Source organism: Pseudomonas azerbaijanoccidentalis (assembly GCF_019145495.1).
GTDB lineage: Bacteria > Pseudomonadota > Gammaproteobacteria > Pseudomonadales > Pseudomonadaceae > Aquipseudomonas > Aquipseudomonas azerbaijanoccidentalis.
The window spans coordinates 510,346-566,049 of record NZ_JAHSTU010000004.1 but is presented as its reverse complement, the minus strand read 5'-3'; the positions used below and the strand labels follow the sequence as shown (position 1 = coordinate 566,049).

Annotated in this window: 55 protein-coding genes (2 of these 55 cut by a window edge); 28 read left to right on the top strand and 27 right to left on the bottom strand. The window is 60.0% G+C overall.

Features of this window, described 5'->3' with window-relative positions:
• Positions 1–259, bottom strand: partial view of a glycine--tRNA ligase subunit alpha gene (gene glyQ, locus KVG88_RS16830; RefSeq protein WP_003187265.1) — the start only. It extends 695 nt beyond the left edge of the window; 259 of the gene's 954 nt are visible here — the first part of the coding sequence; its start codon is at positions 257–259; the stop codon falls past the left edge of the window.
• 81 nt (positions 260–340) lie between these two features.
• On the opposite strand from glyQ, the gene KVG88_RS16825 reads away from it, so the two are divergent.
• The 3 genes from KVG88_RS16825 (at position 341) to KVG88_RS16815 (ending at position 2,138) form a co-directional block, all read left to right on the top strand.
• On the top strand, positions 341–898 hold the full coding sequence (locus KVG88_RS16825; protein ID WP_150702290.1) for a DNA-3-methyladenine glycosylase I: 558 nt from the start codon (positions 341–343) through the stop codon (positions 896–898).
• A 40-nt stretch (positions 899–938) separates the two neighbouring features.
• Positions 939–1,826, top strand: a complete 888-nt coding sequence (locus tag KVG88_RS16820; RefSeq protein ID WP_150702291.1) for a lysophospholipid acyltransferase — start codon at positions 939–941, stop codon at positions 1,824–1,826.
• Between the two features lie 72 nt (positions 1,827–1,898).
• Positions 1,899–2,138 (top strand): PilZ domain-containing protein, encoded by a 240-nt coding sequence (locus KVG88_RS16815; protein ID WP_150702292.1) that lies wholly within the window; start codon positions 1,899–1,901, stop codon positions 2,136–2,138.
• Here the strand turns inward: KVG88_RS16815 and KVG88_RS16810 are convergent.
• The 5 genes from KVG88_RS16810 to def form a co-directional block, all read right to left on the bottom strand.
• Complete coding sequence (locus KVG88_RS16810) at positions 2,129–2,446, bottom strand: tetratricopeptide repeat protein (RefSeq protein WP_217872066.1); 318 nt, start codon at positions 2,444–2,446, stop codon at positions 2,129–2,131. The two genes, KVG88_RS16815 and KVG88_RS16810, sit on opposite strands and share 10 nt — an antisense overlap.
• A 98-nt stretch (positions 2,447–2,544) precedes the next feature.
• Positions 2,545–3,921 (bottom strand): Trk system potassium transporter TrkA, encoded by a 1,377-nt coding sequence (gene trkA, locus KVG88_RS16805; protein WP_075946934.1) that lies wholly within the window; start codon positions 3,919–3,921, stop codon positions 2,545–2,547.
• Between the two features lie 21 nt (positions 3,922–3,942).
• Entirely contained in the window at positions 3,943–5,253 is a 1,311-nt protein-coding gene (rsmB, locus tag KVG88_RS16800) for a 16S rRNA (cytosine(967)-C(5))-methyltransferase RsmB (RefSeq protein ID WP_217872065.1), read from the bottom strand.
• Positions 5,250–6,209, bottom strand: coding sequence for a methionyl-tRNA formyltransferase (fmt, locus tag KVG88_RS16795; protein WP_217872064.1), 960 nt, complete (start codon positions 6,207–6,209; stop codon positions 5,250–5,252). Before fmt ends, rsmB begins: the two co-directional genes overlap by 4 nt.
• A 69-nt stretch (positions 6,210–6,278) precedes the next feature.
• Positions 6,279–6,785, bottom strand: a complete 507-nt coding sequence (gene def / locus KVG88_RS16790) for a peptide deformylase (protein ID WP_130903760.1) — start codon at positions 6,783–6,785, stop codon at positions 6,279–6,281.
• A gap of 185 nt (positions 6,786–6,970) precedes the next feature.
• Here def and KVG88_RS16785 point away from each other — a divergent pair, with 185 nt between their 5' ends.
• From KVG88_RS16785 to tsaC, 3 genes are all read left to right on the top strand, one after another.
• On the top strand, positions 6,971–7,996 hold the full coding sequence (locus KVG88_RS16785) for a LysM peptidoglycan-binding domain-containing protein (protein WP_150702296.1): 1,026 nt from the start codon (positions 6,971–6,973) through the stop codon (positions 7,994–7,996).
• A gap of 81 nt (positions 7,997–8,077) precedes the next feature.
• A complete protein-coding gene (gene dprA / locus KVG88_RS16780) occupies positions 8,078–9,184 on the top strand; it encodes a DNA-processing protein DprA (protein ID WP_217872063.1) in 1,107 nt (368 codons plus the stop codon).
• 54 nt (positions 9,185–9,238) lie between these two features.
• The gene (tsaC, locus tag KVG88_RS16775) at positions 9,239–9,796 is read left to right on the top strand and encodes an L-threonylcarbamoyladenylate synthase type 1 TsaC (protein WP_150702298.1); all 558 of its coding nucleotides are present in this window, start codon (positions 9,239–9,241) and stop codon (positions 9,794–9,796) included.
• Positions 9,797–9,910: 114 nt separating this feature from the next.
• On the opposite strand, the gene KVG88_RS16770 is transcribed toward tsaC, so the two are convergent.
• Complete coding sequence (locus KVG88_RS16770; protein WP_150702299.1) at positions 9,911–10,888, bottom strand: NADPH:quinone reductase; 978 nt, start codon at positions 10,886–10,888, stop codon at positions 9,911–9,913.
• Positions 10,889–11,051: 163 nt separating this feature from the next.
• Between KVG88_RS16770 and hemF the strand changes: the two genes are divergently transcribed.
• Positions 11,052–11,966, top strand: coding sequence for an oxygen-dependent coproporphyrinogen oxidase (hemF, locus tag KVG88_RS16765; protein ID WP_217872062.1), 915 nt, complete (start codon positions 11,052–11,054; stop codon positions 11,964–11,966).
• A 65-nt stretch (positions 11,967–12,031) separates the two neighbouring features.
• Positions 12,032–12,853: a shikimate dehydrogenase gene (gene aroE / locus KVG88_RS16760; protein ID WP_217872061.1), complete on the top strand. Its 822-nt coding sequence runs from the start codon at positions 12,032–12,034 to the stop codon at positions 12,851–12,853.
• 81 nt (positions 12,854–12,934) lie between these two features.
• Here the strand turns inward: aroE and KVG88_RS16755 are convergent, their stop codons facing one another.
• From KVG88_RS16755 to betC, 3 genes are all read right to left on the bottom strand, one after another.
• Positions 12,935–14,503, bottom strand: a complete 1,569-nt coding sequence (locus tag KVG88_RS16755) for a SulP family inorganic anion transporter (protein ID WP_150702302.1) — start codon at positions 14,501–14,503, stop codon at positions 12,935–12,937.
• A gap of 111 nt (positions 14,504–14,614) precedes the next feature.
• On the bottom strand, positions 14,615–15,532 hold the full coding sequence (gene choX / locus KVG88_RS16750; protein ID WP_150702303.1) for a choline ABC transporter substrate-binding protein: 918 nt from the start codon (positions 15,530–15,532) through the stop codon (positions 14,615–14,617).
• A 16-nt stretch (positions 15,533–15,548) separates the two neighbouring features.
• Complete coding sequence (betC, locus tag KVG88_RS16745) at positions 15,549–17,063, bottom strand: choline-sulfatase (RefSeq protein ID WP_217872060.1); 1,515 nt, start codon at positions 17,061–17,063, stop codon at positions 15,549–15,551.
• Positions 17,064–17,177: 114 nt separating this feature from the next.
• Here betC and KVG88_RS16740 point away from each other — a divergent pair, with 114 nt between their 5' ends.
• Complete coding sequence (locus tag KVG88_RS16740; protein WP_217872059.1) at positions 17,178–18,128, top strand: choline sulfate utilization transcriptional regulator; 951 nt, start codon at positions 17,178–17,180, stop codon at positions 18,126–18,128.
• Between the two features lie 84 nt (positions 18,129–18,212).
• Here the strand turns inward: KVG88_RS16740 and KVG88_RS16735 are convergent, their stop codons facing one another.
• The gene (locus KVG88_RS16735) at positions 18,213–18,872 is read right to left on the bottom strand and encodes an NAD(P)-dependent oxidoreductase (protein ID WP_150702306.1); all 660 of its coding nucleotides are present in this window, start codon (positions 18,870–18,872) and stop codon (positions 18,213–18,215) included.
• 84 nt (positions 18,873–18,956) lie between these two features.
• On the opposite strand from KVG88_RS16735, the gene KVG88_RS16730 reads away from it, so the two are divergent.
• Positions 18,957–19,283, top strand: coding sequence for a DOPA 4,5-dioxygenase family protein (locus KVG88_RS16730; protein WP_217872058.1), 327 nt, complete (start codon positions 18,957–18,959; stop codon positions 19,281–19,283).
• Here the strand turns inward: KVG88_RS16730 and KVG88_RS16725 are convergent, their stop codons facing one another.
• The gene (locus tag KVG88_RS16725) at positions 19,284–19,685 is read right to left on the bottom strand and encodes a GFA family protein (RefSeq protein WP_217872057.1); all 402 of its coding nucleotides are present in this window, start codon (positions 19,683–19,685) and stop codon (positions 19,284–19,286) included.
• Positions 19,686–20,109: 424 nt separating this feature from the next.
• Between KVG88_RS16725 and KVG88_RS16720 the strand changes: the two genes are divergently transcribed.
• The 9 genes from KVG88_RS16720 (at position 20,110) to KVG88_RS16680 (ending at position 30,432) form a co-directional block, all read left to right on the top strand.
• Positions 20,110–21,417 (top strand): CitMHS family transporter, encoded by a 1,308-nt coding sequence (locus KVG88_RS16720; protein WP_150702309.1) that lies wholly within the window; start codon positions 20,110–20,112, stop codon positions 21,415–21,417.
• An 85-nt stretch (positions 21,418–21,502) separates the two neighbouring features.
• On the top strand, positions 21,503–22,270 hold the full coding sequence (locus KVG88_RS16715) for a TerC family protein (protein ID WP_150702310.1): 768 nt from the start codon (positions 21,503–21,505) through the stop codon (positions 22,268–22,270).
• A 249-nt stretch (positions 22,271–22,519) separates the two neighbouring features.
• On the top strand, positions 22,520–24,178 hold the full coding sequence (locus KVG88_RS16710) for a Na/Pi cotransporter family protein (protein WP_150702311.1): 1,659 nt from the start codon (positions 22,520–22,522) through the stop codon (positions 24,176–24,178).
• A 56-nt stretch (positions 24,179–24,234) separates the two neighbouring features.
• Positions 24,235–25,623, top strand: coding sequence for a M16 family metallopeptidase (locus KVG88_RS16705; RefSeq protein ID WP_217872056.1), 1,389 nt, complete (start codon positions 24,235–24,237; stop codon positions 25,621–25,623).
• 216 nt (positions 25,624–25,839) lie between these two features.
• Positions 25,840–26,868 carry a DUF5924 family protein gene (locus KVG88_RS16700; protein WP_150702313.1) on the top strand — a complete coding sequence of 343 codons (1,029 nt, stop codon included), beginning with the start codon at positions 25,840–25,842 and terminating at the stop codon, positions 26,866–26,868.
• A gap of 55 nt (positions 26,869–26,923) precedes the next feature.
• Positions 26,924–28,072, top strand: a complete 1,149-nt coding sequence (locus KVG88_RS16695) for an ABC transporter permease (protein WP_150702314.1) — start codon at positions 26,924–26,926, stop codon at positions 28,070–28,072.
• On the top strand, positions 28,069–28,872 hold the full coding sequence (locus KVG88_RS16690; protein WP_056854225.1) for an ABC transporter ATP-binding protein: 804 nt from the start codon (positions 28,069–28,071) through the stop codon (positions 28,870–28,872). Before KVG88_RS16695 ends, KVG88_RS16690 begins: the two co-directional genes overlap by 4 nt.
• Position 28,873: 1 nt before the next feature.
• Positions 28,874–29,812, top strand: coding sequence for an MlaD family protein (locus tag KVG88_RS16685; RefSeq protein ID WP_150702315.1), 939 nt, complete (start codon positions 28,874–28,876; stop codon positions 29,810–29,812).
• Positions 29,809–30,432 carry an ABC-type transport auxiliary lipoprotein family protein gene (locus tag KVG88_RS16680; protein ID WP_217872055.1) on the top strand — a complete coding sequence of 208 codons (624 nt, stop codon included), beginning with the start codon at positions 29,809–29,811 and terminating at the stop codon, positions 30,430–30,432. Before KVG88_RS16685 ends, KVG88_RS16680 begins: the two co-directional genes overlap by 4 nt.
• A gap of 83 nt (positions 30,433–30,515) precedes the next feature.
• Here the strand turns inward: KVG88_RS16680 and KVG88_RS16675 are convergent, their stop codons facing one another.
• The 5 genes from KVG88_RS16675 to KVG88_RS16655 form a co-directional block, all read right to left on the bottom strand.
• The gene (locus KVG88_RS16675) at positions 30,516–31,745 is read right to left on the bottom strand and encodes a nucleoside recognition domain-containing protein (RefSeq protein ID WP_150702317.1); all 1,230 of its coding nucleotides are present in this window, start codon (positions 31,743–31,745) and stop codon (positions 30,516–30,518) included.
• Between the two features lie 214 nt (positions 31,746–31,959).
• Positions 31,960–33,291 (bottom strand): glutamate/aspartate:proton symporter GltP, encoded by a 1,332-nt coding sequence (gene gltP, locus KVG88_RS16670; RefSeq protein ID WP_150702318.1) that lies wholly within the window; start codon positions 33,289–33,291, stop codon positions 31,960–31,962.
• Between the two features lie 714 nt (positions 33,292–34,005).
• Positions 34,006–34,470, bottom strand: coding sequence for an inhibitor of vertebrate lysozyme family protein (locus KVG88_RS16665; protein WP_150702319.1), 465 nt, complete (start codon positions 34,468–34,470; stop codon positions 34,006–34,008).
• Positions 34,471–34,472: 2 nt separating this feature from the next.
• Entirely contained in the window at positions 34,473–34,637 is a 165-nt protein-coding gene (locus KVG88_RS16660) for a DUF1328 domain-containing protein (protein ID WP_003170804.1), read from the bottom strand.
• 76 nt (positions 34,638–34,713) lie between these two features.
• The gene (locus tag KVG88_RS16655; protein WP_150702320.1) at positions 34,714–35,001 is read right to left on the bottom strand and encodes a hypothetical protein; all 288 of its coding nucleotides are present in this window, start codon (positions 34,999–35,001) and stop codon (positions 34,714–34,716) included.
• 381 nt (positions 35,002–35,382) lie between these two features.
• Between KVG88_RS16655 and algB the strand changes: the two genes are divergently transcribed.
• Together algB and KVG88_RS16645 are read left to right on the top strand one after the other, a co-directional pair.
• Positions 35,383–36,729 (top strand): sigma-54-dependent response regulator transcription factor AlgB, encoded by a 1,347-nt coding sequence (gene algB, locus KVG88_RS16650; protein ID WP_150702321.1) that lies wholly within the window; start codon positions 35,383–35,385, stop codon positions 36,727–36,729.
• A 10-nt stretch (positions 36,730–36,739) separates the two neighbouring features.
• Entirely contained in the window at positions 36,740–38,530 is a 1,791-nt protein-coding gene (locus tag KVG88_RS16645; RefSeq protein ID WP_150702322.1) for a KinB sensor domain-containing domain, read from the top strand.
• A gap of 4 nt (positions 38,531–38,534) precedes the next feature.
• On the opposite strand, the gene KVG88_RS16640 is transcribed toward KVG88_RS16645, so the two are convergent.
• The 7 genes from KVG88_RS16640 to KVG88_RS16610 all read right to left on the bottom strand — a co-directional run bounded on the left by KVG88_RS16640 (position 38,535) and on the right by KVG88_RS16610 (position 45,852).
• Positions 38,535–40,148, bottom strand: coding sequence for an EAL domain-containing protein (locus KVG88_RS16640; RefSeq protein ID WP_150702323.1), 1,614 nt, complete (start codon positions 40,146–40,148; stop codon positions 38,535–38,537).
• A gap of 76 nt (positions 40,149–40,224) precedes the next feature.
• A complete protein-coding gene (locus KVG88_RS16635) occupies positions 40,225–41,004 on the bottom strand; it encodes an N-acetylmuramoyl-L-alanine amidase (RefSeq protein WP_217872054.1) in 780 nt (259 codons plus the stop codon).
• Between the two features lie 104 nt (positions 41,005–41,108).
• Positions 41,109–43,157: a GGDEF domain-containing protein gene (locus KVG88_RS16630; protein ID WP_217872053.1), complete on the bottom strand. Its 2,049-nt coding sequence runs from the start codon at positions 43,155–43,157 to the stop codon at positions 41,109–41,111.
• Positions 43,154–44,032, bottom strand: a complete 879-nt coding sequence (locus tag KVG88_RS16625; protein ID WP_150702326.1) for an endonuclease/exonuclease/phosphatase family protein — start codon at positions 44,030–44,032, stop codon at positions 43,154–43,156. The genes KVG88_RS16630 and KVG88_RS16625 overlap by 4 nt, the downstream gene beginning before the upstream one ends.
• A gap of 14 nt (positions 44,033–44,046) precedes the next feature.
• Entirely contained in the window at positions 44,047–44,688 is a 642-nt protein-coding gene (locus KVG88_RS16620) for a thiol:disulfide interchange protein DsbA/DsbL (RefSeq protein ID WP_217872052.1), read from the bottom strand.
• Positions 44,689–44,888: 200 nt separating this feature from the next.
• Entirely contained in the window at positions 44,889–45,518 is a 630-nt protein-coding gene (locus KVG88_RS16615; RefSeq protein WP_150702329.1) for a c-type cytochrome, read from the bottom strand.
• Positions 45,519–45,561: 43 nt separating this feature from the next.
• Entirely contained in the window at positions 45,562–45,852 is a 291-nt protein-coding gene (locus KVG88_RS16610) for a c-type cytochrome (RefSeq protein WP_217872051.1), read from the bottom strand.
• A gap of 191 nt (positions 45,853–46,043) precedes the next feature.
• On the opposite strand from KVG88_RS16610, the gene yihA reads away from it, so the two are divergent.
• Positions 46,044–46,688, top strand: a complete 645-nt coding sequence (gene yihA / locus KVG88_RS16605) for a ribosome biogenesis GTP-binding protein YihA/YsxC (protein ID WP_217872050.1) — start codon at positions 46,044–46,046, stop codon at positions 46,686–46,688.
• Between the two features lie 322 nt (positions 46,689–47,010).
• On the opposite strand, the gene polA is transcribed toward yihA, so the two are convergent.
• The gene (gene polA / locus KVG88_RS16600) at positions 47,011–49,821 is read right to left on the bottom strand and encodes a DNA polymerase I (RefSeq protein WP_150702332.1); all 2,811 of its coding nucleotides are present in this window, start codon (positions 49,819–49,821) and stop codon (positions 47,011–47,013) included.
• Positions 49,822–49,895: 74 nt separating this feature from the next.
• Here polA and KVG88_RS16595 point away from each other — a divergent pair, with 74 nt between their 5' ends.
• Both KVG88_RS16595 and KVG88_RS16590 read left to right on the top strand, forming a co-directional pair.
• On the top strand, positions 49,896–50,186 hold the full coding sequence (locus KVG88_RS16595; RefSeq protein WP_150702333.1) for a DUF2782 domain-containing protein: 291 nt from the start codon (positions 49,896–49,898) through the stop codon (positions 50,184–50,186).
• Between the two features lie 57 nt (positions 50,187–50,243).
• Complete coding sequence (locus tag KVG88_RS16590; RefSeq protein ID WP_150702334.1) at positions 50,244–51,197, top strand: homoserine kinase; 954 nt, start codon at positions 50,244–50,246, stop codon at positions 51,195–51,197.
• 81 nt (positions 51,198–51,278) lie between these two features.
• Here KVG88_RS16590 and KVG88_RS16585 read toward each other — a convergent pair whose 3' ends face one another.
• Positions 51,279–52,199 (bottom strand): zinc ABC transporter substrate-binding protein, encoded by a 921-nt coding sequence (locus KVG88_RS16585; protein WP_217872049.1) that lies wholly within the window; start codon positions 52,197–52,199, stop codon positions 51,279–51,281.
• A gap of 66 nt (positions 52,200–52,265) precedes the next feature.
• Between KVG88_RS16585 and zur the strand changes: the two genes are divergently transcribed.
• Genes zur through KVG88_RS16565 form a run of 4 tightly spaced genes read left to right on the top strand, consistent with a single transcriptional unit; the run spans position 52,266 to position 55,068 of the window.
• Positions 52,266–52,748 (top strand): zinc uptake transcriptional repressor Zur, encoded by a 483-nt coding sequence (gene zur / locus KVG88_RS16580; protein WP_150702336.1) that lies wholly within the window; start codon positions 52,266–52,268, stop codon positions 52,746–52,748.
• Positions 52,748–53,533 carry a zinc ABC transporter ATP-binding protein ZnuC gene (gene znuC, locus KVG88_RS16575; RefSeq protein ID WP_150702337.1) on the top strand — a complete coding sequence of 262 codons (786 nt, stop codon included), beginning with the start codon at positions 52,748–52,750 and terminating at the stop codon, positions 53,531–53,533. The genes zur and znuC overlap by 1 nt, the downstream gene beginning before the upstream one ends.
• On the top strand, positions 53,526–54,314 hold the full coding sequence (gene znuB / locus KVG88_RS16570) for a zinc ABC transporter permease subunit ZnuB (protein WP_150702338.1): 789 nt from the start codon (positions 53,526–53,528) through the stop codon (positions 54,312–54,314). The genes znuC and znuB overlap by 8 nt, the downstream gene beginning before the upstream one ends.
• A 37-nt stretch (positions 54,315–54,351) precedes the next feature.
• The gene (locus KVG88_RS16565; RefSeq protein ID WP_150702339.1) at positions 54,352–55,068 is read left to right on the top strand and encodes a PA5502 family lipoprotein; all 717 of its coding nucleotides are present in this window, start codon (positions 54,352–54,354) and stop codon (positions 55,066–55,068) included.
• Between the two features lie 83 nt (positions 55,069–55,151).
• Here KVG88_RS16565 and katE read toward each other — a convergent pair whose 3' ends face one another.
• Positions 55,152–55,704, bottom strand: partial view of a catalase HPII gene (gene katE, locus KVG88_RS16560; RefSeq protein ID WP_217872048.1) — the end only. The gene runs 1,586 nt beyond the window's last position; the window shows 553 of its 2,139 coding nt (coding positions 1,587–2,139); its start codon lies off the right edge, out of view — the gene reads right to left on this strand; its stop codon occupies positions 55,152–55,154.

The window sequence follows — 55,704 nt, the reverse complement described above, 5'->3', positions numbered from 1 at the left end:
CCTGGAATTGGTAGTAATGCTGCAGGCGGTTCGGGTTTTCGCCGTAGCGGCCGTCAGTTGGACGACGGCTTGGCTGCACGTAGGCGGCGTTCCAGGTTTCCGGGCCAATGGCGCGCAGGAATGTAGCAGTGTGGAAAGTGCCGGCGCCTACTTCCATATCGTAGGGCTGAAGTACCACACAACCTTGCTCGGCCCAGTATTGCTGGAGGGCGAGGATCAAGTCTTGGAAGGTACGCACGGCTGGCGTAGGCTGGCTCACGAAATTCACCTGTTTCTTGGGCTGCGATTTAAAGAGCGGGAGTATACCCGATTCATTGCTGCGCACGCCCCCTGGAGCCTTATGCCACGCTGCTTTTGGTGTTCCGAAGATCCGCTGTACATGGCTTATCACGATCAGGAGTGGGGCACGCCGCTACGCGATGCGCAGGGATTGTTCGAGTTGCTTTTGCTCGAAGGGTTCCAGGCCGGGCTTTCCTGGATCACCGTGCTGCGCAAACGCGAGCATTATCGGCAGGTGATGTTTGGGTTTGATGTCCAGCGCGTGGCGCAGATGAGCGATGCCGAAATCGATCAATTGATGCTCGATCCAGGCATTATCCGCAACCGTCTCAAACTCAACGCGGCCCGGCGTAATGCCCAGGCCTGGCTGGCGCTGGAGGACCCGGTGGCGTTTCTCTGGTCCTTCGTCGGTGGCCAACCGGTGATCAACCATTTCAAGGATCGCAGTGAAGTCCCGGCTGTCACGCCGACGGCCGTGGAGATGAGCAAAGGCCTGAAAAAAGCCGGTTTCACGTTCGTCGGGCCGACCATTTGCTATGCCCTGATGCAAGCCTCGGGCATGGTCATGGACCACACCCGGGATTGCGATCGCTACGCGCAGCTGGCGAACGGCGGTTAGAATGGCCGGTTCTCGCACAGCACAAGATCAGGAGTGACCTGTGGATAAGTTTAAAGGCGCCTTGCTGGTAGGCGCTCTGCGGCTGTTTGCCTTGCTCCCGTGGCGAGCGGTGCAGGCCGTGGGCTCGGCAATTGGCTGGATGATGTGGAAATTCCCCAACCGTTCCCGCGACGTGGTGCGAATCAACCTGTCCAAATGCTTTCCGGACATGGACCCGGCAGAGCGTGAGCGCCTTGTCGGCCAGAGCCTCAAAGACATCGGCAAGTCGCTGACTGAAAGCGCCTGCGCCTGGATCTGGCCGGCTCAACGCTCCATCGACCTGGTGCGCGAAGTCGAGGGCCTGGATGTTTTGAAAGACGCCCTCGCCTCCGGCAAAGGCGTGGTCGGCATCACCAGCCACCTGGGCAACTGGGAAGTGCTCAACCACTTCTATTGCAGCCAGTGCAAACCGATCATTTTCTACCGTCCGCCAAAACTGAAGGCGGTGGACGAGTTGCTGCAAAAGCAGCGAGTGCAATTGGGCAACAAGGTCGCCGCTTCCACCAAGGAAGGCATCCTCAGTGTCATCAAGGAAGTGCGCAAAGGTGGTGCAGTGGGCATTCCCGCTGACCCGGAACCGGCCGAATCCGCCGGGATCTTCGTGCCGTTTTTTGCCACCCAGGCGCTCACCAGTAAATTCGTGCCGAACATGCTCGCCGGCCACAAAGCGGTCGGCGTCTTCCTGCACGCCCTGCGCCTGCCGGATGGTTCAGGCTACAAGGTGATCCTGGAAGCCGCGCCAGAGGCCATGTACAGCACCGATACGGCAGAGTCCTGCGCGGCCATGAGTAAAGTGGTCGAACGTTATGTCGGGGCTTATCCGAGCCAGTACATGTGGAGCATGAAACGCTTCAAGAAGCGTCCGCCGGGCGAAGAGCGTTGGTATTGATTCAATTGGCATGATCTGTGGATAACCTTGCACTCAGGTTTATCCACAACCGTTCACTCAAGGGCGCAGCAGATGTCCGAACACCGCAAATCCTTTCGCATCAAGATTTGTCACGAAAGCTTTGGCGAATGCCTGGGCCAGACGCGCAATCTGTCGACCACGGGTGTGTACGTCAAGCATCCCGGGCTGTCGACGTTGCACAAAGGTGCAGTGGTTTACGGGCAGGTTCAGGACTTACCCACAGGCGCGCCACGGGTGCGCATGGAAGTGGTGCAGGTGGACGCCGAGGGCATCGGTTTGCGTTATCTCTGATCGGCGCGATCGAGCTTTTTCAGGAACACCGTCATTTCTTTCTCGGCCTGCTTGTCGCCATGGGCGCGAGCGGCTTCCAGGCCCTGTTCCCAGGCTTGGCGAGCGGCCGCATGGTCCATCAGCGCCAGATGGGCCTTACCCAGTAATTTCCACGCCGCCGAATACTTCGGATCGATTTCAACGCAGCGCTGGAAATGCTCCACAGCCTTGGCGTTCTCCCCCAAATCCAGATAACCCTTGCCCAGGCCGAAGCGCAGCAATGAGTTATCCACACCCTTGGAGAGCATTTTTTCCAGGGATTCGATCATGTTGGCTCCTTCGACACCTTGAAGCGAAGATCAGAAGATCGCAGCCTTCGGCAGCGCCTACACCGATCTCTGCGGGCTGCGATCTTGGCAATGTAAGGTCAGAAAAAGCTCAACCCGACATGGAACAACTTCTCCACATCGCGAATATGCTTTTTATCCACAAGGAACAGAATCACATGGTCGCCGGTTTCGATCACGGTGTCGTCGTGGGCGATGATGACTTCTTCGTCGCGAATGATCGCACCGATCGTGGTCCCCGGTGGCAGGCCGATGTTCTCGATGGCCTTGCCGATCACTTTGCTCGATTTCGCATCGCCATGAGCAATCGCCTCGATGGCTTCCGCTGCACCGCGGCGCAGGGAGTGCACGCTGACGATGTCGCCGCGGCGCACGTGGGCCAGCAAGGTACCGATGGTTGCCAGTTGCGGGCTGATGGCGATGTCAATGTCGCCGCCCTGGATCAGATCGACGTAGGCCGGGTTGTTGATGATGGTCATCACCTTCTTCGCGCCCAGCCGCTTGGCCAGTAGCGACGACATGATGTTGGCTTCGTCGTCGTTGGTCAGGGCCAGGAACAGGTCGGCATCGGCGATGTTCTCTTCCATCAACAGGTCGCGGTCCGAAGCACTGCCCTGCAACACCACCGTGCTGTCCAGGGTGTCGGAGAGATGGCGGCACCGCGCCGGGTTCATCTCGATGATCTTCACCTGATAGCGGCTTTCGATGGCCTCGGCCAAGCGCTCGCCGATCTGCCCGCCACCGGCGATGACGATACGTTTATAGGTTTCGTCGAGCCGGCGCATTTCGCTCATCACCGCGCGAATATTCGCTTTGGCGGCGATGAAAAATACCTCGTCGTCGGCCTCGATCACCGTGTCGCCCTGAGGCAGGATCGGCCGGTCACGACGGAAAATCGCCGCGACGCGGGTTTCGACGTTCGGCATGTGCTCGCGTAATTGGCGTAATTGCTGGCCCACCAACGGCCCGCCGTAATAAGCCCGCACCGCTACCAGTTGCGCCTTGCCTTCGGCGAAGTCGATCACCTGCAAGGCGCCGGGGTGCTGGATCAGGCGCTTGATGTAGTTGGTCACCACTTGTTCCGGGCTGATCAGCACGTCCACCGGAATCGCTTCGTTCTGGAACAGCTGCTCTTCGCGGGTCAGGTACGCGGCTTCGCGCACCCGGGCGATTTTGGTCGGGGTGTGAAACAGGGTGTGGGCGACCTGGCAGGCGACCATGTTGGTTTCATCGCTGTTGGTCACCGCGACCAGCATGTCCGCATCATCGGCCCCGGCCTGACGCAACACCGTCGGGAATGAACCGCGGCCCTGGACGGTGCGGATGTCCAGGCGGTCGCCGAGATCGCGCAGACGCTCACCGTCGGTGTCGACCACGGTGATGTCGTTCGCTTCGCTGGCCAAGTGTTCCGCCAGCGAACCGCCGACCTGCCCTGCGCCGAGGATGATGATTTTCATCCAGTCACTCCCTTAAACCGGTTAACCGCGTGCGGCGGCGATCTTGATCAGCTTGGCGTAGTAGAACCCGTCGTGGCCGCCCTCTTGCGCCAGCAATTGACGACCATGGGGCTGCTTGATCCCGGCCGCTGTGGCCAGGTCCAGCTCACGGGCGCCCGGTGTGCGGGCCAGGAAGGCTTCAATGACTTCGGTGTTTTCCGTCGGCAATGTGGAGCACGTGGCGTAGAGCAGAATGCCGCCCACTTCCAGGGTTATCCACAGGGCGTCGAGCAACTCGCCTTGCAGCACGGCGAGCGCAGCGATGTCGTCGGGTTGACGGGTCAGCTTGATGTCCGGGTGACGGCGAATCACGCCGGTGGCCGAGCATGGCGCGTCGAGCAGGATGCGCTGGAACGGTTTGCCATCCCACCACGCCTGGGTGTCGCGGCCGTCGGCAGCGATCAGTTCGGCGCTGAGTTTCAGGCGTTCGAGGTTCTCGCGAACCCGCACCAGACGCTTGGCTTCCAGGTCTACCGCCACGACGCCGGCCAGTTTTGGCTCGGCTTCGAGGATGTGGCAAGTCTTGCCGCCCGGCGCGCAACAGGCGTCGAGCACCCGCTGGCCCGGCGCGAGGTCGAGCAAATCAGCGGCCAATTGCGCGGCTTCATCCTGCACGCTGATCCAGCCGTCGGCGAAACCCGGCAGGCTGCGCACGTCGGCAGCGGCATCAAGCACGATGCCATCGCGGCTATAGACACACGGCGTAGCGGCGATACCGGCCTCAGTCAACAAACCGAGGTAAGCATCGCGGCTGTGGTGGCGACGGTTGACCCTCAGAATCATCGGCGGATGCGCATTGTTCGCCGCGCAGATGGCTTCCCATTGCTCAGGCCAGAACGCCTTCAGGGATTTCTGCAGCCAGCGGGGGTGAGCGGTGCGCACCACCGGATCACGCTCCAGCTCGGCGAAAATCGTTTCGCTTTCGCGCTGGGCATTACGCAGCACTGCGTTGAGCAAGGCCTTGGCCCAAGGCTTTTTCAGCTTGTCGGCGCAACCCACGGTTTCGCCGATGGCGGCGTGTGCCGGGACGCGGGTGTAGAGCAGTTGATAGAGGCCGACCAGCAACAGCGCTTCGACATCGGCGTCGGCGGCTTTGAACGGTTTCTGTAGCAACTTGGCCGCCAGCGCCGACAAACGCGGTTGCCAGCGCGCGGTACCGAAGGCCAGGTCCTGAGTGAAACCGCGGTCACGGTCCTCGACCTTGTCCAGTTGCGTGGGCAGCGAACTGTTGAGCGACGCTTTGCCGCTCAGGACAGCGGCGAGTGCCTTGGCGGCGGCCAGACGCGGGTTCATTGAGTGTCCGCCGCTTGGCCCAGCACGATGCCCGTGGCGAATTTCTCGCGGCGGCTGTTGAACAGGTCGCTGAAGTTCAGCGCCTTGCCACCGGGCAATTGCAGGCGCGTCAGGCACAGCGCCTGCTCACCGCAGGCGACGATCAGGCCGTCCTTGCTGGCGCCGAGGATTTCACCCGGATTGCCTTTGCCCTCGGCCAGGTTCGCTGCCAGCACTTTCAACGCTTCACCATTGAGTGTGCTGTGGGTGATCGGCCATGGATTGAAGGCGCGGACCAAGCGTTCCAGCTCAACCGCCGGGCGAGTCCAGTCAATGCGCGCTTCGTCTTTGTTCAGTTTGTGAGCATACGTGGCGAGGCTGTCGTCTTGCACTTCGCCTTCCAGCGTCCCGGCAGCGAGGCCGGCGATCGCCTGGATCACGGCCGGTGGACCCATTTCGGCCAGACGGTCGTGGAGGCTGCCACCGGTGTCTTCGGCGCTGATCGGCGTAGTGACTTTCAGCAACATCGGCCCGGTGTCGAGGCCGGCCTCCATGCGCATCACGGTCACGCCACTTTCGGCATCGCCCGCTTCAACGGCGCGCTGGATCGGCGCCGCACCGCGCCAGCGCGGCAGCAGCGAGGCATGGCTGTTGATGCAACCCAGGCGCGGAATATCCAGCACCACTTGCGGCAGGATCAGGCCGTAGGCGACCACCACCATCAAGTCCGGCTTCAACGCGGCCAGTTCAGCCTGCGCGTCTTCGTTGCGCAGGGTTGGCGGTTGCAGCACCGGGATGTTGTTTTCCAGTGCCAACTGTTTGACCGGGCTCGGCATCAGTTTTTGCCCACGACCCGCCGGGCGATCCGGCTGGGTGTAGACCGCAACGATCTCGTAAGGGCTGCTCAGCAGGGCCTTGAGGTGTTCGGCGGCGAATTCCGGGGTGCCGGCAAAGACAATGCGCAGTGGCTCAGTCATGAAAGCTCTCGATTACAAAGCAGCTTGAAAAGAAAAAGGCTTGCCGCAGCAAGCCTTTGAAGAGGGGCATCAGGCGTTCTGGCGATGGAGCTTTTCCAGTTTCTTCTTGATGCGATCGCGTTTGAGCGTGGACAGGTAGTCGACGAACAATTTGCCGTTGAGGTGGTCGCATTCATGCTGGATGCACACCGCGAGCAAATCTTCGGCGATCAGTTCGTAGGGCTGACCGTCGCGGTCCAGCGCCTTGACCTTGACCCGTTGAGGGCGATCGACGTTTTCGTAGAAACCCGGCACCGACAGGCAGCCTTCCTGATACTGGCCCATGTCTTCGGTCAGCGGTTCGAGCTCGGGGTTGATGAACACTCGCGGCTCGGTGCGGTCTTCGGAAAGGTCCATCACGACGATACGTTTGTGCACGTTGACCTGGGTCGCGGCGAGGCCGATGCCTGGCGCTTCATACATTGTTTCAAACATGTCGTCGACCAACTGACGCACTTCGTCGTCCACTACGGCCACAGGTTTGGCGATAGTACGCAGGCGCGAGTCGGGAAATTCGAGGATGTCTAAAATGGCCATAAGCTTGATTACTGCACGTGTGAAGTAAAGTCGGGTCGATGGCCTGGCGGGTCCGAAGATGCAGGCTACCGTTGTAAAACGTAGCTCCCTTCTGATGACAAGCAAGTTTTGGCAAGCAAGCCGGGAGCGAGCCACTGACGGCTCTGGCGTTTCACGCGAACGCACATAATAAAGGGATTCACCGCATGAGGAAATCACTACTCGCCTTGCTCCTTCTGGCCTCGGCCGGTTGGGCGCACGGGCAAGTGCAACTTCGGGAAGGTTTTCCACAGCGATACACCGTGGTAACGGGGGACACACTCTGGGACATTTCCGGAAAGTTTCTTCGTGAGCCGTGGCAGTGGCCGCAGTTGTGGCAGGCCAATCCGCAGATCGAAAACCCCAATCTCATCTATCCGGGTGATTCGTTGTCGCTGGTCTACGTCAACGGCCAGCCGCGATTGACCCTCAGCCGGGGCGAGTCGCGGGGCACCATCAAGTTGTCGCCACGGGTGCGCACCAGCCCTGTAGCCGATGCGATTCCGAGCATCCCGCTGAAATCGATCAACAGCTTTCTGCTCAGCAACCGCATCGTCGACAAGGCCGAAGACTTCGACAAGGCGCCGTACATCGTCGCCGGTGATGCTGAACGCGTGCTCAGCGGCACCGGCGACCGCATCTTTGCCCGCGGCCACTTCGACTTGGCGCAACCGGTCTACGGCATTTTCCGCCAGGGCAAGGTCTACACCGATCCGAAGACTCAGGAATTCCTTGGGATCAACGCCGATGACATCGGCGGCGGCGAGATCGTGGCCACCGAAGGCGATGTCGCCACGCTGGAGCTGCAACGCACAACCCAGGAAGTGCGCCTCGGTGACCGGTTGTTCAGTGGCGAGGAGCGCTCGATCAATTCGACCTTCATGCCCAGCGCGCCGAGCAGCGAAATCGAAGGCCTGATCATTGATGTGCCGCGCGGCGTGACGCAGATCGGTGCGCTGGATGTGGTGACGCTGAACAAAGGTCAGCGCGACGGTCTGGCCGAAGGCAACGTGTTGGTGGTGATGAAGACCGGGGAAACCGTACGTGACCGAATCACCGGCCAGCCACTGAAAATTCCCGACGAGCGCGCCGGCCTGCTGATGGTGTTTCGCACCTACGACAAGCTCAGCTACGGGCTGGTGCTTAACGCTTCCCGCTCGCTGGCGGTAATGGACAAAGTGCGAAACCCGTAAGCGTGCCTCACAAGTTACCAACAGAGTTATCCACAGCTTATGCCCGCTTGAGCGGGTGCTTATAACGATCAAGGATGATCCATGTCTCTGCCTACTGTTGAACCGGTTTCCCCTGCGGAACTGGAAGCTCGTTTACGTCTTCATCGTTTGCCGGAACTCGGTCCGGTGCGTTTCAAGAAGTTGCTCGACGCCTTCGGCTCGGCCTCAAAAGCCATCAGCGCACCGGCCAGTGCCTGGCGAGCGCTGGGGTTGCCGCTGGCGTGTTCCGAAGCCAGGCGCTGTGCTGAAGTGCGTGATGGAGCGAGCCATGCACTGGCCTGGATAGAGCATCCGGCCCAGCATTTATTGATGTGGGACCAACCCGACTACCCTGCGCTGCTGGCGCAAATCAGTGATGCGCCGCCCTTGTTATTCGTGGCCGGCGATCCGGGCATTCTGGAAAAACCGCAGCTGGCGATGGTCGGCAGTCGCCGCGCTTCCCGGCCGGGCATGGACACCGCGGCGGCGTTTTCCCGAAGTCTGGCGGGCGCCGGTTTTGTCATCACCAGTGGTTTGGCGCTGGGCATCGATGCCGCTGCGCACCAGGCCGCTCTGGACGTCGGCGGGCAAACGGTCGGTGTGCTTGGCACGGGTCTTGAAAAGTTTTATCCACAGCGCAATCGACGGCTGGCGGACGCCATGATCGCCTCGGGTAGCGCGGTGCTTTCGGAGTTCCCGCTGGACGCCGGACCCAGCGCCAGCAACTTCCCGCGACGCAATCGCATCATCAGTGGGTTATCGCTCGGCGTGCTGGTTGTTGAGGCCAGCGTGGCGAGCGGTTCATTGATCACAGCCAGGCTGGCGGCGGAACAAGGGCGTGAGGTGTATGCGATCCCGGGGTCGATCCATCACCCCGGCGCGCGCGGTTGCCACCAGTTGATCCGCGACGGGGCGGTGCTGGTGGAAACCATCGAACATATTCTCGAAGCCCTGCGAGGCTGGCAGCAACAACCGTTGTTCAGCGAAAGCAGCGTGGTTGCGACGCGTCATCCTCTAGTGATGCTGCTGCATGCCGCGCCTCACACCAGTGAAGCACTGGCCGTCGCCAGCGGCTGGCCGTTACCCAAAGTGTTGGCGGCGTTGACGGAACTGGAAATGGACGGCAGCGCCGTGTGCGAAAACGGGCGCTGGTTTGCGCGGGTGAGCTAGGTTTTATAAACAAGATCGGTAAACTGCACAGAGCCTTATTCTGGAGAGTTTTTCATGGTCAACAGTTGGCGTGTGCAGCAGGCCGCACGAGCAGTTCGCGCAGGGGCGGTGATTGCCTACCCAACCGAAGCAGTCTGGGGTTTGGGGTGCGACCCGTGGGACGAAGAGGCGGTTGAGCGGTTGTTGTTGATCAAGGGCCGGTCTGTGGATAAAGGCCTGATCCTGGTGGCCGACAACATCCGCCAGTTCGACTTCCTCTTCGAAGACTTCCCTGAGCTGTGGATGGACCGTATGGCCAGCACCTGGCCGGGACCGAACACCTGGCTGGTGCCGCATCAGAACATGTTGCCGGAATGGATTACCGGCGTGCACGAAACGGTGGCGCTGCGCGTCAGCGATCATCCGCAGGTGCGGGACTTGTGCGCCTTGGTCGGGCCGCTGGTGTCGACGTCCGCCAACCCGCAGGGACGGCCGGCGGCGCGCACGCGGATTCGCGTCGAGCAGTATTTCCGCGGGCAGGTTGATCTGGTGCTCGGTGGGATATTGGGCGGGCGCAAGAACCCTAGCGTGATTCGCGATCTGGCGACCGGGCACGTTGTGCGCCCAGACTGAACAAAGTGGTGCCCCAATCGCGGGCAAGCCCGCTCCCACAAGGATTGGCTGTGAACACAATTTTTGTGAACAACAGCCTCTATTGTAGGAGCTGGCTTGTCAGCGATGACGTCCTCAAGGCAACAAAACAACCGAACCGGTCGTACGCCGCGCCGACAACTCGGTCTGCGCCTTTGCCGCATCTGCCAGTGAATAGGTCTGGCTGATATCCACCTTCAACTTGCCGCTGATGATCATCTCGAACAACTCATCAGCCATGCGCTGCAGGTTTTCCGCGTTGTTGGCGTAGGTCCCCAGCGTCGGCCGGGTGACGTACAACGAACCCTTCCCCGCCAGAATCCCCAGGTTCACCCCGTCCACTGCACCGGACGCATTGCCGAAGCTCACCACCAGCCCACGCGGCGCGGCGCTGTCGAGGGACGTCAGCCAGGTGTCCTTGCCCACGCCGTCATATACCACCGGGACTTTTTTGCCGTCGGTCAATTCCAGTACGCGCTGTGCAACGTTTTCGTGGCTGTAGTCGATGGTCGCCCAAGCGCCGTTGGCTTTGGCCAGCGCGGCTTTCTCTGCCGAGCTGACGGTGCCGATCAGCTTGACGCCCAGGGCCTTGGCCCACTGGCATGCCAGTGAGCCGACACCGCCGGCAGCCGCGTGGAACAAAATGGTTTCGCCACCCTTGAGCTCATAGGTCTGGCGCAGCAGATATTGCACGGTCAGGCCTTTGAGCATCACGCCGGCCGCCTGCTCGAAGCTGATGGCGTCCGGCAGGTGCACCAGATTGGCCTCGGGCAAAACGTGAACATCGCTGTAAGCGCCCAATGGGCCGCTGCCGTAGGCGACGCGGTCGCCAGCCTTGAACCGGGTGACCTCGCTGCCGACTGCCTCGACCACGCCCGCCCCTTCAGACCCCACCCCCGATGGCAAGGACGGTGGTGGGTAGAGGCCGCTGCGGTAATAGGTATCGATGAAGTTCAGGCCGATGGCCTTGTTGGTCACGCGGACTTCTTTTGGGCCGGGCTCGGCGGGTTGGTAATCCACATACTCAAGCACGTCGGGGCCGCCATGGGCACGGAACTGGATACGCTTTGCCATCTGCTCTCTCCTGAGGTCGATTTACCAAGCCTCCTATCGGACTCCTAAGCTTGATCTTCGTCAACTGCGGCGAGTACATCGGCGGTGGTATGCTACGCGCCCATTTGCGCAGGCCCCGCTCCAATGGAGCGCCGCGTAGCTTTGCCCGATCCAAGGTGATGCCATGACTACCCGCACCGAGGCCGTAAAAGCCTATCTGCTCGACCTGCAAGACCGTATTTGTGCTGTTCTGGAAGCCGAGGACGGCGGCACGCAATTCGTCGAAGACGCCTGGACCCGGCCTGCCGGTGGCGGCGGACGTACGCGGGTGATCGAAAACGGCACGGTCATCGAAAAGGGCGGCGTCAACTTTTCCCACGTCTTTGGCAGTGGCTTGCCACCGTCCGCCAGCGCCCATCGGCCGGAACTGGCGGGTCGCGGTTTTGAAGCGCTCGGCGTGTCGCTGGTGATCCACCCGCACAACCCGCATGTGCCGACCTCACACGCCAACGTACGGTTCTTCATCGCAGAAAAAGAAGGTGAAGAGCCGGTCTGGTGGTTCGGCGGCGGCTTCGACCTGACGCCCTACTACGGCAACGAAGAAGACTGCGTGCACTGGCACCGCGTCGCCGAACAGGCTTGCGCGCCGTTCGGTGCCGACGTCTACTCGCGTTACAAGGCCTGGTGCGACAGCTACTTCCACATCAAGCATCGCCATGAGCCGCGCGGTATCGGCGGTCTGTTTTTCGATGACCTGAACGAGTGGGACTTCGACACCAGCTTCGCTTTCATGCGTGCAATCGGCGATGCGTACATCGACGCCTACCTGCCGATTGTGCAACGACGCAAGAACGACGCATTTAGTGCCCTGCAGCGGGAGTTCCAGGAATACCGTCGTGGCCGTTACGTCGAGTTCAACCTGGTCTACGACCGCGGCACACTGTTTGGCCTGCAATCGGGCGGGCGCACCGAGTCGATCCTGATGTCGCTGCCGCCACAAGTGCGCTGGGGCTACGACTGGAAAGCCGAGCCGGGCAGCGAGGAAGCGCGTCTGACCGAATACTTCCTGCAAGACCGCGACTGGTTGGCCAAGGGTTGAGAACTGTTTTGCCGGGAATGTCGCCAAGATCGCAGCCTCCGGCAGCTCCTACAGGTGAGGTGTAGATGGACCGTTATGTCGTATTCGGTAACCCGATTGGCCACAGCAAATCACCGCTGATCCATCGCCTGTTCGCCGAGCAGACCGCGCAAAAGCTGGACTACACCACGCTGCTGGCACCACTCGACGACTTTTCCACCTGTGCCCGGACGTTTTTCCTTGAAGGACGCGGCGCCAACGTCACCGTGCCGTTCAAGGAAGAGGCCTATCGGTTGGCGCACAACCTGACGGCGCGGGCGCAACGGGCGGGTGCGGTCAATACCTTGAGCAAACTGGCCGACGGCACGTTGTTGGGCGACAACACCGATGGCGCCGGCCTGGTGCGGGATCTCACGGTCAACGCCGGGTTCAGTCTGAAGGGCAAACGCATCCTGCTGCTCGGTGCCGGTGGTGCCGTGCGCGGCGCGCTGGAACCGCTGCTCGCCGAGCAACCGGCATCGGTGATCATCGCCAATCGCACCGTGGACAAGGCCGAACTGCTGGCCGAACTGTTCTGCGATCTGGGGCCGGTGTCGGCCAGCGGTTACGACTGGTTGCAGGAGTCGGTGGACCTGATCATCAACGCGACGTCCGCCAGTCTGACCGGCGAGGTGCCACCGATTGCCGCCAGCCTCATCGAACCGGGCAAAACCGTTTGCTACGACATGATGTACGGCAAGGAGCCGACGTCGTTCTGCCGTTGGGCCAGTGAACACGGCGCGGCGGTGTCGATGGATGGCTTGGGGATGCTTGCCGAGCAAGCGGCCGAAGCTTTCTTCCTGTGGCGCGGTGTGCGTCCGGATACAGCGCCGGTGCTGGCCGAACTGCGCCGACAACTGGGTCTTTAAGATCAAAAGATCGCAGCCTTCGGCAGCTCCTACAGAATGAGTGCAAATCTTATGCAGGCGCTGCCGAAGGCTGCGATATTTTCAGTCTTCAAACCGAATCGGGCACTTCTGTGCCCCTTCGAGTTTCCTCAACTCTTCCACCACCTGCGGCCGCGCCTGGCGCAGCGTCAGGCTGCGGTCCTGGCGCAATAGCCGCCGGGCTTCCTGATGCAGCATTTCCACCCCTGAATAGTCGATGAAATTGATCTGCTGCGCTTCGATCACCACGCGGGCGCCGTGCATGCGTTGCAGGCGCACTTGCAGGTAATGGCTGGCGCCGAAGAAGATCGAGCCGCCGACCCGCAGAATATCTTCATCGCCGTCGCGCACATGTTGTACCCGCGGTTGCGAGGTGCGCTTGAGGTAGAAAAACAGCGACGCCAGCACCCCGGCATAGATGGCTGTCTGCAACTCAAGCAACAACGTGGCGACGCAGGTCAGGGCCATGACCACGAACTCGGCGCGGCTGACTCGCAGCAACGCGCGGATGCCGCGATGATCAACCAGGCCCCAGGCGATCAACAGAATGCTGCCGGCCATCGCCGGAATCGGAATGTGCGCAATCAGACTCGCGCCAAAAATCGCAAATAATGCCACCCACAACGCCGAAAAAATCCCCGCCAACGGCGAGCAAGCGCCCGCTTCGTAGCTCAGCCCTGAACGGGTGAACGAGCCGGCCGACAGTGATCCGGAAAAGAACGCGCCGACGATGTTCGAAAGGCCTTGGGCGCGAACTTCTTGGTTAGCGTCGAGCATTTGCTGCGAACGTGCTGATATCGAGCGGGCAATCGACAGGCTCGTGACCAGCCCGAGCATGCCGACGGCCACGGCGCTGGGCAGCAGACGCAGGATCAAGTCGAGGTCGAGGGGCAACGGACTGAAGGGCGGTAGCTGACCTTTGAAAGCGCTGACCAGTTGCACGTGGCCGAACATCGACGGCCACAACCAGACCAGCAATGCGCCCAGTACCAGCGTGATCAGCAACGTGGGCCAACGGGGCAGCCATAGTTTGAGGACTACACCCACCACCACCGTCGCGAGGCCCAGCACCAGCGAAGGTTTATCCATTTCGCCGAGATGACGCAGCAGCATGATGAAACTGTCGAGGGCGGTAGCCTGGCTCGGCAAGTCCAGCCCCAGCAGATTGGGCAACTGGCCGACGGCAATCACCACGGCTGCGCCGAGGGTGAAGCCGAGCACTACCGAGTGGGAGACGAAATTCACCAGCGCGCCAAAACGCAGCAGCCCCAGCAGCCATTGGAAAATCCCCGCCAGGAAGGTCAGCAACAGGATCACGGTGACGTAGTCCTGCGTCGCCGGCACGGCCAGAGGACTGACGCTGGCGTACAAGACAATGGAGATGGCCGCTGTCGGACCGCAGATCAAATGCCACGACGAACCCCATAAGCAAGCGATCAGCACCGGGATGATTGCTGCGTAGAGGCCGTATTCCGGTGGGAGACCTGCGATCAGTGCGTAGGCAATGGATTGCGGCAACGCGAGAATCGCACCGCTGAGGCCGACGATCAGGTCTCGACCGACACTGGCACGGGTTTGCCGAGGCAACCAGGTGAGGAACGGGAAGAGTGAATGGCGGCTGGGGAAGGCCATGGGTCCTCTCGGTTGGGGTTTTACGAAAGAGTATCAGGACGTGAAGCAATCTGTAGCAGCTGCCGAAGGCTGCGTTCGGCTGCGCAGCCTTCGGCAGCTGCTACACAAGGTTCAGAGCTTGGCTTTGACTGCCGGCAAGGCATCTTTGCCATCCACGGTCTTCACGCCGTCGAGCCATTTATCCAGCACCGCCGGGTTGGCCTTGATCCACGCTTTGGCCGCGTCAGCATTGCTGACTTTCTTGTTCACCACCTCGGCCATGATGCTGTTTTCCATTTCCTGGGTGAAACTCAGGTTGGTCAGCAGTTTGCCAACGTTCGGGCAGGCCTGTGCATAACCTTTGCGGGTCAGGGTGTGGACGCTGCCGGTGTCACCGAAATATTTCTCGCCGCCCTTCAGGTAATGCATTTTCAGCTGCACGTTCATCGGGTGCGGCGTCCAGCCGAGGAAGGTCACGAACTTCTGTTTTTTCACGGCGCGGGACACTTCGGCCAACATCGCCTGTTCGCTGGACTCGACCAGTTTCCACTGGCCCATGTCGAAATCGTTTTTCTTGATGATTTCCTGCAACGAGATGTTCGCTGGCGCGCCGGAGCCGATGCCGTAGATCTTCTTGTCGAACTTGTCGGCGAATTTATTCAGGTCGGCAAAGTTATGCACACCCGCGTCCCACACGTAATCCGGGACGGCGAGGGTGAATTCAGTGCCGTCGAGGTTTTTCGCCAGCTGCGTAACATCGCCGGTGGCGACGAATTTATCGTAGAAGCCCTGCTGCGCCGGCATCCAGTTACCCAGGAAGACGTCAACCTGGCCATCCTTGAGCCCGCCAAAGGTAATCGGCACCGCGAGGGTGTCGACCTTGGCCTTGTAGCCCATGCCCTCCAGCAGAAACCCGGTGATGGCGTTGGTCGCGGCAATGTCGCTCCAACCCGGGTCGGCCATTTTCACCGTCTCGCATTGATCGGCGAACGCCGATGCGCTGCCCAGAGCTAGGAGCCCGACCGTCAGTACTGTGGATAACCTTTGCATGGACTTCCCCTTAACATTATTGGTTTTGGCAGGGTTGTGGATAACGTGCTTTACGCTCCAGGTCATCGAGGTCGATGTGGTTGCGCATGTACTGCTGACTGGCGTCCACCAGCGGCTGGTGATCCCAGCTCTTCAGCTTGCCGAGGGTCAGCGCCTCGGCGACGAAACGTCGGCGCCGCTGGCTGGCGAGCACCTGATGGTGGATCGCCGGAATATCCCATTTGGCTCGCGCTTCGGCGAGAAAATCGTCGAACAGCTGGCGATGTTGCGGTGACTGGCTGAGTTCTTCCTGCTCGCGCGGATCGTTGTGTACGTCGAAGAGTAGGCAAGGGTCGTCTTCGCTGTAGATGAATTTGTAGGCACCGCGGCGAATCATCATCAACGGGCTGATGGTGCCTTCGGCCATGTATTCGCCAAACACTTCGTCGTGACCGCCCTGCCCTTGCAGATGCGGCACCAGCGAACGGCCATCGAGCGGCAGGCCCGGTTCCAGCGAGCCGCCGGCCAGTTCGACGAACGTCGGCAGCAGGTCTGCGGTAGATACAGAGGAGCTCACCCGACCAGCGCCGAATTGCCCGGGAGCACTTATCAACAGGGGCACGCGCGCAGCCATTTCAAACCAATGCATTTTGTACCAGAGACCGCGGTCGCCGAGCATATCGCCATGGTCGCCAGAGAAGACGATGATGGTGTCATCGATCAGCCCTGTATCTTCGAGCGTTTGCAGGAGTTTGCCGACGTTGCTGTCGATATAGCTGCAAGCTCCGAAATAGGCGCGGCGTGCATCGCGGATCTTATCCACAGGCAGCGGTTTATCCCACAGGTCATAAACCTTGAGCAGGCGCTGGGAATGCGGATCGAGTTCGTGTTGATCAGGCGTTGCAGGCAATGGAATGTCGGCATCGTCGTACAGGTCCCAAAATGCCTTGGGAATGGTGTAAGGGTCGTGCGGGTGCGTCATCGAAACGGTGAGGCAAAACGGCTGATCGCCGTCCTCGCGAATGTGATCGAACAAGTATTGCTGGGCCTTGAACACCACCTCTTCGTCAAAATCCAGCTGATTGGTGCGCACGCACGGGCCTGCTTGCAGCACCGACGACATGTTGTGGTACCAGGTCGGGCGCACATCGGGTTCATCCCAGTTCACCGCCCAACCATAGTCGGCCGGGTAAATATCGCTGGTCAGGCGCTCTTCATAGCCATGCAACTGGTCCGGGCCGCAAAAATGCATCTTGCCCGACAGCGCGGTGCGGTAGCCGAGGCGACGCAAGTAGTGGGCGTAGGTCGGTACGTCGGCGGGGAAATCGGCGGCGTTGTCGTAGGCGCCAATCTTGCTCGGCAACTGACCACTGACCAGGGTAAAACGCGACGGCGCACACAGCGGACTGTTGCAGTAAGCGGCGTCGAACACCACACCCTCAGCGGCGAGGCGACTCAAATTCGGTAGTTTGATGGGCGATGGGCCGTAGAACGGCAACATTGGCGCGGCCATTTGATCGGCCATGATGAAAAGAATGTTCTTGCGCTTCATGTGATCGCGGCATTCCATAGTGGATGTTTATGCGAGAGTGCTGGGATTGAGGATGTAATCCATGCCTCTCGCGGTAAAGCCCATGCGCGGCAATGACTAGGATAAGCACAGCTTATGTATGACGCCCTCGGTGACCTGTCTCTGGATTTGCTCCGGGCTTTCGAAGCGGCAGCCCGCCAGCGCAGCTTCACTGCTGCTGCCAACGAACTGGGCACCACCCAGCCCGCCATCAGCCAACAAATCAAACGGCTGGAAGAGCAGTTGACGACCCGTTTGTTTGATCGCATCTACCGTGGCATCGAGCTGACGGAAGCCGGGATGATACTTTTCGAGCAGGTTCAGCTCGGTTTGCAGAATATCGACGCGGGATTGAGCGCAATTAGTGCACAACAGCAACATGAAGTGCTTCAAGTGGCGACCGATTTCGCTTTCGCGGCCTATTGGTTGATGCCGCGCCTGCACCGCTTTCATGCGGCCAATCCGCAGGTGGACGTCAGCCTGGTCACCAGCGAGCGCAGCCATAACATGCTGCGCACGGACATTGATGTGGCGGTGTTGTTCGGCGATGGCCGTTTCAAGCAGGGTGAAAGCCATTGGCTGTTCAGCGAGGAAGTGTTTCCGGTGTGCAGCCCGCAACTCATGAACGAGCGTGCCCTGCCCTTGCCTGCTCAGGCGTTGTTGGAACTTCCACTGTTGCACCTGCGCGGCGAGAACAGCAGTAACTGGTTTGACTGGAGCGGTGTGTTTCGTGAGTTGGGTATCACCTCGGCCCCGGCCCCCGGCCAGTTGCGCTTCGACAATTACACCCTATTGATTCAAGCCGCAATTGGCGGCCAGGGCGTTGCCATCGGCTGGCGGCACCTTGTGGATAACTTGCTGGCGCAGGATTTGTTGTGTCGGCCAATCGCCGAAACGGTGATGTCACGCCTGGGCTATTACGTGGTTTTGCCCCAGCGCAAACGACGTGGGGCGCTGATCCAGCAGTTTGTCGATTGGCTGATGGCCGAGCAGGCCAGCAGTGCCCAATCGCTCAACGGGTTGGCGTTGCCTTCGATTGCGGTTTGAAAATCAAAGATCGCAGCCTGCGGCAGCTCCTACAGGGGTACGCATTCCATGTAGGAGCTGCCGCAGGCTGCGATCTTTTAAATGCTATGAAGTCGCGATGAAATTGACGTGCTCGCCGATGTGCAAATTCAGGTGCATTTCATCGGCGATACCCGTAGCGGTGCGGGCCAGTCGTTCGAGCGGTTCGGCCAGTCCCGGTTCCAGATTGCCGGCGACCTGGCTGAAGTGCTCAATGGTCAGACCCGCCACTCCGCGCGGTGCATTCACCATCGTCCAATGCAAGGCACTGCTTTGCAGCGCTTCGCGGATTTCCTCGGCAGCATGGCGTTGCAGGCTGTCCTCGGTTTCCGGGTCGTCCAGCACGTCGAAATCCCCCACCAGAAACAATCGGCTGATGTTCGCTGCCTGCATGCCATCGATCAGCGCATCTACCGCCAACACCTGTTCGACCGGTCCCGGCACGATAGTTTTTTCCACGTATTCACTGTTGAACGGCAGGCCTGGTGCGTCCAATAAACAGATAACCGTCGAACTGCCGGCGACGCTTTGCTTCACCCGTTCTGCATCGAACAGGTCCCCGGTCTTGGCGCGTAAACCCGGACGCGGTGCCAGCGCCGTCAGATCGTCAAGAATGGCGATCACTTCATGTTGGCGCCGAAGCATTTCAGCCATCAGCGCACTGCCCAGGCTACTCATGGCACCATAAAGCACCACTTTCACCACCGGCGTTTCGGCGTTTTTCATGGCTGAACTCCCTTGTTTCCTGCGTATATGGCGTGTGACATGCATGGCGCGACAAGGGTTCGACTGAGTTTTAGAGGGATTCACATGCAACGGATCAAGGGTTATCACGCCCATGTGTATTTCGACGCCGGCACCATCGATCAGGCGCGGGACTTGTGTGAACGAGCGGCGCAGTTGTTCGCGCTGAAGATGGGCCGCGTCCACGAGCGTGCGGTTGGGCCGCATCCGGACTGGAGCTGCCAACTGGCGTTCGGACCAGAGTTGATCGGCGAGGTGCTGCCGTGGCTGGCGCTCAACCGCAAGGGATTGGTAGTGTTCCTGCACCCGGACACCGGCGATGATTTGCTCGACCACACCGAGCATGCGATCTGGATGGGGGCGGTCCGCCCGCTAAACCTGTCTGTTTTTTGATCAGAGGGTTTCTTCCGGCTCGCTGGGCAGATGCTCATCCAGGTGCAACCACGGCAAGCGGCTGTCGATCCAGATGTGCCGCTCGGCCGGCGCCAGCTCGGGATGGTCGAGGGTGGCAATGGTCACGTCGATGCTTTCTGGGCTCAGGTGCGTTATCAGCGCTAGTTGCGCGCCACAGCGGCCGCAGAAATAGCGTGCGCAGGTGGCTGACGAGTCGTACTGCGCTGGTGTCCCGGCCAGCCATTGAAAGGCCGAGGCGGGTACGGTGATCCAAGTGGTCACGATACCGCCGCTGACCCGTCGGCAAATCGAACAATGGCAGTGGGCGATATCGTGCAGCGGCCCGCTGAATTGATAGCGCAGTTGGCCGCAGTGGCAACCGCCTGTATGGATTTTGGCCATGCTGATTCCTCCTGATCCGTATGCCTCTGTAGGAGCCACCGAAGGCTGCGATCTTTTGATCTTGCTTTCAAAAATCAAAAGATCGCAGCCTTCGGCAGCTCCTACAGGTGTGTTTCGTGGCGCAATGTGCGCGAAGGCATCAAGTTGCTCCGACGACCGGTTGCACATCCGGTCAATGCTTTCATCGGCGAAAGCTGGCTGAAAGCTTCCCCGATTAGGATCGCCCCACTACCGGCAACAGACCGGTCGGCCAATGCCAGCGTTTTATCGCTCGCACAGCCCATTTAACAACAACAATGGTGATTCTGATGTCCTCTTCTATCCGCCGTTTCGCTGCAACTCCGCCCGTACGTCTCGTGCTTCCCGTTCTGCGCTGATCGCCGATCCGCTCATTCCCTAGCCGCGCTACGCCTGGAGTATTCCCATGCTGACTTTCCTTGGCTTCGCCATGGTCATCACGTTCATGTTCCTGATCATGACCAAGCGCCTGTCCGCGCTGATCGCCCTGATCATCATTCCAATCGTCTTCGCCCTGTTCGGCGGTTTCGGTCCGAAAATCGGCCCGATGATGCTCGAAGGCATCACTAAACTCGCGCCGACCGGCGTGATGTTGATGTTCGCGATTCTGTACTTCGCCCTGATGATCGACTCCGGCCTGTTCGACCCGGCCGTGCGCAAGATTCTCAAAATGGTCAAGGGCGACCCGTTGAAAGTTTCGGTCGGCACCGCCGTACTGGCGCTCGTCGTTTCCCTCGATGGTGACGGCGCGACCACTTACATGATCTGCGTAGCCGCCATGCTGCCGCTCTACAGCCGCATCGGCATGAGCCCGCGGATCATGGCCGGTCTGATCATTCTCGCCGGTGGCGTGATGAACATGACCCCATGGGGTGGCCCGACCGCCCGTGCCGCCAGTGCGCTGCACGTGGACCCCTCGGCGATCTTCGTACCGATGATTCCGGCCATGGCGGCCGGTGTGGTGGCGATCCTGGCCATCGCCTATTTCTACGGTAAACGTGAGCGTGCGCGTCTGGGTGAGCTGCACCTGGTGGGCGAAGAGATCGACCACAGCGAAATCAGCGTCTCGCAGTTCCCGGATGCCCGTCGTCCGAAGCTGATCTGGTTCAACGGCGCCCTGACCCTGGGCCTGATGTGCACCCTGATCGCCGGCCTGTTGCCGCTGCCGGTGCTGTTCATGGTGGCGTTCAGTATCGCGATGATCGTCAACTATCCTTGCCTGCAACAGCAGAAGGATCGCGTGGCGGCCCACGCCGGTAGCGTGCTGGCAGTGGTCGGGCTGATCTTTGCCGCCGGTATCTTCACCGGTATCCTGTCGGGCACCGGTATGGTCGATGCGATGTCGAAAAGCCTGCTGTCGGTGATTCCGGATTTCCTCGGCCCGTACCTGGCCGTGATCACGGCACTGGTAAGCATGCCGTTCACCTTCTTCATGTCGAACGATGCATTTTATTACGGCGTGTTACCGGTACTTGCCGAAGCCGCCAGCCATTACGGTATAACCGCGGTGGAAATGGCACGTGCCTCGATCGTCGGTCAGCCCGTCCACTTGTTGAGCCCGCTGGTACCATCGACTTACCTGTTGGTGGCCCTGGCCGGGATCGATTTTGGTGATCACCAGCGCTTCACCCTCAAGTGGGCAGTGCTGGTGTGCATGTGCATACTGGTTGCTGCATTGCTGATGGGGATTTTTCCGCTGTTCAGCACTCTATAAGCCCAAGACTCACCGCTCCGGGTCCAGGCTTCGCTGTTTGAAGTCCGGGCCCGTTGTGGTTTAACAATCGCTCAAAGGAATACACATGGAATGGCTGACCAACCCTGAAATCTGGGTTGCCTTCTTCACCCTGACCGCCCTGGAAATCGTCCTGGGTATCGATAACATCATCATGATTTCGATCCTGGTCAGCCGCATGCCCAAGCACATGCAGGCGCGCACCCGGATTTTCGGTCTGGCGCTGGCCATGATCACGCGAATCCTGTTGCTGCTGTCCATCACGTGGGTCATGCGCCTCACCGCCGATCTGTTCGAAGTGTTCGGTCAGGGTATTTCCGGGCGTGACCTGATTCTGTTCTTCGGTGGTCTGTTCCTGCTGTGGAAGAGCTCGCAAGAGATGTACCACGCACTGGAAGGTGAAGACGAAAGCAACGAAGAACCTTCGGGCAAGGGCGGCAACTTCCTGTACACCATCATCCAGATCGCGATCATCGACATCGTGTTCTCGCTGGACTCGGTGATCACCGCGGTCGGCATGGTGTCCCATGTACCGGTCATGGTGGCGGCGATTGTCGTGGCCGTTCTGGTGATGATGCTGGCCGCGGGCACCATCAGCGCCTTCATTGACAAGCACCCGTCGCTGAAGATGCTGGCGCTGTCGTTCCTGTTGGTGGTCGGTACCGTGCTGATTGCCGAATCCCTGGACGTGCACGTACCGAAAGGCTACGTCTACTTCGCCATGGCGTTCTCGCTGGCAGTGGAAGCGATCAACATCAAGATGCGCACCGCGATTGCGAAAAAACGCAAACAGCAGGACCCGGTGAAACTGCGCAAGGACATTCCGGGCCAGTAACCGCTCTTGTAGCAGCCGAACGCAGCCTGCGGCAGCTGCTACAGATGATGAAGTCAAAGGGGATCTTGGGGTCCCCTTTTTCATGTCTGCAGAAACCTGTTTTCATGACAGTTTTGTTTCAATCACCTCTTTAGCTATGCGATGCTGGCGCCCAGACCGTTAGCCAACTACAGCTTAAGTACAGAACGTAGATCGTCGCGCGGCACCGCCAATTTGCCCCTTTGGGGCGCTACACCACAGGGGGTCTGTATGCTCACCCTGCTCAATCTGCTTTCCGCCGTGGCCTTGTTGATCTGGGGCACGCACATCGTCCGAACCGGCATCCTGCGGGTGTACGGCTCCAACTTGCGCCACGTCATTGGCCAGAACATGTCCAAACGCTGGCTGGCGTTCATTTCCGGCATCGTCGTGACCGCGATGGTGCAGAGCAGCAACGCCACCGCCATGCTGGTCACGTCATTTGTCGGTCAGGGCCTGATGGCGCTGACACCGGCGCTGGCGACCATGCTCGGCGCGGATGTCGGTACAGCGCTGATGGCGCGGGTGCTGACCTTCGACCTGTCCTGGTTGTCGCCGTTGCTGATTTTCCTCGGGGTGATTTTCTTTCTCTCGCGCAAACAGACCCGACTGGGCCAGATGGGCCGCGTCGCGATCGGTCTGGGCTTGATCATTCTCGCTTTGCAATTGATCGTTGAGGCGGCGACGCCGATCACTCACGCTCAAGGCGTGAAGGTGATTTTCGCTTCGCTGACCGGCGACATCCTGCTCGACGCCCTGGTCGGTGCGCTGTTCGCGATGATTTCCTACTCCAGCCTCGCGGCAGTCCTGCTGACCGCGACCCTGGCCGGCGCCAGCGTGATCAGCCTGCCCGTGGCCATCGGCCTGGTGATCGGCGCCAACATCGGCAGCGGTATCCTGGCGTTCCTCAGCACCAGCATGCAGAACGCCGCCGGGCGCCAGGTCGCATTGGGCAGCCTGCTGTACAAACTGATTGGCCTGGTGCTGATCATTCCAGTGCTCGACCCCCTGGTGCACTGGCTCGACGGCCTGGACTTCAGCCCTCAGGAAATGGTCATTGGCTTCCACTTGCTCTACAACACGGCGCGCTGCCTGATCCTGTTGCCCACCGTCGGGCCGATGGCCAGGTTCTGTGCCTGGGTGTTGCCGGAGCGTCCGCAAGCCAACGGCACCGCCAAACCCCGGCACCTGGACCCCACGGCATTGGCCACTCCCAGCCTGGCGTTGGCCAATGCGGCGCGGGAAACCCTGCGCATGGGCGACCTGATCGACAACATGCTCGAAGCCATGCTCGACGTGTTGCATGGCAAGCAAACCGCCGTGACCCAAGAAGTGCGTCGCCTGGCGGAAGACGTGGAGTCGCTCTACAGCGCGATCAAGCTCTATCTGGCGCAAATGCCCCGCGAAGACCTCAGCGATCAGGACAGCCGACGCTGGGCGGAAATCATCGAACTGGCGATCAACCTGAAACTCGCCAGCGACCTCATCGAACGCATGCTGCGCAAGGTCCAGCAGCAGAAAACCTCGCAACGCCGGTCGTTTTCCGAAGTCGGCCTGGAAGAGCTGGCGGGATTGCACAGCCAATTGATTGCCAACCTGCGCCTGGGCTTGTCGGTATTCCTCAGTGCGGACCCGGAAAGCGCCCGCCAATTGGTCCGTGAGAAACGTCGCTTTCGCGCGCAGGAACGGCGTTTGGCCCACGCTCATGTCAGCCGTTTGCAACGTAAGATCGTGCAGAGTATCGAAACCAGTTCGTTGCACCTGGAGTTGATTGCCGACATGAAGCGTCTGAATTCGCTGTTTTGCAGCAGCGCCTACGTGGTGCTGGAAACATCCGATACCGGCGCGCTGGTGGTCGACGATTTAACGGACATCACGCATTCTCCCTGAACGTCCACCGTGGCCCGAAGTCTGTTGAACTCACGCTAGCCGTATGGAAGCTCGTTATGCGTTGTCTGCTGTTCGCCTGTCTGTTGCTCGGTTCACTCCCTTCGTTTGCTCTGGATCGTTTCCAGGTCGAGGGTTATACCCTGCGCAACGGCCTGCAATTGCTGCTCAAACCGGGTGCCGAACGCGGGCATGTGGCGATCCGGCTGGTGGTTGGCGTCGGCATCGACGATTTCAACTGCGCGGAAAAAGAGTTGCCGCACCTGCTCGAACACCTGCTGTTCAGCGGCATCGACGCCAGCGGCGAAGGCGGTCTGGAGGAACGCATGCAAGCGCTGGGTGGCGAATGGAACGCTTTCACCAGCAACGCCGACACCACCTTCGTGATCGAAGCCCCGGCGAAAAACCAGCGCAAAGTCCTCGATTTGCTCTTGGCGTTACTGACTCAAACCCGGTTTGACGACAATGCCATCAACGCCGCCAAGCAAGTGGTCGAGCGCGAAGACGGCGGTCACTACACGCACTTGCAGCGCTGGCTGGATCGTCAGGATCTGGGTCACACCGCCAGCAAGCAGTTGGCCGTGGAACTCGGGCTCAAATGCTCCGAGCGTGCAGAAGTCCATCAATTGACCCGCGAACAACTGGAGAAAGTCCGCCAGGATTGGTACGCGCCCAACAACATGACGCTGATCGTGGTCGGTGACCTTGACCGCTTGCTGCCGGCCTATCTGGAACGCACCTACGGCACGTTGGTCCCGATCGAACCCGGCAGCCACCCGCCGCTACCGCAAATTCAGGCCAGCGCCGCTCACGAGCGCGTTCTCACGCGGGGTTTCGTGGGTGATGGGGCCAAGCTGCACTGGCTGGTGCCGGAGCCGGTGCTGGAAGATCAGCACGACGTAACCTTCGACCTGCTCAAGGACTACCTGGACTGGGCGCTGTATCGCCAGTTGCGGCTGGCGCACAGTTTGTCCTATGGACCGTGGGCCGAGCGTGAGGTGTTCGGTGGCGTTGGCTTCATGAGCCTCAATGCCGACCTTGACCGCGACGACGTGGACGAGGCCCTGACGGTGCTGGATGACTTGAAGGCTCAGTTGCTCAAGGACGGCTTGAACGCCGAGACCTTCAACCGCCTCAAACAGGCCGCCATGGCCCGCCAGGCCTGGGCGGTGCAAGGCAACAGTGCGCTGGCGGATTACTACTGGAGCGCGCTGGGCGACTACGAGGACGGCCGTTTCGCCAATCCCGCCAAGGAGCTGCAAGCGGTCTCCCTCGCCGAGGCGAACAAGGCGATGCGCGAACTGCTCCTGCAGCCGGGGTATGTGCGGATCGAGAAGCCGCTGCTTAGCGATGATCAGGTGTTGTGGGTGATTGCTGGAGGGATGGGGTTGATTGTCCTGATCCTGCTGGGATGGCAATTACACCGACGATCAACACGAACCGTGTAGCAGCTGGCGCAGCCCGCGTTCGGCTGCGCAGCAGTCGTACACCATGCATCGCGGTCTCTGAGAAAAATCTGCGATAACGAATTCATGGCTACTTCGCAGCCGAATGCAGCCTTCGGCAGCGGCTACGGGATTCGTGGCCTGAGGCAGCGCTCGCCACGCCGACGCGCCAGCGGTAACCTGTCAGGGATTTCTCCTACGACTGGTGTGAACCGCCGAATGCCGAACCTGACCCTCTTCGTACAGCGCATCCTCGAATTGATGAAGCGCTACCCCGGGGTCATTGCGCTCGGTGGTTTTGTCTCCGGGGTCGGCAGCTTCATTCTGGTCGACCGCCAGCAGGGCCTGGCGAGCTGGATCACCACCATCATGCTGATCAGCTGGATCTGGCTGATGCTGGAAAACAGCCTGACGAAGCTGTTCACGCGAATCTTCAAACGGGAAATCCCCCAGCCGCTGCTGCGTTACGCGACGCAGATGATCCACCAGGAAAGCCTGTTTTTCGTCCTGCCGTTCTTTTTCATCACCACGACGTGGAACAGCGGCCAGTTGTTCTTTACCGGGCTTTTGGGCATCGCGGCATTGATTTCCATTGTCGACCCGCTCTACTACAAATGGCTGGCGCCCCGGCGCTGGGCGTTCCTGGCTTTGCACACGCTGACCCTGTTCGCCGCCCTGCTCACGGCGTTGCCGGTGATCATGCACCTGACCACCTCACAAAGTTTCAAGTGGGCGCTGGGGATCGCCGTATTGCTGTCGTTCCCGAGCCTGGCGTCGATCTTCCCGATTCGCACCGTGCGCAATGCCCTGGCCATTTTGTGTATCACTGTAGGCATCGGCGGCGTTGGCTGGGTGCTGCGCTCATGGGTGCCGCCGGCGACCTTGTGGATGACTGACGTGGCCATCAGCACACAGATGCAGGACCGCACGCCCGGTGCCAGCCTCGACGAGGTCAGCGTTGAGCAGATTCGCGGCGGTGGCTTGTACGCCTATACCGCGATCAACGCCCCGCGTGGTCTCGACGAGCGGATTTATCATGTGTGGCAGTTCAACGGCAAAGAGGTCGACCGCATCCCGCTGGACATCCACGGTGGGCGTAAGGAAGGCTACCGGGCCTGGACCCACAAGCAGAACTTCCCCGGCAACCCGGCGGGCAAATGGCAGGTCCGGGTACTCACCGAAGACGGCCAGTTGATTGGCGTATTGCGCTTCAAGGTGGCAGACAGCACACCAGTCAAAGAAAAGTGAGGGAGTTCGTGCTATTACGTAGGACAGCGTAAATAACCGAAAAAGCACGGAGCTTATGACCAGCAGCACAGTGCCCGGCAATGCCCAACTGGACACCTCGCACGCCCCCGCTCAGATACGGGTGACGGGGGACTGGACGCTCGCCCATTACGCCGACCTCAAGCGCCTGAGCGAGAAGCTCGAAGGCCAATACGACGACAGCACCCACATCGACCTCAATAGCCTTGGCGCCCTTGATACCGCCGGGGCTTCGCTGTTGGCGGAGCTGCTGGGCTCCGAGCGTCTGGGCCGCTCCGCCGAACACCCTGATTGCACCCTCTCCTCTGCCGACCGCGCGTTGCTGCAGACCGTCTACCAGTCGTTGACCGATTTCTGCGTGCCGATCAAGGAACCGGAAATCAACGTCGGTATTATGCTGCTCACCCGTATTGGTCGCGCGGTGGACCGGGTCTGGCAGGACACCTTGCAACTGCTGGGTTTTGTCGGTCTGATTCTGGAAACCATCGTCCGTGGCCTGTTCCGTCCCAAACGCTGGCGCATCACGCCAATGGTCGCGCACATTGAGCAGACCGGCCTCGATGCTGCGCCTATCGTTGCCCTGCTGACTTTTCTGGTGGGCGCCGTGGTGGCGTTTCTCGGCGCGACGGTACTGGCCACCTTCGGCGCCAGCGTATTCACCGTGGACCTTGTGGCATTTGCCTTCCTGCGTGAGTTTGGCGTGTTGCTGACCGCGATCCTCATGGCCGGTCGCACCGCCAGTGCCTTTACCGCGCAAATCGGCTCAATGAAGGCCAACGAAGAAATCGACGCCATCCGCACCCTCGGCCTCGATCCGATGGAACTGCTGGTGGTACCACGCGTGCTGGCGTTGCTGGTGGCGTTGCCGATGCTGACTTTTCTGGCGATGGTGTCGGGGATTGTTGGCGGCGGTGTGGTCTGCGCGGTGTCGCTGGATATCTCGCCGGCGATGTTCCTTTCCTTGCTGCAATCGGACATCGGTGTTCAGCACTTTCTGGTGGGGATGGTCAAAGCGCCGATCTTCGCGTTCCTGATCGCCGCGATCGGTTGTCTGGAAGGTTTTAAGGTCAGCGGCAGCGCCGAGTCCGTCGGCGCCCACACCACGTCGAGTGTGGTGCAGTCGATTTTCGTGGTGATCGTGCTCGACGCCGTGGCCGCGCTGTTTTTCATGGAGATGAGCTGGTGAGCCGTTTACCCCGAGCGCCCGCCGAGGCGGTGATCGAAGTCCGTGGGCTGTGCAATCGCTTCGGTCGCCAGAGCGTGCATGAAAACCTCGATCTGGATTTGTACAAGGGCGAGATCCTCGCCGTCGTCGGCGGCTCCGGCAGCGGCAAGTCGGTGCTGCTGCGCAGCATTGTCGGCTTGCGCCAGCCCAGCGAAGGCGTGGTGAAGGTGTTCGGGCAAAACCTGCCGACCCTGCCGGAACACGAGCGTTCGCTGATTGAGCGGCGCTTTGGCGTGCTGTTCCAGAAAGGCGCCCTGTTCTCTTCGCTGACCGTGACCGAGAACGTCGCCCTGCCCCTGATCGAACACGCCGGCCTGAGTCGCGACGATGCCGAGCACTTGGCCGCCGTGAAGCTGGCGCTGGCCGGGTTGCCGCTGTCGGCGGCGGATAAATACCCCGCGTCGCTGTCCGGCGGCATGATCAAACGCGCCGCTCTGGCACGGGCCTTGGCGCTGGACCCCGACATACTGTTTCTCGACGAACCCACCGCCGGCCTCGACCCCATTGGCGCGGCGGCGTTCGATCAGTTGATCTTGACCCTGCGCGATGCCTTGGGCTTGAGCGTGTTCCTGGTGACCCACGATCTCGACACGCTCTACACCATCACCGACCGGGTGGCGGTGCTGGCGCAGAAAAAAGTGCTGGTGGCGGACGCCATCGACAAGGTGTCGGAAACCGACGATGCGTGGATTCACGAATACTTCCATGGCCCTCGCGGCCGCGCGGCGCTGACGGCCGCTCAACAGCTCAACGAGGTCTGACATGGAAACCCGAGCCCATCATGTATTGATCGGCCTGTTCACCGTGATTGTGGTGGCGGGCGCCCTGCTCTTTGGTTTGTTTCTGGCCAAGTCCAGCGTCGACCGCGAGTTCAAGGACTACCAGGTCGTCTTCAACGAGGCCGTCAGTGGTCTGTCCAACGGCAGTTCAGTGCAGTACAGCGGGATCAAGGTCGGCGATGTGATCTCGCTGCGCCTGGACCCCAAAGACCCGCGCCGGGTGCTGGCGCGGATTCGTCTGGGCGGAGATACGCCGGTCAAGGAAGACACCCAGGCCAAGCTGGCGCTGACCGGGGTCACCGGCACATCGATCATCCAGCTCAGCGGCGGCACGCCACAAAGCCCGACACTCAAGGGCAAGGACGGCAACCTGCCGACCATCGTGGCATCGCCCTCGCCTATTGCCCGTTTGCTCAACGACAGCAACGACCTGATGGCCGGCGTGACCTCGCTGATGCACAACGCCAACCTGATGTTTTCCACCGAAAACATCGAGCGCATCAGCAAGACCCTTGAGCATCTGGAGCAAACCACCGGGGTCATTGCCGATCAGCGCGGTGATATTCGTCAGGCGATGCAGCAACTGGCCTCGCTGAGCAAGCAGGCGGGCACCATGATGGAACAGACCTCTGCGCTGATGCGTAACGCCAATGGTTTGCTCAACGATCAGGGCAAGCAGATGTTCGGCAGCGCTGAGCAGGCGATGAAGTCGCTGGAGCAAAGCAGCGCAACGATCAACAAGTTGCTCAGCGCCAATCAGGACTCGATCAACAACGGCATGCAGGGCCTCAATGGTCTGGCCCCGGCGGTGCGCGAGCTGCGCGAAACCCTCACGTCGCTGCGCGCCATTTCCCACCGACTTGAGGCCAACCCCAGCGGTTACCTGCTGGGCAGTGACAAGAACAAGGAATTCACCCCATGAAGCCGACGCCTATCGCCCTCCTCGCCGGCTTCATGCTGATGAGTTCATGCTCGATCCTGCCCAAGCCTGAACCGTTCGATGTCTATCGGTTACCGTCGGCTCAGAGCAGCCCGGCCGGCATTCACGGCGCAGCCCAGCGCTGGTCGTTGCGCCTGACCAAGCTGCAGGCCAGCGAAGCCTTGAACAGCCCGAACATCGCGGTTATCCCTCAGGGTGACGTGATCAGCAACTACAAAGGCTCGCGCTGGAGCGACCCGGCGCCAGTGCTGTTGCGCAATCGCCTGCTGGATGGTTTCCAGCGTGATGGTCGGGTATCGCTGTTGAGTACCGATGACAGCATATTCCAGACGGATCTCGAACTGGGCGGCCTCCTGCAAGCCTTCCAGACGGAATACCAGGGCACGACCGCCAGTGTGGTGGTGAGTGTGGACGCGTTACTGGTGCGCAGTTATGACCAGCACATCCTCGCCAGCCGCCGCTTTGAAGTGCGCCAGCCTCTGAGCGATGTGAAAGTACCGGCGGTGGTGGCCGGTTTTGGCCAGGCCAGCGATCAATTGACGACGCAAGTGGTGAATTGGGCGGTTGAGCAAGGGCGGCAGTTAGCACCGGTCAAACCTTGAGATCCCAAGATCGCAGCCTACGGCAGCTCCTACATTGGTAGGTGTGCGGCTGTAGGAGCTGCCGCAGGCTGCGATCTTTTGCCTTACCCGAAGAACCAGTAGCAAACCCCGATGGCGCCCAACACCCCCGCCAGTTCCGCCAGCAACGCACACCCCACGGCATGCCGCGCCCGCTGGATGCCCACCGCGCCGAAGTACACCGCCAGCACATAGAACGTGGTTTCGGTGCTGCCTTGAATCGTCGCCGCCACCAGCGCCGGGAAGCTGTCTACGCCGGAGGTCTTCATGGTTTCAATCAGCATTGCCCGGGCGGCGCTACCGGAGAACGGCTTGACCATGGCGGTGGGCAGTGCATCGACAAAACGCGTGTCCCAACCGGCCCACTCCACCAGATGACGGATGCCGTCCAGTCCGAAATCCAAGGCGCCGGACGCCCGCAGCACGCCCACCGCACAGAGCATCGCCACCAGATACGGCAGCAAGTTTTTCGCCACGTCGAAGCCTTCTTTGGCGCCTTCAACGAACGCCTCGTAGACCTTCACCTTGCGCATTGCGCCGATGATCAAAAACAGCATGATCAACCCGAATAGCGTCAAGTTGCCGAGGATCGACGACAAACCGGCCAGCGCAGCAGCTGACATCGTACCCAGCAACGCCATGAAGCCACCCAGCATCAGTGCACCGGGGATCAGATAGGCCAGCACCACCGGGTCCCAGACGCGCAGACGTTGCATGAACGCCACAGCCAGGAAGCCGACGATGGTCGAGCAACTGGTGGCCAGCAGAATCGGCAGGAACACCAGCGTCGGGTCGGGCGCGCCTTGCTGGGCGCGATACATGAAGATCGTCACCGGCAGCAGGGTCAGGGAGGAGGCGTTGAGCACCAGGAACAGGATTTGTGCGTTGCTGGCGATGGTGGCGCTGGGGTTGAGTTCCTGCAAAGCCTTCATGGCCTTCAGGCCGATCGGCGTAGCGGCGTTGTCGAGGCCCAGTCCATTCGCAGCGAAGTTCAGGGTGATCAGGCCGATGGCGGGGTGGCCGGGCGGGACTTCCGGCATCAAGCGCAGAAACAGCGGGCCGAGGGCCTTGGCCAGCCAATCGACAATCCCGGCTTTTTCGGCGATCCGCAAAAAACCCAGCCAGAGGGTGAGGGTGCCGAACAACAACACCATCACTTCGACCGACAATTTGGCCATGGCGAAAATGCTTTCCACCATCGCCGCGAAGATTCCGGCGTTGCCGCCGATCAGCCATTGCGCCAGCGCCGATATCGCGGCCACGATGAAAAAGCCAAGCCACAGGCCATTAAGCATCAGTCAAATCCCCCAAAAGATGCGCGAATGATAGCGGGGTGGCCAGAAACGACAAACCCCGGATTTCTCCGGGGTTTGTTTGTAAGGCTGACTCGAAACTGTGGGAGCCAGACTGCTGGCGATGAGGGCGGCACATTCAACATCTCTGTTGTTTGGTACACCGCTATCGCCAGCAGGCTTGCTCCCATAGAAAAGCCATCAAGGAGTTCAGGTGTCAGTTGCTGGAAACTTCACCAACCGGCAGCTTTTCTTTGCTGCGCCAGTGCGGCAGGGAGTTCCAGTAGCGCTGGCCCTTGGCATCGTCGTACATGCCTTCCCAGCGAGAGATAACCAGCACGGCCAAAGCGTTGCCAATCACGTTCAGCGCGGTGCGCGCCATGTCCATGATGCGGTCGACACCGGCGATGAAGGCCAGGCCTTCCAGCGGGATGCCCACGCTGCCCAGAGTGGCGAGCAGCACCACAAAGGACACGCCCGGTACGCCGGCGATGCCTTTGGAGGTGACCATCAGGGTCAGGACCAGCAGCAGTTGCTGGCTGATCGACAGGTCGATGCCGTACAGCTGGGCAATAAAGATGGCCGCGATGCTTTGGTACAGGGTCGAACCGTCGAGGTTGAACGAGTAGCCGGTCGGTACCACGAAGCTGCAAATCGCTTTCGGCGCGCCGTAGGCTTCCATCTTCTCGATCACGCGCGGCAGCACGGTTTCGGAGGAGGCGGTGGAGTAGGCCAGCACCAGCTCATCCTTGAAGATGCGCATCAGCTTGATCACCGAGAAACCGAACAGGCGAGCGATCAGGCCCAGCACGACGAAGGCGAAGAAGGCGATGGCGACGTAAACCAGGATCACCAGTTTGGCCAGCGGCAGCAGCGAGGCGAAACCGAAGTTGGCCACCGTGACCGCGATCAGTGCGAAAACGCCGATCGGGGCGTAGTTCATGATCATGTGGGTGACCTTGAACATGCTTTCCGACACGCCCTGGAACATTGTGACCAACGGATCACGCAGTTCAGGCTTGAGGCTCGACAGGCCGAGACCGAACAACACCGAGAAGAAGATGATCGGCAGCATCTCACCACGGGCCATGGCCGCGAAGATGTTGGACGGGATCAGGTTGAGGATGGTCTCGATGAACGCGTGTTCATGCTGGACCTCAGCCGCCGTCGCCTGGTACTTGGAGATATCCACAGTGCCCAGGGTGCTCATGTCGATGCCTGCGCCCGGGTGGAACAGGTTGGCCAGCAACAGGCCGACGACGATGGCAATAGTGGTGACGACTTCAAAGTAGAGGATGGTTTTGAGGCCGATGCTGCCGAGCTTCTTCGCATCACCCACGCCGGCAATGCCGACGATCAGCGAAGAGATCACGATCGGGATCACAATCATCTTGATCAGACGGATAAAGATATCGCCCGCTGGTTGCAGGACGTTGCTGATCCACCAGGCTTTCTCGGCACTGAAATGGTTGAGCAGCGCACCGATTGCAATCCCCAATACCAGACCGATGAGGATCTGCCAGGCGAGGCTAAGCTTTGCCTTCTTCATATCTTTACCCTTACTTCAGTTTGACTCGGGCAGGTGCAAGAACTGGTTCGCTTGTGGCAAAAAAGTTGCTGCATCTGCCCCCGTATAAGGAGCCCCGGAGCGCTTGTTAGTGGCTCTCTGGCAGGCGAAAAAAGGCGCAACTATTCCGATGCAAGGAAGCGACGTCTAATGCCGTAAACGCCTACCCTATGCCGAATCGGCATGAGGTTTTTTAGCTGAAAGCGACGTCGCAATCGGTTCGAATGTGACATTTCGGCAGGCAAAAGTGCCGTGAACCGGCCATCACAGAGCAGGTTGAGTATTTTTTGATCAGCTGAAATGGCGACGAATTTCGGGAAAATCCCACAAATCGGGCAAAGGAATCGCGGCCAGCGGCCGGCAATATTTCTCGATATACGGTCGCAGCAGAGGCTCTGGGAAAGGAATTTTCCGTAGACGGGCGAGGGGTGTTTTAGATAGAAGCGGAAAAAGGCGCAGAAAGCTCTAATTCGGTACTTCGCGTGAACAAGCTCTCCGCAAGTCCGTCGAGCCATAACTGGCCGGCGAACTTGCGTCGCAGCTTTTCCTGACCCGGCCCTTGCGCAGGCACTCCCTGTACCCGTAGGTCACTCCGCCCCTGAAACAGGCAGAACGTCCCGACCCCTTGGTCATGCACCTGCCTTCCTCAGGGGGTGCAGATAGAAAGAAGCGAGGCTTCTTTCCCATGTCTGGAACTCAATACCAGTTCGGATCTTTCTTGAGTTGTTCCATCAACAATTCCTGCATGCCCTGGTCCGGTTTCCCGAGGAAACGGTAGTTGGCATGTCGGGTTGGCGACTTGTCGGCAGGCAGCCCCGAAGGCACCTCTACCAACATGGCGTAGGCGTCCTTCTTGTCGAAGCTGACGGCGACAATCAAGCGTTTGTCAGGGCAGGTCGCCTGGGTTTCACACAGCGGCCCCACCAGATACTTGTTGCCATCCTCTTCCACGGCATTCATTTGTTCGGCATCGCCGGACAGGTTCATCACCCATTCCGGCAGGCGTTCCTCTTTCTTGACGACGCCTTGCCAGGTTTCCCGGTACTGCGGGTCTGCGTTCAAAAGCTCGTTGACCCGCGCCTGCCCATCATTGGCAGCAATTGCCATGGCACTACCGCCCAGTAGCAGGGCGGCTGCCAGTGTCTTTAACGAACGGCTCATGTTCAGCCTCGACCGCGACGGCCAAAGAAGAAGGAAGCAATGAACATCACCAGGAACACGACAAAGAGAATCTTGGCGATACCCGTGGCGGTGCCCGCGATACCACCGAAGCCCAAAACGGCAGCGACAATGGCAATGATCAAGAATGTGATTGCCCAGCTCAACATGGTGATTCTCCTTACGCTTCTATTTAGAGGTGCTTGCCCCGGCGCATCGAACACGCCAAGTCTGTGTAATCAAGTCTTAGAAAACCCAGCGTTCCTGACGAGGCATCTCATTCACAGGCTGAGCCTGGTCGACGTCCATCATTCGCAGGGCAGTGCTGTCAGTCATACCGCTGCTGGCAGCGCTGAATTGGGTTTGGGTCGGGTGCTGAAACGACACGCGTGGCGCAGTTTGTTGCTGGTTTTGTTCCCAGCTCAGGAATTGCTGGCCGGCGATCAGAGTGACCAGCAGCGCAAGTACGCAAAACAAGCCTTGCTGGAGATGCAGTGGCGAGACACGTAATTGGGCGGCACGTTGACGATTCATCCTGAGGCTCCTCCCACGCGGGGGTGATTGGGTTGAGGGCGTTTGTTGTTTGCCCTGCATTACTCAGGTTATTGCAGTCGTCATGCCAGCTTTTTAGAGAAGAAAAAACCTTATAAATCAATTAGTTAAACAAATAGCAAAAACCGATTCGCTGGCATCCTGCACGATGCCGCTTTTCGCGGTCGTGCGGAATGCACGATTGATTACAGGGCTTCGCAATATTTTTGAATTGAAAGGAGGGCGCAACTGTCAGAAAAGGACACAACTTGCAGTGGCAGCAGATAGCTACCCTGTGAGCGCGGTAATAGATCAGAATAAACCATGCAACTTGCCCGATTTTTCCGGGACTAACCAAGATCATTCTTTAAGGAGCGTAGGAAAATGGAATCAGCCACTGAGCATCAAGGCCGTATTCTTCTGGTGGATGATGAGTCCGCCATCCTGCGTACCTTCCGTTACTGCCTTGAAGACGAAGGCTACAGCGTGGCGACCGCCAACAGCGCCGCCCAGGCCGATGCGCTGTTGCAACGTCAGGTGTTCGACCTGTGCTTCCTCGATTTGCGTCTGGGCGAAGACAATGGCCTGGATGTACTGGCCCAGATGCGCGTCCAAGCACCGTGGATGCGAGTGGTGATCGTCACCGCACACTCCGCGGTGGACACCGCGGTAGACGCAATCCAGGCCGGCGCCGCCGATTATCTGGTCAAGCCGTGCAGCCCCGACCAATTGCGCCTGGCCACCGCCAAGCAATTGGAAGTGCGCCAATTGTCGGCGCGTCTTGAAGCGCTGGAAGGCGAGATACGCAAACCAAAGGATGGCCTCGACTCTCATAGCCCCGCGATGAAAGTGGTGCTGGAAACCGCGCGCCAGGTCGCCGGTACCGATGCCAATATCCTGATTCTGGGGGAGTCCGGCACCGGTAAGGGCGAGTTGTCCCAAGCTATTCACGGCTGGAGCAAACGCGCCAAGAAATCCTGCACCACCATCAATTGCCCATCGCTGACGGCTGAGTTGATGGAAAGCGAGTTGTTCGGCCATAGCCGCGGGGCATTCACGGGTGCCAGCGAAAGCACGCTCGGTCGCGTCAATCAAGCTGATGGCGGCACGCTGTTTCTAGATGAAATCGGCGATTTTCCGCTGGTTTTGCAGCCGAAGTTGCTGCGTTTCATTCAGGACAAGGAATACGAGCGCGTAGGTGACCCGGTCACGCGGCGTGCCGATGTGCGCATCCTTGCCGCCACCAACCAAAACCTGGAAGACATGGTTCGCGATGGCCGTTTCCGCGAAGACTTGCTCTATCGCCTGAACGTCATCACTCTGCACCTGCCGCCGCTGCGCGAGCGCAGGGAAGACATCATCAACCTCGCCGATCGCTTTCTGGCCCGGTTCGTCAAAGAGTACGCGCGCCCGGCCCGGGGCTTCAGTGACGAGGCCCGTGAGGCGATGCTCGGCTACCGCTGGCCGGGCAACATCCGTGAGTTGCGCAACGTGGTGGAGCGGGCGAGCATCATTTGCCCGCAGGAACGCGTCGAGATCACCCATCTGGGGATGGCCGAAACACCGGTCAACAACGCCCCGCGCATTGGCGCGGCGCTGAGTCTGGACGAACTGGAAAAAGCCCACATCGGCGCGGTCCTCGCCACCGCCGGCACCTTGGACCAAGCGGCCAAAACGTTGGGAATCGACGCCTCGACGCTGTACCGCAAACGCAAACAGTACAACTTGTGAGCCGCCACCGATGAAGCTGGCGATGAAGTTGCGGACCCGCCTGTTTTTAAGCATTTCCGCGCTGATCACCGTAGCGCTGCTCGGGCTTTTGCTCGGGCTGGTCAGCGTGATGCAGATGGCCGGGAGTCAGGAAGCACTGGTACGCAATAACTTCGTCACTCTGGATCTGGGTCTGAAACTGCGCCAGACGCTGGGCGACCAGCTGATCATCATGCTCAGCGAGCAACCGGACACTCAAGCCTTTGACGCCTCCAAACAGCGTTACTTCGAGCTGCTGGACCAGGGCATCGCCCAGGAACCGGAGGTCAAGGGGAGTGAATACGGGTTCAAAAAGGCCAAGACGGATTACCAGCGTTTTATCCAGGCGTATGAAAGCTCGCCCGATACGACGCATGTGTTGACCGGCAACGATGATCTCACGCAAAGATTCAATGCGCTGCGCAATGGCTTGATCGAAGAACACAAGCGCGCCCTGGATAACATCGGCACCACCGAGCGCCAGTCGCGTGAGCGAGCACTGTTGATTGCCGGCCTGTTGGGATTGGTCGGGTTGGCGGTGCTGATCATCGGTTTCGTTACCGCTCACGCCATCGCCCGACGGTTTGGCGAACCCATCGAAGCGTTGGCGCAGGCGGCGGACAACATCGGGCAGGGGAATTTCGATGTGACACTCCCAGTCTCTTCGGCGGTTGAACTCAATCAGCTGACCCGGCGTTTCGGCATCATGGCCGAGGCACTGCGTGAGCATCAGGCGACCAATGTCGATGAGCTGCTGGCAGGCCAGCAACGCCTGCAAGCGGTACTCGACAGCATCGACGACGGCTTGCTGATGATCGACCGTCAAGGTCACCTGGAGCACCTCAACCCGGTTGCGCAGCGTCAGTTGGGTTGGGACAGCGATCGACTCGGCCAAGGCCTGGGCACGGCGCTTGAGCGACCCGAGCTAGATGAGCAACTGCAACTGGTGCTGCGCGGCGGCACGCTGGAGCGGGCGCCGGAAGATCTGAGCATGGAGGTCGATGGCGAGACGCGGTTGCTGACCTACAGCCTTACGCCTGTAAGCCACACTCAGGGACATATCCTCGGTGCGGTCATGGTGCTGCATGACGTCACTGAGCAGCGTGCCTTCGAACGGGTGCGTAGCGAATTCGTGCTGCGCGCTTCCCATGAGTTGCGCACACCGGTCACCGGCATGCACATGGCGTTCGGTCTGTTCCGCGAGCGCGCGCACTTCCCGCCGGACTCCCGTGAAGCTGACTTGCTGGACACGGTGAACGAAGAAATGCAGCGCCTGATGCAGTTGATCAACGACCTGCTGAATTTCTCGCGGTATCAAAACGGCCTGCAAAAACTCACGTTGGCACCGTGCTCCATCGAAGATCTGCTGGAGCAGGCGCAGCTACGGTTTACCAGCGGCGCAGAAGCGCAGGGTATCGAGCTGCTGGTTGAGGTGCAGGGGCCGCTGCCACGCTTGCAGGCCGATCAGCCGCAATTGGACCGTGTGCTCGATAACCTGATCGACAACGCGCTGCGCCATACCGCCTCCGGAGGCTTGATACGCTTACAGGCGCGACGCCATGGTGATCGGGTGATCATCAGCGTCGAGGATAACGGCGAAGGCATCGCCTATGGACAGCAGGGGCGGATCTTCGAGCCGTTTGTTCAGGTTGGCCGCAAGAAGGGCGGTGCCGGGCTCGGTCTGGCGTTGTGCAAGGAAATCGTGCAATTGCACGGTGGCCGGATGGGCGTTTACTCGCGGCCGGGGCAGGGAACTCAGTTCTACATGGCGTTGACGGTGTAACGTCTTACGCCTCGTCATCCAGACGCCGGTTGCCCAATCGCCGGCCGCGGGTAATCAGCTCGATGAACTGCACCGCGCTCAGGGCGTGGGCAAACAACCAGCCTTGACCGAACTTCACGCCTTCACTGCTCAGGAACGCCGCCTGGGCCTCATGCTCGATGCCTTCGGCAATCACCTTCAGGTGCAGTGATTGCGCCATGTGAATGATGTGCGGGGCCACGCCACTGCTGGCAGCGTCGTGGCCCAGTGCGTCGATGAAGGCCTTGTCGATTTTCAGGCAGTCCACCGGCAGGGTTTGCAGGTAGGCAAGGCTGCAATAGCCGGTGCCGAAGTCATCGATCAGTACCTGATGGCCAACATCGCGCAAGGCTTGCAGGTTTTCGCGGGCCACCACCACGTCGATCAACCCCCGCTCGGTCACCTCGAAAGCAATCTGCTTGGCTGCCACCCGATGCAGCGTCAGCAAGCGCGCCATCACCTGGCCGATGCGCGGGACCATCACATCGCACGCAGCCAGGTTGACCGAAATGTACAGCTGCGGATTGGCCCGAAGGAGTTGCCCGAGTTGCTCCAGCAGGCGTTGCAGAACGAAGTCGGTCATCTGGCGGATCTGCCCGGTGTTCTCCGCCATGGGAATGAACAGGTCGGGGCTGGTCAGTGTGCCGTCCGGTCGACGCCAGCGCAGCAAGGCTTCGGCGCCGACGCAGTTGCGGCTGTCGAGATCGAAAATCGGTTGATACAAAACCTGCAATTCGCCTCGGCGTATGGCGCCGGTCAATTCGGCATCCAGTGATTGGCGTTGGCGTACCAACAGGAACACCAGGAAACCCACGCAAGCGGCCAGCAGCAGGCACGCCGGAAGCAGCCACCACCACACGGGCGGTATATGCGTGCCGCTGCGCGGGCTGATCAGCACCAATTGGTATTCCGGGTTATCGGTGGGCATGCGGTAAATCAGGCGGGAATGGGTGACTTGCAGGGAATCACGGTTTTTCGGTGGCCAGGCCTCGGTCGGCGGCCACACCTGTGACACGCCCAACACCGGAATCGCTCGCGTGCCATGGTCGAGGATGACCAACAGGCTGCTGCCCGGCGACAGGTCGACCATGTCGGTTAAATGACCGCGAGACGTCGCGACGCGGAAGTTGCCGCGGCCGAGCATCAGGGCTGCACGGTTTTCATCCGGTTCAGTGGTGGTGTTCAGCCAATAGCTGTAGGTCGGGCCTTTGATGTCCGGTGCGCGGACCAGCGACAAGCCTTCCTGGCGGGGGCGGTTGGAGCAGATCCGCGAGGCGTCCATATAGGCCGCCTCATAAACGAACCGATAGTTGAAGCTGACCTGCTGCAACGTCGCGATCATTTCGTCATCGCAGCTGCGCAGTGGCTGGGCTTCGAGGTCGTCGAGGCTCTCACGCAGTTGCCCGAACAGCTGCTCAAGGCGAGCGAGAAAACGTTCGCCCTGGGCGTTCATTTCCTGGCTTTCTTCTTGTTCGACCTGATGGATGGCGACGAAATAACTGCCGGCCATCATCAGCGTCGCGCTCAAGACAGCAGCCAGCATCGCCAAAAACCAGGGGCGAAAAAACCAACTACGAAATGTGTCTCGAGCAGCAGGCATTGTGGAATATCCGACGAATTACCAATGAGTTATAGCTGCTGATGGGAAAAACGCGCTGACCGTCGGGCAGTCGTCATTATTTTGTCTGGTTTAACACCTGTAGCAGCGCTGCCGTTTGCGCGTCCGGGGTGCCATCGAACCGGGAGGGGCGGAAATGCATTTGGAACGCGGCGAGGACGTGGCGTGTGGCAACGTCCAGTTCACCCGTCTGTGGCGTTTCATAACCCACGCGTGCGAGCTGCGCCTGATACCAGGAAATGCTCGGCAATCGCGCCTCGAACTGCGCTTGCTGTCGGGCAACAGCCTGCTCGTTTGGCCAAATGCCAATCCCTTCGCCAGCCAGGCGCTTCCAAGGGAATAGCGGGCCGGGATCCAGTTTGCGCAGCGGTGCAATGTCGCTATGGCCGATGATGCTGCGGGGGTTGATGTTGTAGCGCTGGCTGATGTCCTTGAGCAGAACGATCAGGGATTGAACCTGCGCTTCAGTGTAGGGATACCACAGGCGCCCGGTCGGGGTGTCCTTGAAGCCCGGGTTAACGATTTCGATACCGAGGGAGCTTGAGTTCAACCAGGTGCGGCCTTGCCATTGGCTTTCGCCGGCGTGCCAGGCGCGCAGGCTTTCATCCATCAGTTTGTAAATGGTCGCGTTCTTGTCGTCGCCGATCAGATAGTGGCTGCTGACTTCGCCGTGGGTCAACAATTGCAGTGATCGCTCCATCGATGCGGAGGTGTAATGCACCACCACAAACTGGATGCGGCTGTCGTGGTTGGCCGATGGGTGGCTGGTGTCAAAGCGGGGGCCGCTGGCACAACCAGCCAACACAATGAACGATACGATGAGGGCAAAATATTTCATGGCGAAAGGCAATACACGCAAGACAGTAATGCAACAGTGTAACGTACTGCCTTGTATGCCGCGGCCCATCGCGGACGATTTAAATAAAATGGAACAATTGGCGCTTAACCCAGCTCCACTCGGTTTCGCCCGGCGTTTTTTGCTCGATATAGCGCCTGATCGGCTCTTTTAAGTACCAGATCGCTGTGCTCGCCGGGCTTGAACGCGGTCAGCCCCATTGAAATCGTGATCGTCACCCGCTCACCCTTGAAGTGAAACGGGCAGGCTTCGATGGACGCCCGCAAGTGTTCGAGCAGTTTCATCCCCGCTGCCGGCACGGTGGAGGGCAGCAGGAGAACAAACTCTTCGCCGCCAAACCGGGCAATGAAATCCGACCCGCGCAACCGCTTGCGCAGCACAGTGGCGATGATTTTCAGCACTTTGTCACCCGCCAGGTGACCATAGTTATCGTTGATGCGTTTGAAATGGTCGAGGTCGAGCATGGCCAGCATCAGCGTATTACCGTGTTGCTGCCATTGGCCGACTTCATGCTCCAGCCGTTCGCTCCACGCGGCGCGGTTGGGCAGTCCGGTGAGCGGGTCGATCAGGGCTTTCTGCCGCTGTTCTTCGAGGTGTTCACGGAAACCTGAGGCTTCCTGCTCCATGTGCGCGACGCGTTCGGCCAGGCTTTGCAGGCGTGCAGCGACTTCTTGCTCGCGTTCGTCACGCTGCTTGCGGTGCTCGTCCATGGTGCCGAGCAATCCTTCCAGATGGTTTTCCAGAACGTGCTTGAGGTCTTCCAGGTCCGCCGCTTCGTGCATGCTGGTTTGCAGGCCATCGACCTGTTCGCGGATTTGCGTGTCCAGCGCATGCGCGGCCGAGCGGCTGTCGGCATGGTCGGCGCTGGCCGCTTGCAGGTTACTCTGGAACGATTCGAGGCGTTCATTGAGCCGCAGCAAATACGCTTCGAATTCATGCTGGCCGCTGTCCGAAATCGCCAGCATCAGGGTTGCCAGATCATCGAGGATCGGCAGCAATTCGTACCAGTTCAAGCCGTTTTTCAGGCGATCACGCATCGATTCAGCTTGTGGCCGATGGCGCTCGGGCAGGGTGAGATCGTCGAGCAGGCCGAGCAAGGTGTCTTCGATGTGCTTGGCGACCGAGCTGTAGGACGGCTCGGGCGAGTCCGGCAACGCGTAAAACATGTCGTGCCCGACGTGTTCTGGGTCGATAGGTTCGACGGCCGCTGGCAGCGACGAGGAGGGTAGCGGAGCAGGGGTCAGCTCGTCAGGATTGAGGGCTGGCTCAATCTCGGGCGCGGTCTCGGCGATAGAGGCTGGCGGTTCCTCGGGCTGTTCACTGTCTGTTGCGAGCTCTGCCTCGGGGACTTTCTGCAGCTTAACGGTCGGAGGAACGAACAGTGCGACAGGATCGGGCTCTACCGGCTCTGCAGATGTCGGGGTTGCTTGTGTTTCGGCGACCGGAGTGGGTTTGACCGGCGGCTCCACAGCCGCCAGTTCAACTGGGGCGGGAGCTTCGCTGGTTTTTGCAGACGTCGCAGCAACTGCCGGTGTCGGCACTGGTTCGGCGGGTGCCGCACTGGCAGCTTGTTCTGCTGGGGCGGTGACCGGTTGTGTTGCCTCATCGGCATCGCGATGGCCAAACAAGCGTTGCAGCAGGCCGGGGCGTTCGGGTTCTGCCGGGTTTTCCAGCTGACTCAGGGCTTTACCTTGCAGGCCGCTCAGTTCGCTGAGCAGCAATGGGATCTCGCGGGCCGGGCTGACGCGGCTGTCCAGTTGCTTGGCAAAGTTCTTGAGCGGTCGACTGACTTCCCGGGGCAGCGGTAATGTTTGCAGTTGAGTGACCAATGCGGTCAGCGCGGCGCTGGTCTGGTTGACCCGGGTTTCCCTGCGTTGCTCGGAGTCGAGCACGGCTTTTTCCAGGCGCGGGAGCAGGGCGGCCAGGCCGGCGTCCATGTCGTCGGTGCGTACGACCTCGCGCATTTCCTTCATGCATTGGTCAACGGCGCGATCGGTACCTTCTGCTGCCAGGGTGCTGCGCACGAGCCCGCGGCGCAACAAGTCGAGCCGGGCGTCCCAGCGACGTTCGAGCTTTTCCTGTTGTTCGATGCTTTTGAGGTACTTCTCTTTCCAGCGCTGTGTTTCTTCGCTCATTCATGGGATCCGCGAGGGGCAGGACTCAACGCGGGCAATGCATCGGCCGTGAGCGAACCCGGCAGACGAATCTCTACCGCGACCGGCAGGTGATCGGAAATGGGTTGGGCCAGCACCTCGACCTTTTCAAGGGTCAGGCTCGGGCTCAAGAGAATATGGTCCAGGCAGCGCTGCGGGCGCCAGCTGGGGAACGTCGCTTCCAATTGCGGGGCCAGCAGGCCAAGGTCGCGCAACGGAGAGTTTTGCAGCAGATCGCTGGCATGAGTATTCATATCGCCCATCAGGACCTGATGTTTATAGCCGCCGATGACTTCGCGGATATAGGCCAATTGCAGGCTGCGGGCGCGGGCGCCCAGCGCCAAGTGCATCATCACCACCACCAGCGCTTCCGGGCCTTCGCCGAAACGCACCAGAATCGCCCCGCGACCTTTCGGCCCGGGTAGCGGATGATCTTCGATCGCCCACGGGCGCAGGCGGCTGAGCACACCGTTGCTGTGCTGGCCGAGTCGACCGAGATTGCGATTGAGTTGTTGGTACCAGTAAGGGAAGGCGCCGAGCTGCGCCAGGTGCTCGACTTGATTGACGTAGCCTGAACGCAGGCTGCCGCCATCGGCTTCCTGCAAAGCGACCAGATCGAAGTCGCCCAGCAGATTGCCGATCTTTTGCAGGTTGTCGGCCCGCCCGGTATGCGGCAGCAGATGCTGCCAGCCCCGGGTCAGGTAATGTCGATAGCGCTCGGTACTGATACCGACCTGAATATTGAAGCTGAGCAAGCGCAGACGGCTGTCTGCGGGCAGGCCCGTCGATTCCAGATGATGCTCGTTGACCCGCGGATCATGCAGGCCAACGATGCGTTCAGTACCCCAGCGGCGCATGGCAGGTGCTGCCTTTAGTTGGCGGCAGCCTTGTTAGCCGCTCGCTCTTTGTCGACCAGTTTATCGGCCAGTTGCAAGGCTTGCTCGGCACCGCCGGCAGAGCCCACGTCAAAGCGATACTTGCCGTTGACGATCATGGTTGGCACGCCGGAGATTTCATATTTCTTTGCAAGCTCTTTGGCTTTGTTGATCTGGCCCTTGATGGCGAAGGAGTCAAACGTGGCGAGGAACTTGTCTTTGTCTACGCCCTGGGTGGCCAGGAAGTCCGCCATGTCGTTCTTGTCGGTGAGCTTCTTGTGTTCTTTCTGGATCGCTTCGAAAACGGCAGCGTGCACCTTGTGCTCGACGCCCATGGCTTCGAGGGTCAGGAACATTTGGCCGTGTGCGTCCCATGGGCCGCCGAACATGGCAGGGATGCGGACGAAGTTCACGTCCGAAGGCAGCTTCTCTACCCAAGGATTGATCATCGGCTCGAACGCGTAGCAGTGTGGGCAGCCATACCAGAACAGCTCCACCACTTCGATCTTGCCAGGCACGGCTACTGGAACCGGGTTGCTCAGTTCGACGTAAGGGGCGGCTGGTGCTTCGGCGGCCTGGGCAGTCATGCCAAACAGGCTGGCAGCGGCAAAAACGGCGCTGATGATCAGATTACGCATGCTTCACTCCTGGACAAATTTTATCGCCTCGCGCGACCTGTTTTCAGACAGGTTATGGCGGGCTTGAGTTCTGTAGTGTAACGGCAGCGGCCACAAAAAAGGGCGGCCTAAGCCACCCTTTTTATACTTGCTGCGACGGATTAATCGAGCGTTAACGTTGCAAGAGATGTATGCCTTGCGCAACGCCCGATTCGCCGGTCTTAGTGCAGGCCCTGAATGTAGCTGGACACTGCTGCGATGTCTTCGTCGCTGAGTCGCTTGGCGATCGTCTGCATGGTTTTTACATCGCCGTCGTTGGTACGGCCACCTTCTTCCTTGCGGAAATCTGTCAGCTGCTTGGCGATGTATTGAGCATGCTGGCCACCGAGGTGCGGGAAGCCGGCAGCGGCGTTGCCCGCGCCGTTTGGAGAGTGGCAGCCGGTGCAGGCTGGCAGGCCTTTGGCCAGGTCACCGCCACGGAACAAATTCTCACCGCGCTTGACCAGTTTTTCATCGGCGGCGCCGACGCTGCCTTTTTGGCTGGCGAAGTAGGCAGCAATGTCTGCCAGGTCCTGATCACTCAGGTTGGTCAGCAGGCCGGTCATTTCCAGAACGGTGCGCTTGCCCGACTTGATGTCGTGCAGTTGCTTGGTCAGGTAACGTTCACCTTGGCCGGCCAGTTTTGGAAAGTTTGGCGCCATGCTGTTGCCATCCGGACCATGACAGGCGCCACAGACGGCTGCTTTGGCCTGGCCTGCGGCGGCGTCACCAGGTTTGACTGGCTCACCTGCGGCATGGGCCATGCCGGAGATTCCCACGGTCAACAGCAGACTCACGATCAATTTCTTCATCAGCTAATCCAACTACGGCTAAGGGTTAAGTTATGGACCGGGTTTACTCGCTCATCCAGTGGATGATGGCTTGGTAATCCTCGGCACTGCAGTCCATGCACAAACCACGCGGCGGCATCGCCTTGAAACCCTGGGTCACGTGTTGCACCAGCGTCTCCATACCTTGCGCCAACCTCGGCGTCCAAGCTTCCTGATCGCCCTTGCGGGGCGCCATGGGTAGTTGGCCGGAATGACAGGCACCACAAACACGGTTGTACACAGCTTCCGGATCCTGTGTAGCCTGCGCGCTGTAAAGCGGTATCAGGACACCGGCAGCTAGCAGCCATTTCGTCATAAAACGACCTTTTCAGGGTTGAGAGCGTTCTGCGTTCTAATGCGCAATCAAGGTCTATCGCTCCCGTGAACTTCATCCTGCGTTGGGACAAAGCGCACACAAAATCTGCGGCATTATATACTGGCGTCACTGAAACGGAAGCGACACTGCTTGCCGCGCCCATTCCTGGCGCCGCCCACATCGGAAATCCCATGCAACTCAAGAATCCCATCCTCGGTCTGTGCCAACAGTCCACCTTCATGCTCAGCGCCGCCAAAGTCGACCAATGTCCGGATGACGAGGGCTTCGAAGTCGCCTTCGCCGGGCGTTCCAACGCCGGCAAGTCGAGTGCGCTCAACACCCTGACCCACGCCAGCCTGGCGCGCACCTCGAAAACCCCGGGGCGCACACAGCTGTTGAACTTCTTCAAGCTAGACGATGAACGCCGTCTGGTCGACCTGCCGGGCTACGGTTATGCAAAAGTACCGATCCCGCTCAAGCAACACTGGCAGCGTCACCTTGAGGCCTACCTGGGTGGTCGCGAGAGTTTGAAGGGTCTGATTCTGATGATGGACATCCGTCATCCAATGACCGATTTCGACCTGTTGATGCTCGACTGGGCCGTTGCGGCCGGCATGCCGATGCACATTTTGCTGACCAAAGCCGACAAGCTGACCTATGGCGCCGCCAAGAACACCTTGCTCAAGGTTCAGGCAGAAATCCGTAAGGGCTGGGGTGATCTGGTGACCATTCAGCTGTTTTCGGCGCCAAAACGCCTGGGCCTGGAAGAGGCCTACACGGTGCTGGCGGACTGGATGGAGCTGGCGGACAAGGGGGTCGAGGCAGCGGCGGAGTAGGTGTTGAAGCTGCCTGTGGGGTGCCCGGGCAGTTTTCTTCAGGCAAAAAAAACCCCGGACTTCTTATGGGGAGGGGGAAGTTCCGGGGTTCAAGTTCTAGACCGCTAGGGCGGGGTCCAGATATCTGCCAACACTTAACACAACATAGGAGCATCGAAGGGCTTCACCAGCCATTCAGTAACTCTGAGTGGTGAATCTCCAGATTAGTTCAGATTTTTTTCGAATGCCTTTGGAATAATCCCAAGCGCGTTCTGGACTAAGCGCCCTTTGACCCTTCTGCCGCGGCACTATGCCGCAGCAGGAGCGCTGTGTTTCATCCGGCTTAGTGAGCCTCGTCCCAGTTATTGCCCACGCCAACTTCCACCAGCAGCGGAACATCGAGCTTCGCGGCGCCGCTCATGTGCGCGCGAATTTCGTTGCTGACCTGATCGACCAAATCTTCACGCACCTCAAGAACCAATTCATCGTGCACTTGCAGAATGACTTTGGCGTCGAGGCCTGATGCCGCCAGCCACTCATCCACGGCCACCATGGCTTTCTTTATGATGTCTGCCGCAGTGCCTTGCATCGGTGCGTTGATGGCCGTGCGTTCAGCAGCGGCGCGTTCCTGTGGCTTGTTGGAATTGATCTCCGGCAGGTACAAGCGCCGACCGAAGAATGTCTCGACATAGCCTTGCTCCGCCGCCTGTGTACGGGTGCGGTCCATGTATTGGCGAACGCCCGGGTAACGGGTGAAGTACGTATCGATGTACGCCTTGGCTGTCTTGGTATCGACACCAATGTCTTTACCGAGTTTCTGTGCACCCATGCCGTAGATCAGGCCGAAGTTGATCGCCTTGGCGCTGCGGCGCTGGTCGGAGGTCACGTCGGCCAGTTCCACCTTGAAAACCTCGGCGGCAGTGGCGGTGTGCACGTCCAGATTGTGGCGGAAGGCGTTCATCAGGCCTTCATCCTTGGACAGGTGCGCCATGATCCGCAGCTCGATTTGCGAATAGTCGGCCGCCAGCAATTTGTACCCAGTCGGGGCCACGAAAGCCTGGCGGATACGACGCCCTTCGGCGGTGCGCACCGGGATGTTCTGCAGGTTCGGATCACTGGAGGACAAACGCCCGGTGGATGCGACCGCCTGGTGATACGACGTGTGAATTCGACCGGTGCGTGGGTTGATCTGCTCCGGCAGGCGGTCGGTGTAGGTGCTTTTCAGCTTGCTCATGGAACGGTATTCCATCAGCACTTTTGGCAACCGGTAGTCGTCCTCGGCCAGTTTGGCCAGCACTTCTTCAGCGGTGGACGGCTGGCCCTTGGCAGTCTTTTTCAGTACCGGCAGGCCGAGCTTTTCATAGAGGATCACGCCGAGTTGCTTCGGTGAGCCGAGGTTGAACTCTTCACCGGCGATCTCGAAAGCTTCGCGTTCCAACGCAACCATCTTGTCGCCCAACTCGATGCTCTGGACGCCCAGCAGCGCCGCGTCGACCAATGCCCCTTGGCGTTCGATGCGCGCCAGCACCGGCACCAGCGGGATCTCGATGTCAGTCAGCACACTGGCGAGGCTCGGGATCGCTGTGAGCTTTTCGAACAGTGCCTGATGCAGGCGCAAGGTGATGTCTGCGTCTTCGGCGGCATAAGGGCCAGCCTGTTCCAGGGCAATCTGATCGAACGTTAGCTGCTTCGCGCCTTTGCCGGCGATGTCCTGGAAACTCACGGTGGTGTGGTCCAGGTACTTCAGCGCCAGGCTGTCCATGTCATGGCGTGTGGCCGTGGAATTGAGTACATAGGATTCGAGCATGGTGTCGAACGCGATGCCACGCACGGTGATGCCGTTCGCCTGGTCGCCGCCGATAGCGCAGTTGGCCAGGATGTTCATGTCGAACTTGGCGTGCTGCCCGACCTTGAGTTTGTTCGGGTCTTCCAGAATCGGCTTGAGCGCGCGCAGCACGGTGTCGCGATCCAGTTGCTCGGGTACGCCGATGTAGGAATGGGTCAACGGGATGTAGGCTGCTTCGTTGGCCTGCACGGCGAACGACAGGCCCACCAGTTGTGCCTGTTGCGCGTCGATGCCGGTGGTTTCGGTGTCGAAGGCAAACAGCTTGGCGTTGTTCAGTTTTTCCAGCCAGACATCGAAGCGCGCTTGATCGAGGATGGTTTCATAAGCGGCTTCAGCAGCGGCGGCCGGTGCTTGGGCTTCGACTTCGGGTTGGCTGAACAGATCGGCGGCCGGCGCGGGCTCGGCGGCAGCGCTCAGTTCCAGACGTTTGGCGTCGCGATCAAGGTCGTTCAACCAGCTCTTGAATTCCAGCAGGCTGTACAGCTCGTAAAGTTTCGCCGGGTCTTCGGCACCCATTTTCAGGTCATCGAGGCCGATATCCAGCGGCACGTCGACCTTGATAGTCGCGAGCTGATAGGACAGGAACGCCATTTCCTTGTGTTCTTCAAGCTTGGCCGGCAAGGTCTTGGCGCCGCGAATCGGCAGGGTCGGCACGATGTCGAGCTGCGCATAGAGATCGGTCAAACCACCGTTCACACCGACCAACAGGCCGGAAGCGGTCTTCGGGCCAATGCCCGGAACGCCTGGAATGTTGTCGGACGAATCGCCCATGAGCGCCAGATAATCGATGATCTGCTCGGGAGCGACGCCGAATTTCTCCTTCACGCCCTCCACGTCCATGCTGCTACCGGTCATGGTGTTGACCAAGGTAATGTGCCCATCGACCAGTTGCGCCATGTCCTTGTCGCCGGTGGAGATGATCACCGGGCGGTCTGCGGCGGCGCTGCTGCGGGCCAGCGTGCCGATCACGTCATCGGCCTCGACGCCGTCGACGCACAGCAACGGGAAGCCCAGGGCGATCACGCTTTGGTGCAGTGGCTCGATCTGCACGCGCATGTCGTCGGGCATGCTCGGACGGTTGGCCTTGTATTCGGCGTACATGTCATCGCGAAAAGTCCCGCCCTTGGCGTCGAACACCACGGCGAACGGACTGTCCGGATACTGCTTGCGCAGACTCTTGAGCATGTTCAACACGCCCTTGACCGCACCGGTCGGCAGGCCTTTGGAAGTGGTCAGCGGTGGCAGCGCGTGAAAGGCGCGGTACAGGTAAGAAGAACCGTCCACCAGGACGAGGGGGGCTTGGCTCATGAGCAGGATCAACCTTTTCGGCGGGTCCGGCGCTAGAATAGCGGGACCGTTGACGACAAAGGGACAAGGTTATCATGCGCACACTAAATCGCCTGTTGCTGGCTGGCTTGTTTGCAATCACTCCACTGGCCGTCATGGCCGCGGACGATGCACCCACGCCGGAACCGGACGTGACCATTCGCACGGAAGGTGACAACACCATCAAGGAATACCGCCAGAATGGCTTCCTGTATGCCATTCAGGTCACGCCGAAGGGCGGAAAACCCTATTTTCTGGTGCGCGCTGACGGAACAGATGCAAACTTTATCCGCTCGGATCAGCCCGATATGCTGATTCCGTCGTGGAAGATTTTCGAGTGGAAGTAGTTTCTTAATTTCAACCGGCGCTGGCTCAACAGCGGCGCCCGTACTGGCAGCTTAAACATGTCTGTGTTCACCCCCCTGGCTCGGCCCGAGCTGGAAGCTTTTCTCGCCCCTTATGGCCTCGGCCGCCTGCTTGATTTCCAGGGGATTGCCGCCGGTAGTGAAAACACCAATTTCTTTATCAGCCTGGAGCAGGGCGAATTCGTTCTGACCCTGGTCGAGCGCGGCCCGGTTCAGGAAATGCCGTTCTTCATCGAACTGCTCGATGTACTGCATGACGCCGACCTGCCGGTGCCTTACGCCATCCGCACCACCGACGGCGTGGCCTTGCGTGAACTGGCCGGCAAGCCTGCACTGTTGCAACCGCGCTTGGCCGGCAAGCACATCAAGCAGGCCAACGCACAACATTGCGCGCAGGTGGGCGAGTTGTTGGCGCATCTGCACCTGGCCACTCAGGCGGGCAACATGATCAAGCGCAAGACCGATCGTGGCCTGGACTGGATGCTGGAAGAGGGCACGCAGTTCCTGTCCCATGTGAATCCCGAGCAACAGGAACTGTTGCAGCGAGCACTGGAAGAAATCACCCAGCAGAAAGAAAAAATCCTGGCGCTGCCTCGCGCCAACATCCACGCCGACCTGTTCCGCGACAACGCGATGTTCGAAGGCACGCACCTGACCGGGTTGATCGATTTCTACAACGCTTGTTCGGGGCCGATGCTCTACGACGTGGCGATTGCCCTGAACGACTGGTGTTCCGACGATGACGGTTTGATTGATGGACCACGAGCGCGGGCCTTGTTGGGTGCTTATGCAGCGCTACGCCCATTCACCGCTGCAGAAGCCGAATTGTGGCCAACCCTGCTACGGGTGGCGTGCGTGCGATTCTGGTTGTCGCGGTTGATTGCGGCGGAGTCCTTCGCGGGGCAGGACGTGTTGATTCACGATCCGATGGAGTTTCAATTGCGCCTGGCGCAGCGGCAGACGGTCAATACACCGCTGCCTTTCGCCCTCTAAACGCAAAAGATCGCAGCCTGCGGCCGCTCTTACAACGATAAATGTAGGAGCTGCCGCAGGCTGCGATCTTTTTTTTCAGGGTTACAACGACTCCAGGCACCCCGCCAAATCATTGCCCAATTTCTCCAGCACTTGTTCATACCCCTGGGCAGTTGCCGGGGTGTACCCGCCCAGCGCATCCAGCTCTGCCAGTTTCACCGGCAAACCCGTCACCAGGGTTTCGGCCAAACGCGGGCGCAGCGGCGGTTCGCTGAACACGCAGGTCTTGCCCACTTCCTGCAATCGCGTGCGCATGGCCGCCACGTGCTGGGCGCCGGGTTGTACTTCGGCCGCGACGCTGAATACACCCGCGTGCTTGAGGCCGTAGGTGTCTTCGAAGTAGTCGAAAGCCTCGTGGAACACGAAGTAAGGTTTGCCCTCAATGCCGGCCAGGCGTTTCTTCAGCCGCAGGTCGAGGGCGTCGAGGCGCTCATCGAACGCCTTGAGGTTGCTCTGGTAGCGCGGGGCATTGGCGGGATCGGCTGCACTGAGGTCGGCTGCCATTTTCGTGGCGATAACTCGGGCGTTGATCGGTGACAGCCACAAATGTGCGTCGAGGCTGCCGGGGCGGTGATCGTGGTCGTGTTCGTCGGCTTCTTCGGCATGAGAGTGGTTATCTTCGGCGAAGTGGCGCAATTTCAGACCGGGCAAATCCTGCACGGCGACGCTCGGCAGCGTACGACCGTTCAGCACGCGGGGCAGGAAACCTTCCATGTCCGGACCGATCCAGTAAAGCAGGTCCACCGATTGCACCTTCCGTACGTCGGAAGGGCGTAACGCGTAATTATGCGGCGAAGCGCCGGGCGGCAGCAGCACTTCCGGAATCGCCACGCCGTCCTGCACAGCCGCTGCGATCAGTTGTAGCGGCTTGATGCTGGTGAGGACTTTTACCTCGGCTTGAGCCGGGCCAATCAGCAGGAAACTTGCGATAAAGGCGACAAAGATAGAAAAAATTCGGGACACGATGACCACTCAAAGAGGCGAGAACGGGTAACATAATAACGTCTCTCACAAACCTCGTCGCCGCTCATGCCTAAAACACCGATTGCCAGCCGTCCCCACGACCACTCTCATTGCGTGCACAGCGCTCTGTCTGAGGCCGATGCCCTGTGCGCACGTCAGGGTTTGCGCCTGACCGCGTTGCGGCGGCGGGTGCTGGAGCTGGTGTGGCAAAGCCACAAGCCATTGGGCGCCTACGACATTCTTGCCGTGCTCAGTGAGCAGGATGGCCGCCGTGCAGCGCCGCCCACCGTGTACCGCGCGCTGGATTTCCTGCTGGAAAACGGCCTCGTGCACCGCATCTCTTCGCTCAACGCCTTCATCGGCTGCAATCATCCGGAGCACGCCCACCAGGGCCAGTTCCTGATCTGCCGTGAATGCCACGCCGCCATTGAACTCGAACAGAAATCCATCAGCGACGCGATTGTCACCAGCGCCCAGGACGTCGGGTTTGTCGTCGAAGGCCAGACCGTCGAAGTGATCGGTCTCTGCTCGGGCTGCCAGGGGGCTTGATGAGCAACGCGCTGATCCGTCTCGAACAGGTTGCCGTTACGTTTGCCGGGCAACCGGTGCTGGATAACATCGAACTGAGCGTCGAGCCGGGGCAGATCGTGACCCTGATCGGTCCCAACGGTGCGGGTAAAACCACGCTGGTGCGTGCCGTGCTTGGCTTGTTGAAACCCGACAGCGGCAGCGTCTGGCGCAAGCCCAAACTGCGGGTCGGCTACATGCCGCAAAAACTGCATGTCGATCCAACCCTGCCGCTTTCGGTGCTGCGCTTCTTGCGTTTGGTGCCGGGCGTGGACCGTGCGATGGCTTTGTCCGCACTCAAGGAAGTCGGCGCCGAACAGGTGATCGACAGCCCGGTACAAAGTGTTTCCGGCGGTGAGATGCAGCGCGTATTGCTGGCCCGTGCGTTGCTGCGCGAACCGGAACTGCTGGTGCTCGACGAGCCGGTACAAGGCGTTGATGTGGCCGGGCAGGCCGAGTTGTACAGCTTGATCACCCGCCTGCGTGACCGCCACGGCTGCGGCGTGTTGATGGTGTCCCACGATCTGCATCTGGTGATGAGCACCACCGATCAGGTGGTTTGCCTCAATCGGCATGTCTGCTGCTCCGGCCACCCGGAACAGGTCAGCGGTGATCCGGCTTTCGTCGAGCTTTTCGGAAAAAACGCACAAAGCCTGGCGATTTATCACCACCATCACGACCACGCCCACGATTTGCACGGCTCGGTGGTCAAGGCACCCGCGTCGGGCCATAACCACGTTCACGGAGATAGCTGCAAGCATGGCTGATTTTCTGCTCTACGCCCTGCTTGCAGGTCTGGCTCTGGCAGTCGTTGCTGGGCCGTTGGGGTCTTTCGTGGTCTGGCGGCGCATGGCCTATTTCGGCGATACCCTGTCCCACGCCGCGTTGCTGGGTGTGGCGTTGGGTTTCCTGCTGGATGTCAGCCCGACCGTTGCCGTCACCGTAGGCTGCTTGCTGTTGGCGGTGTTGCTGGTGACCTTGCAACAGCGCCAGCCGCTGGCGTCCGACACGCTTTTGGGAATTCTCGCACCCAGCACCCTCTCTCTGGGTCTGGTGGTACTAAGCTTCATGCACGAAGTGCGGATCGACCTGATGGCTTATCTGTTCGGCGACTTGCTGGCGATCAGTCCGACCGATCTGGCCTGGATTCTCGGCGGTAGCGCAGCCGTATTGGTCTTGCTGGTCGCTTTGTGGCGGCCATTGCTGGCGATTACGGTGCACGAGGAACTGGCCAGGGTCGAAGGTCTGCCAGTGGCCGGTTTGCGCATGGCACTGATGTTACTGATCGCCGTGGTGATTGCCGTGGCGATGAAAATCGTCGGCGTGCTGTTGATTACTTCGTTGCTGATCATCCCGGCGGCTGCGGCACAACGTCACGCCCGTTCACCGGAACAGATGGCACTGGGCGCGAGCCTGCTGGGCATACTCGCCGTGTGTGGCGGGCTGGCGCTGTCCTGGTTCAAGGACACCCCGGCCGGCCCGTCGATTGTTGTGACGGCCGCCGCACTGTTTCTGCTGAGTTTTGTTCTGCCCCGTCGAGGGGTGTAGACTTGCTCGTTTTTTGCGCAAATAGAGAGTCGCAGGAATGAAGTCGTTCGCCTCCCGTTATCTGCTCCTTGTCGCATTTTCTTTGCTGCTGGGCGCTTGCCAAAGCACGCCACCGGCGGCCACCGAGGCTCCCGATGGGCGGGCCACGGCCATTGCACAGCTAGAGCAAAGCCTGGCCAGCAGTGAGTTGGCCACCGCCGAGGGCCAATTGGCTGCGTTGCAAGCCGAGACGCCTAACGATCAATCCCTTGAGCAATACCAACGTCAACTGGCCGAAGCCTACTTGCTGCGTAGCCAGATCGTGCTGCAAAAAGGTGATGTGAATGCTGCCGCCACTGCCTTGGCTCGTGCTCGCGCCCTGATGCCCAAAGCTCCGGCGCTGACCGGTGGGGTCAATGGTCCTATCGCTGAAGCCCGCAAGGCTGAGCTGGAAAAAGCCGAAGCAGCCCTCAAAGCTGCCGAAGCGATGCCAAAAGCCAAAGTCATCGACCCAACGGCTGAAAGCACCACCGTGGCGCTGAACATCAACGATATGGGCAAGTTGCGTCGTCAATTGGATGCTATCGCTGCCGATGTGGTGAATTATCGGTGCGATGTGAGTATTCAGGCGCCGCGTACGGATGATTACCCTTGGCTGGCTAATTTGCTGACCAAGCGCGTGAAGAAGCTCGACCCGCAGTTTGATTTGAACCTGGAACGGCAGATTCTGCGCAGCGTTCCGGCGCAGATGGTTTTGAGTCCTCGCAAGCCCTGAAAAAAGATCGCAACCTGCGGCAGCGCCTACAGAAATGGGTGATTCCCCTGTAGGCGCTGCCGCAGGCTGCGATCTTTTGTTTTTTAGGCCGGGATCCCTTTGGCCTTCGCCTCCCTGTCCCACACCCGATGCTGCCCAATCGCCGCAAAAAACGCCTTGAACGACTTGGCATCCGCACCAACGATCAACCCCGCATCAGCCTCCAGTTTCAGCACATCCAGCATCTGCTTCGCCTCGCCATGCAGCGCGATCGCCTTCAAGTGCTTGTAGGCCTCCAGCAAGTAATGCAATGCCACGCCATCCACGCTCAACGCCTTGATCGACGCAGCGCCGCCGGGCACAAACACCGCATCGAACGCCACTGATGGCAAGCCCTCCATGGACGCATCGACGGGCAACATCTTGCCGTCAGCCGTTTTCACCGGCGCCGAGGTCGGCCCCAGCAGTTTGGCGTGAGCGCCTTCTGCTTCCAGCGCCTTCTTCATCGCATCAATCGCTGCGCCATCCACACCATTGGCCGCCAGGATCGCCACTTTGCGGGTCTTGATGTTCGCAGGCAGCAAGTTGGCCTGGCTCAAGGCTGGCGAGCGCTCCAGCGAGATTTTCGGCACTTCGACCGTCCCGGCCTTCGGCGCA

What these genes read in the sequence shown, in the direction of transcription:
- KVG88_RS16825 (WP_150702290.1), top strand. Translation starts at nt 341, where the DNA reads ATGCCACGCTGCTTTTGGTGTTCCGAAGATCCGCTGTACATGGCTTAT.
- KVG88_RS16815 (WP_150702292.1), top strand. Translation starts at nt 1,899, where the DNA reads ATGTCCGAACACCGCAAATCCTTTCGCATCAAGATTTGTCACGAAAGC.
- KVG88_RS16810 (WP_217872066.1), bottom strand. Translation starts at nt 2,446, where the DNA reads ATGATCGAATCCCTGGAAAAAATGCTCTCCAAGGGTGTGGATAACTCA.
- trkA (WP_075946934.1), bottom strand. Translation starts at nt 3,921, where the DNA reads ATGAAAATCATCATCCTCGGCGCAGGGCAGGTCGGCGGTTCGCTGGCG.
- rsmB (WP_217872065.1), bottom strand. Translation starts at nt 5,253, where the DNA reads ATGAACCCGCGTCTGGCCGCCGCCAAGGCACTCGCCGCTGTCCTGAGC.
- fmt (WP_217872064.1), bottom strand. Translation starts at nt 6,209, where the DNA reads ATGACTGAGCCACTGCGCATTGTCTTTGCCGGCACCCCGGAATTCGCC.
- def (WP_130903760.1), bottom strand. Translation starts at nt 6,785, where the DNA reads ATGGCCATTTTAGACATCCTCGAATTTCCCGACTCGCGCCTGCGTACT.
- KVG88_RS16785 (WP_150702296.1), top strand. Translation starts at nt 6,971, where the DNA reads ATGAGGAAATCACTACTCGCCTTGCTCCTTCTGGCCTCGGCCGGTTGG.
- dprA (WP_217872063.1), top strand. Translation starts at nt 8,078, where the DNA reads ATGTCTCTGCCTACTGTTGAACCGGTTTCCCCTGCGGAACTGGAAGCT.
- tsaC (WP_150702298.1), top strand. Translation starts at nt 9,239, where the DNA reads ATGGTCAACAGTTGGCGTGTGCAGCAGGCCGCACGAGCAGTTCGCGCA.
- KVG88_RS16770 (WP_150702299.1), bottom strand. Translation starts at nt 10,888, where the DNA reads ATGGCAAAGCGTATCCAGTTCCGTGCCCATGGCGGCCCCGACGTGCTT.
- hemF (WP_217872062.1), top strand. Translation starts at nt 11,052, where the DNA reads ATGACTACCCGCACCGAGGCCGTAAAAGCCTATCTGCTCGACCTGCAA.
- aroE (WP_217872061.1), top strand. Translation starts at nt 12,032, where the DNA reads ATGGACCGTTATGTCGTATTCGGTAACCCGATTGGCCACAGCAAATCA.
- KVG88_RS16755 (WP_150702302.1), bottom strand. Translation starts at nt 14,503, where the DNA reads ATGGCCTTCCCCAGCCGCCATTCACTCTTCCCGTTCCTCACCTGGTTG.
- choX (WP_150702303.1), bottom strand. Translation starts at nt 15,532, where the DNA reads ATGCAAAGGTTATCCACAGTACTGACGGTCGGGCTCCTAGCTCTGGGC.
- betC (WP_217872060.1), bottom strand. Translation starts at nt 17,063, where the DNA reads ATGAAGCGCAAGAACATTCTTTTCATCATGGCCGATCAAATGGCCGCG.
- KVG88_RS16740 (WP_217872059.1), top strand. Translation starts at nt 17,178, where the DNA reads ATGTATGACGCCCTCGGTGACCTGTCTCTGGATTTGCTCCGGGCTTTC.
- KVG88_RS16735 (WP_150702306.1), bottom strand. Translation starts at nt 18,872, where the DNA reads ATGAAAAACGCCGAAACGCCGGTGGTGAAAGTGGTGCTTTATGGTGCC.
- KVG88_RS16730 (WP_217872058.1), top strand. Translation starts at nt 18,957, where the DNA reads ATGCAACGGATCAAGGGTTATCACGCCCATGTGTATTTCGACGCCGGC.
- KVG88_RS16725 (WP_217872057.1), bottom strand. Translation starts at nt 19,685, where the DNA reads ATGGCCAAAATCCATACAGGCGGTTGCCACTGCGGCCAACTGCGCTAT.
- KVG88_RS16720 (WP_150702309.1), top strand. Translation starts at nt 20,110, where the DNA reads ATGCTGACTTTCCTTGGCTTCGCCATGGTCATCACGTTCATGTTCCTG.
- KVG88_RS16715 (WP_150702310.1), top strand. Translation starts at nt 21,503, where the DNA reads ATGGAATGGCTGACCAACCCTGAAATCTGGGTTGCCTTCTTCACCCTG.
- KVG88_RS16710 (WP_150702311.1), top strand. Translation starts at nt 22,520, where the DNA reads ATGCTCACCCTGCTCAATCTGCTTTCCGCCGTGGCCTTGTTGATCTGG.
- KVG88_RS16705 (WP_217872056.1), top strand. Translation starts at nt 24,235, where the DNA reads ATGCGTTGTCTGCTGTTCGCCTGTCTGTTGCTCGGTTCACTCCCTTCG.
- KVG88_RS16700 (WP_150702313.1), top strand. Translation starts at nt 25,840, where the DNA reads ATGCCGAACCTGACCCTCTTCGTACAGCGCATCCTCGAATTGATGAAG.
- KVG88_RS16695 (WP_150702314.1), top strand. Translation starts at nt 26,924, where the DNA reads ATGACCAGCAGCACAGTGCCCGGCAATGCCCAACTGGACACCTCGCAC.
- KVG88_RS16685 (WP_150702315.1), top strand. Translation starts at nt 28,874, where the DNA reads ATGGAAACCCGAGCCCATCATGTATTGATCGGCCTGTTCACCGTGATT.
- KVG88_RS16680 (WP_217872055.1), top strand. Translation starts at nt 29,809, where the DNA reads ATGAAGCCGACGCCTATCGCCCTCCTCGCCGGCTTCATGCTGATGAGT.
- KVG88_RS16675 (WP_150702317.1), bottom strand. Translation starts at nt 31,745, where the DNA reads ATGCTTAATGGCCTGTGGCTTGGCTTTTTCATCGTGGCCGCGATATCG.
- gltP (WP_150702318.1), bottom strand. Translation starts at nt 33,291, where the DNA reads ATGAAGAAGGCAAAGCTTAGCCTCGCCTGGCAGATCCTCATCGGTCTG.
- KVG88_RS16665 (WP_150702319.1), bottom strand. Translation starts at nt 34,470, where the DNA reads ATGAGCCGTTCGTTAAAGACACTGGCAGCCGCCCTGCTACTGGGCGGT.
- KVG88_RS16660 (WP_003170804.1), bottom strand. Translation starts at nt 34,637, where the DNA reads ATGTTGAGCTGGGCAATCACATTCTTGATCATTGCCATTGTCGCTGCC.
- KVG88_RS16655 (WP_150702320.1), bottom strand. Translation starts at nt 35,001, where the DNA reads ATGAATCGTCAACGTGCCGCCCAATTACGTGTCTCGCCACTGCATCTC.
- algB (WP_150702321.1), top strand. Translation starts at nt 35,383, where the DNA reads ATGGAATCAGCCACTGAGCATCAAGGCCGTATTCTTCTGGTGGATGAT.
- KVG88_RS16645 (WP_150702322.1), top strand. Translation starts at nt 36,740, where the DNA reads ATGAAGCTGGCGATGAAGTTGCGGACCCGCCTGTTTTTAAGCATTTCC.
- KVG88_RS16640 (WP_150702323.1), bottom strand. Translation starts at nt 40,148, where the DNA reads ATGCCTGCTGCTCGAGACACATTTCGTAGTTGGTTTTTTCGCCCCTGG.
- KVG88_RS16635 (WP_217872054.1), bottom strand. Translation starts at nt 41,004, where the DNA reads ATGAAATATTTTGCCCTCATCGTATCGTTCATTGTGTTGGCTGGTTGT.
- KVG88_RS16630 (WP_217872053.1), bottom strand. Translation starts at nt 43,157, where the DNA reads ATGAGCGAAGAAACACAGCGCTGGAAAGAGAAGTACCTCAAAAGCATC.
- KVG88_RS16625 (WP_150702326.1), bottom strand. Translation starts at nt 44,032, where the DNA reads ATGCGCCGCTGGGGTACTGAACGCATCGTTGGCCTGCATGATCCGCGG.
- KVG88_RS16620 (WP_217872052.1), bottom strand. Translation starts at nt 44,688, where the DNA reads ATGCGTAATCTGATCATCAGCGCCGTTTTTGCCGCTGCCAGCCTGTTT.
- KVG88_RS16615 (WP_150702329.1), bottom strand. Translation starts at nt 45,518, where the DNA reads ATGAAGAAATTGATCGTGAGTCTGCTGTTGACCGTGGGAATCTCCGGC.
- KVG88_RS16610 (WP_217872051.1), bottom strand. Translation starts at nt 45,852, where the DNA reads ATGACGAAATGGCTGCTAGCTGCCGGTGTCCTGATACCGCTTTACAGC.
- yihA (WP_217872050.1), top strand. Translation starts at nt 46,044, where the DNA reads ATGCAACTCAAGAATCCCATCCTCGGTCTGTGCCAACAGTCCACCTTC.
- polA (WP_150702332.1), bottom strand. Translation starts at nt 49,821, where the DNA reads ATGAGCCAAGCCCCCCTCGTCCTGGTGGACGGTTCTTCTTACCTGTAC.
- KVG88_RS16595 (WP_150702333.1), top strand. Translation starts at nt 49,896, where the DNA reads ATGCGCACACTAAATCGCCTGTTGCTGGCTGGCTTGTTTGCAATCACT.
- KVG88_RS16590 (WP_150702334.1), top strand. Translation starts at nt 50,244, where the DNA reads ATGTCTGTGTTCACCCCCCTGGCTCGGCCCGAGCTGGAAGCTTTTCTC.
- zur (WP_150702336.1), top strand. Translation starts at nt 52,266, where the DNA reads ATGCCTAAAACACCGATTGCCAGCCGTCCCCACGACCACTCTCATTGC.
- znuC (WP_150702337.1), top strand. Translation starts at nt 52,748, where the DNA reads ATGAGCAACGCGCTGATCCGTCTCGAACAGGTTGCCGTTACGTTTGCC.
- znuB (WP_150702338.1), top strand. Translation starts at nt 53,526, where the DNA reads ATGGCTGATTTTCTGCTCTACGCCCTGCTTGCAGGTCTGGCTCTGGCA.
- KVG88_RS16565 (WP_150702339.1), top strand. Translation starts at nt 54,352, where the DNA reads ATGAAGTCGTTCGCCTCCCGTTATCTGCTCCTTGTCGCATTTTCTTTG.